Below are 40814 nucleotides of genomic sequence, written 5' to 3' on the forward strand. Positions count from 1 at the left end.
CTCGCCCCAGAACAAGCAGGCCGGCAACAAGATCACCGGCGACTTCAGCCAGTGGCACACGTTCGCCATGGACTGGCTGCCGAACCGCATCACCTGGTACGTCGACGGCGTCAAGCAGTTCGAGACCTTCGACAAGAACGTGATCCCCAAGGTCCCGATGCACATGACGATCCAGCTCGACATGGGGCCCTACCGGGAGTGGATCCCGGCCCCGGACCACACCACGCCGCCCGAGGTCAGCCTGTGGGTGGACTGGGTGAGGATCTACGCCGCGCCGCGGCAGGCGCGGGGCTGACGCGGGCCGCCGCCCCCGTCGGGTAGAAACGCCGAGGTGGAGCTCACCCCCGCGGCGCTGGCCACCGCGCTCGGCCTGCCGCGGCCCACCGACGAGCAGGCCGCGGTGATCGCGGCCCCGCCGGGTCCCGCGCTGGTGGTGGCGGGCGCGGGCGCCGGCAAGACCGAGACGATGGCCGCGCGCGTCGTGTGGCTCGTCGCCACCGGCCAGGTGCTCCCCGAGCAGGTGCTCGGCCTGACGTTCACCCGCAAGGCGGCCCAGCAGCTCGGCGCCAGGGTCCGGGCGCGGCTGCGCCGCCTCGCCGGCACCCGGCTGCTCGACGAGCTCGACCCGAGCGGCAGGCGCCGGGTCGCCGTGCTCGCCGGCGAGCCGACGATCGCCACCTACCACGCCTACGCGGGACGCCTGGTCGGCGAGCACGCGCTGCGACTGCCCGCCGAGCCCGCGGCGCGCCTGCTGGGGCAGACCGCGTCCTGGCAGCTCGCCCACCGGGTCGTCACCACGTGGGCGGAGGACCTGGACGTCGACCTCGTCCCGGCGACCGTCACCGAGCGGCTGCTCGCGCTGGCCGGCGAGCTGGGCGAGCACCTCGTCGACCCGGAGGCGGTGCGCCGCCACGCCGACGCGTTCATCGCCGCGCTCGAGGCGGCCCCGCCCGGCAAGCGCCAACGCGCGGAGCCGTCGCAGACCTACAAGCGGTGGATCGAGGCGCAGCGCCAGCGGAAGGCGCTGCTGCCGCTCGTGGAGGCGTTCGCGGCGCGCAAGCGGGCGGAGCGGGCCGTCGACTTCGGCGACCAGCTGACGATCGCGGCGCGGGTGGCGGCCGAGCACCCCGAGGTCGGTGCGACCGAGCGCGCCACCTATCGGGCCGTGCTGCTCGACGAGTACCAGGACACCGGGCACGCGCAGCGGGTGCTGCTGCGCTCGCTGTTCGGCACCCCGCCCGGGGAACCGCCCCGTCCGGACGCCCCGACCGTCACGGCGGTGGGCGACCCGAACCAGTCGATCTACGGCTGGCGGGGGGCCAGCGCGGGCAACCTCGCCCGCTTCCGCACCGACTTCCCGCTGCCCGACGGGCGGCCTGCGCCCGAGTACGGGTTGCTCACCAGCTTCCGCAACCCGCCGGAGGTGCTGGCGCTCGCCAACGCCGCATCGGCCCCGCTGCGCGGCGCGCCGGGGGCGGTGGGAGTCGGGGAGCTGAAGGCGGGGCCCGGCGCCCGCGCGGGCGACGTCCGGGTGGCGCTGCTGCCGGACGTCGCGTCGGAGATCGACTGGGTCGCCGACGCGATCGCGCAGCGGTGGGAGGAGGCCGACGAGCCGCCCACGTCCGCGGTGCTCGTGCGCCGCCGCGCCGACATGGATCCGATCGCGACCGCCCTGCGCGCCCGCGGCCTGCCGGTGGAGGTCGTCGGGCTCGGCGGCCTGCTCGACACCCCGGAGGTGCGCGACCTGGTCAGCGCGTTGCGGCTCGTGGCCGACCCGCTCGCCGGCCCGGCGGCCGTCCGGCTGCTCACCGGGGCGCGGTGGCGGCTCGGCGTCGCCGACCTCGCCGCGCTGTGGCAGCGCGCCCGCGAGCTCGTGCCCGACCTGCCCGGACCCGACGATCCGCCGACCCCGGAGGCGCTCGCCCACGGGGCGCTGCCCGGCGAGCAGGCCGAGCAGGCGGGGCTCGTCGACGCGCTCGACGACCCCGGCGAGCCGGAGCGCTACTCGCCGGAGGGCTACGCCCGCATCACCCGGCTCGCCCGGGAGCTGGGGTGGCTGCGCTCGCGGGCGTCGGCGCCGCTCACCGACCTCGTCGCCGACGCCGAGCGCGTGCTGCTGCTGGACGCGGAGACCGCGGCCCGGCCGGGCCCGGTCGGGCGGGCGCACCTGGACGCGTTCGCCGACGTCGTGGCCGAGTTCGCCGCGGGCGCCGAGGTGGCGACGCTCCCGGCGCTGCTCGACTTCCTCGAGACCGCCGAGCGCGCCGAGGACGGGCTCACCCCCGGCGAGGTGGAGGTCGCGCCCGACCGCGTGCAGGTGCTCACCGTGCACGCCGCCAAGGGCCTCGAGTGGGAGGTCGTGGCCGTCCCGCACCTGGTCACGGGCGTCTTCCCCGGCCGCAAGCTCAGCGGCACGTGGCTGACCAACCCCGCCGAGCTGCCCGTCGCGCTGCGCGGCGACGCCGACGATCTGCCCGCGCTCGACCTGCCGACGGGCTCACCCGACCGCAAGCAGATCGAGGACGCGGTCAAGGCCCACTCCGACGCCCTCGACGAGCGGCGCCTCGCCGAGGAACGCAGGCTGTTCTACGTGGCGCTCACCCGGGCCGAGCGCGTCCTGCTCGCCTCCGGGCACCGGTGGGGCCCCGCGGGCGAGCGGCCGAAACAGCCCTCGGAGTTCCTCGTCGAGATCGCGCGCGTGCACGGCGCCGAGCGGTGGGCCGAGGAACCCGGCCCCGACGACGTCAACCCGGCCACCGCGGAGCAGCCCACCGCCGTGTGGCCGGTCGACCCGCTGGGGGCGCGGTCCGCGGAGGTGCACGCGGGCGCCGAGCTGGTCCGCTCCGCGCTGCGCGAGCGGGCGGAACGGCGGGCGGCGCAGGCCGAGGCCGCCGCGACGCCGGGCGGGCAGATGGAGCTGCTCGTCCCCGAGCCACCCGCGGATCCGGAACCGGACGACCCGGAGGGCTGGGCCCGCGACGTCGACCTGCTGCTCGCCGAGCGGGCCGCGGCCAGGGCCCGGCCCGAGGTGGCGCTGCCCGCGCAGCTGTCGGTGTCCCAGCTCGTCGAGCTGGCGGCCGACCCGGCCGCGTTGGCCGCCCGCCTGCGCCGTCCGATGCCGCTGCCGCCGAACCCGCACGCCCGCCGCGGCACGGCGTTCCACGCCTGGCTGGAGCAGCGGTTCGGCGTCGCGCAGCTGCTCGACCTGGACGAGCTCCCGGGTGCTGCGGACGAGGGCGCCGCGCCCGACGACGCCCTCGAGGAGCTGCAGGAGGCGTTCCTCGCGAGCGAGTGGGCCGACCGGCGCCCGGTCGAGGCGGAGGTGCCGTTCGAGACCGTGATCGCCGGGGTGGGGGTGCGCGGCCGGATGGACGCCGTGTTCGCCGACCCGGACGGCGGCTTCACGGTCGTCGACTGGAAGACCGGTGCGCTCCCCGAGGACGAGCGGATCCCCGCGCTCACGGTGCAGCTCGCGGCCTACCGCCTGGCGTGGGCGGCGCTGGCCGGCTGCGAGCCGGAGCGGGTGCGGGCGGCGTTCCACTACGTGCGCCACGACGTCACGCTCCGCCCGGCCGACCTGCTCGACGCCGACGGGCTGCGCGCCCTGCTGGACTCGGTGCCGCCCGCGGGCTGAACCTGCAGCTTGCAGTGCGCCAACCTGCAGTCCAGAATGTAGATAATCCCGCTGGAGGTGGTAGCTTCTGCGGAGGTCGAGGTGAGCCTTTCGAACGTGTGGCTGCAGCTGCTCGACGGCGGCTTGGTCCGGGCCGACCAGGTCACCGAGATCACCTTGCACCAGACGCCGGACTTCAACGGCAAGCCGTCCCGGTGGCTGCTCAGCGTCGGCGTCGCCGTACCCGTCGGCAGCGGCGACACGAACGGCTGGCACACCGGCCCGCTGCACCGCACGCTCACCCAGACCGACCACTGCCCGCGCGAGGCACCCGCCGCGCTGGCCCGGCTGCTCACCCAGCTCGACGCGGTCGACGCCGCGGGCATCGTGCGCGCCGACAAGAACCGCGTGCACTCCGCGCCGCACCCGGGGCGCACGGTGGCGGCGGGGGAGGTGCACTTCGGGTTCACCGCCTTCGCCGGCGCGGACCGGCCGTCGATGGCGTCCCTCGTCGAGGGCGAGGGGCCGAGCGACCTGCGCGAACTGACCACACGGGAAACGGCATCCAGCGGCGCGCGCTAGGCGCCGCGCCGCCCCGGTCCTTTCGCTGGTACCGGCCGACCGGTCCGCCGCCCGGGCACCGGAAGGCCGAGGACGTCGCCCGGTGCACCCGCAGGAGGCGCATGACGCAGGAACCGTCACCCCGCTGAACGGAACAGACCGGTGAGGAACAACCTGGGCAGGCTGGACGACGAGGACTACCCCGCGGTCGCCATGGGGCAGGCCGCTGAGCTGCTCGGCGTCCAGCCCGCCTTCCTGCGGAGCCTCGACAACGCGGGCGTCCTGCAGCCGCACCGGACGAGCGGCGGCCACCGCCGCTACTCCCGGCGGCAGCTCGCCCTCGCCGCCCGGCTGCGCGAGCTGCTCGACGAGGGGCACTCGCTCGCCTCCGCGCGGGCGATCTGCGGGCTGGAGGACCAGCTGCGCGCCAGCGACGCCCGGCACCAGGAGACCCACGCCGCGCTCGAGGACGCGCGTGCCGACCTGCGGAGCCGGGACGAGGAGCTGCGGCGGACCCGGGCGGAGCTGCGGGACGTGCGGGAGCAGCTCAGCGATCTGCGGCGCAGGCAGGAGGCGGGGAAGGGCTGAGGCGTTCGCGGGTTCGACGGAACCCGCGCCGGGTCGCTCCGAACCGCAGCACGGCCACCTTCGCGCACGTTCGGCATGAAGGTGGCCGTCCTGCGATGCGGTGGTGCCTGGATACCCCGCGGGGCCGGCCCTAGATCAGCTCCGCCAGCCGCGTGATCGTGTTCCAGTTCCGCGCCGTGACCTCCGCCTCGAGGTGTTGGGCCAGGTACGGGCCGATGTCCGGCGCCGCCATCAGGCCGTCGGGGCACCACTGGTAGACCGCCCGGTCACCCACGCGGGCGTTCTCGGGGTCCTGCGGAACCGGCGGGTGGCCCGCCACCAGGGCCGGGTCGACCGGGCGTAGGTAGACGTGGACCACCATCCGCGAGCCGTTGTCGGCGACGTCGGCGAGCGGGTTGCCCTCGACCACGGTGCGCAGCTCGTCGGCGGTGAGGACCGCGCAGCGCACCGCGAGGCCGAGCCGCTCGCGGAGGGCGTCCTCGATCCGGTCGGCGTGCTCGGCCGGGTCGGCGTCGTCGCCGGTGAGGACGACGTTGCCGCTGTTGAGGTGGGTGCGCACCTGCGTGTAGCCGAGGTCGTCCAGCAGGGCGCGCAGGTCGGCCATCGCCACCCGCTTCGCCTTGCCGACGTTGATCCCGCGCAGCAGGACGGCGTAGCGAGGCACGCCGCGCAGCGTACGCGCGACCCGAGCGGGACGACCCGATCACCGCTTAGGGTCGCCCCATGGGCGCGCGGATCGTGCTGTTCGGGGCCACCGGGTACACGGGCGCCCGCACGGTCGAGGCCATGGTGGCGAGGGGCGTGCGGCCGGTGCTCGCGGGGCGGGACACGCGGCGGCTCGCGGAGCTCGCCGAACGGCTGGGAGGGCTGGAGACCGCACTCGCCCACGTCGGTGAGCCGGCGTCGGTCGCCGCGCTCGTCGGGCGCGGGGACGTGCTGGTCAGCACCGTTGGGCCGTTCACGGCGCTCGGCGAGCCCGCGGTGCGGGCGGCGGTCGAGGCGGGCGCGGTGTACCTCGATTCGACCGGGGAGCCGCCGTTCATCCGGGCGGTGCACGAGCGGTGGGGGCCCGCTGCCGAACGCACCGGCGCCGCGCTGCTCACCGCGTTCGGCAACGACTACGTGCCCGGCGTGCTCGCCGGGGCGCTCGCCCTGCGCGCCGCGGGGGAGGGGGCCGATCGGGTGGACGTCGGCTACTTCCTCTCCGGGCTCGGGGCGGGGCGGCCGTTCTCCCGCGGCACCCTCCGGTCGCTCGCCGGGATCGCCACCCAGCAGCTCTACTCCTTCCGCGACGGCGCGCTGCGCACCGAGCCGGCCGGGGCGCGGATGCGCACGTTCGACGTGGCGGGCCGGCCGCGGCCCGCCGTCACGATCGGCGCGAGCGAGCAGTTCGCGCTGCCACGGATCGCGCCCGGCCTGCGGACGGTGGACGTCTACCTCGGCTGGTTCGGCCGGGCGAGCGGGGCCGTGCACGCGGGGGCGCGCGTCACGCCGCTGCTGTCGCGGCTGCCGCAGCGGGCGGTGCGCGCGGTGGCGGACGTGCTGACCAGGGCGGTCCCCGCCGCCCCTGCCGGGGACGCGCTCGCCACGGCGCGGTCGCACTTCGTCGCGGAGGTCTTCGACGCCACCGGCACCCTGCTCGCCCGCACCCGGCTGACCGCGCCGGAGCCGTACGCGATCACGGCCGACCTGCTCGCGTGGGGCGCGGCGCGGGCCGCCGAGCACGGTGTGTCCGGCAGCGGCGCGCTCGACGCGGTGTCTGCGTTCGGCCTCGACGAGCTGGTGCGTGGTGCGGCCGAGGCAGGCGTCGTGCCGGACGCCGAGTGATCCCGCACGCTTCCGGCGCGGCCGCCGCGCGGCTGCCCCGTCCGCCGGTTACCCTCCGCGCGTGGTGACGGGTCTGGGTCGGTCCGCCGACCGCCGGCCGTTCGCCGACCCGTCGTTGGTCGGCACCATCCGCATGCCCGAGTCGGGAATCAGCCCGGCGGTGGCGCTGCTGCGGCGCGTGCTGATCGCCCTGGGCGCGCTCGTGGCCGCCGCGCTCGTCGTCTACTTCGGCGGCGACGGCTACCAGGACGCCAACAGCGACACCCCGATCTCGCTGGGCGACGCCTTCTACTACGCGACGGTCTCGCTCTCCACCACCGGCTACGGCGACATCGTCCCCGTCACCCCCGAGGCGCGGCTGCTGACCACGGTCGTCATCACGCCGCTGCGCCTGCTGTTCCTCATCGTGCTGGTCGGCACCACGGTGGAGCTGCTCACCGAGCGCTCCCGGCAGGCCGTACGCATCTCGCGCTGGAGGTCTCGCGTGCGCAACCACACCGTCGTCGTCGGCTACGGCACCAAGGGGCGTGCCGCGGTCGAGACGCTGCTCGGCGACGGTGCCGAACCCTCCGACATCGTCGTGGTCGACACCGACCGCAGCCAGCTGGACGCGGCCTCCGCGCTGGGCCTGGTGACCGTCACCGGCAACGCCACCCGCTCGGCCGTGCTGCGCATCGCGGGCATCCAACAGGCCTCCGCGCTCATCGTCGCGACCAACCGCGACGACACCGCCGTGCTGGTCACCCTCACCGCCCGCGAGCTGGCGCCCAACGTGCGGATCGTGGCCTCGGTGCGGGAGTCGGAGAACGTGCACCTGGTGCGCCAGTCCGGCGCCAACTCGGTGATCGTCTCGGCCGAGACGGCGGGTCGCCTGCTCGGCATGGCGACCACCACGCCGAGCGTGGTCGAGGTGGTCGAGGACCTGCTCACCCCGGAGGCCGGTTTCGCGATCAGCGAGCGGGAGGTGGAGGAGCACGAGGTGGGCGGCTCGCCCCGCCACCTGCCGGACATCGTCCTCGGCGTGGTGCGCGGCGACGACCTGTACCGGGTGGACGCCGCCGCCGTCGACGCCCTCGAGCGGGGCGACCGGCTGCTCTACATCAAGAAGGTCACGCTGCCCGACGAAGACTGAGCTCGAACGCCGCGCCCCGCCCGGACGGCGGCTCGACGCAGCGCAGCTCGCCGCCGTGGGCCCGCGCGATGCCCCGCGCGATCGCGAGCCCGAGCCCGGCGCCGCCGTCCTCGCCGCGGGCCTCGTCCAGCCGCACGAGCCGGTCGAAGATCCGCTCGCGGTCGGCGGGTGGGACGCCCGGCCCCTCGTCGGTGACGAGCACGGTGGCCGGGTCGCCCGCCGACACGGTGATGGTCACGGTGCCCGGCCCGGCGTGGCGCCGCGCGTTGTCGAGGAGGTTTCCCAGCACCTGGGCGAGCCGGGAGGCGTCGCCGGCGACGGTGACCGGCTCGCCGCGCACCTCGACCCGCTGGTCCGGGGAGACCAGCCGGGCCCGTTCGGCCTCGGTGCGCGCCAGCTCGAGCAGGTCCACCGGCTCGCGGCGCAGCTCGAGCCCCGCGTCGAGGCGGGCGAGCACCAGGAGGTCGTCGACGAGCCGGCCCGCCCGGCGGCTCTCGCGCAGCATCAGAAGGTGCAGCCGCTCCCGCTCCTCCGGGGGCATGTCCGGGGCGAGCGCCGCCTCGGCGACCGCCTGCACCCCCGCGATCGGGGTGCGCAGCTCGTGCGCGGCGTCGGCGACGAACCGGCGCGTCCGCGCCTCCTCGGCGCGCGCGGCCGCCTCCGCACCCTCCAGGGCGTCGAGCATCTCGTCGAACGCGGCCGCGGTGCGGCCCAGCTCGGTGTCGGTGCGCGTGGGCGCGAGGCGTCTGCCGCGGTCACCGCTGGTGATGGAGCGGGCCAGCGCCGTCATCGCGTCCAGCGGCGCCAGGGCGAACCGCGTGGTGAGCAGCATGACGATCCCGGCCACGGCCAGCGCGGCGAGGCTGAGCACGATCAGCGTGCGGCGCAGCAGCGCCTGCGCGCCGCTCACCGGTCCGCCGCTCGCCACGAGGGTGAGCCGCGACCCGTCGGCGAGCTGCTCCTCAAGGACCTGCGGGCTGCCCCACCCCCCGTCGTCATCGTCGTCGTCCCACCAGCGGCGGTGGTCGGGGCCGGGCGGCCCGTCCCGCCACGGCGGCCGCAGCCGCGGCGCGTCCTCGTCGGGGTCGCCCGCGTAGACGCGCCCGTCGGCGGTGACCAGCTCGGCGCGGATCCCGGGCGCCTCCACCCGCCGCGCCACCTCGTCGGCCGGCACGCCCTGCGCGACGAGCTGGCCCGCGAGCGCGGCGCGCACGTTCAGCTGCTGGCGCAGCTCGAAGCGGACCTGGGCGGTGAACACGACGTCGGTGAGGACCCCGACCACCAGCAGCACGGCCGCCAGCACGGTCAGGCTGAGCACCGTGACCCGGCGCCGCAGCGAGACCGTCCGCAGCCTGCCGGTCACCCGTCCGCCTCGCCGTCGGAGCGCAGGACGTAGCCGAGCCCGCGCACGGTGTGCACCAGCCGCGGTTCACCGAGCTTCCGGCGCAGCGCGGAGACGTGGACCTCGACCAGGTTGGGGTCGTAGTCGGTGTAGCCCCACACCCGCGTGAGGATCTGCCCCTTGCTGACCACCCGCCCGCGCTGCGCGGCGAGGTAGTCCAGCAGCCGCAGCTCGGTGGCGGTGAGCTCGATCGGGACACCGCGGCGCAGCACGGTGCCCGCGGCGGCGTCGATCACCAGGTCCCCGACCTCCACCGTGGACGGCGTGCGCCCCATCCGGCGCAGCACGGCCGTCACCCGCGCGACGAGCTCGGCCAGCGCGAACGGCTTGACCACGTAGTCGTCGGCGCCGCCGTGCAGGCCGCGCAGCCGGTCGTCGACGGCGTCGCGGGCGGTCAGCATCACCACGCCCGCGTCGCTGCGGCGCCGCACGACGTCGAGGAGGGCGAAGCCGTCGCGGCCCGGCAGCATCACGTCGAGCACCACCAGGTCCGGGCGGAACCTCGCCAGGTCCTCCTCCAGCGTGCGGCCGTCCGGGCGCCCGGCGGCGCCGAACCCGGCGTCGCCGAGCCCGGCGACCACGGCGGTGCGGATCGCCTCGGCGTCCTCCACCACCAGCACGCGCGCGGTCACGACGCCCATTCTCCCGGCGCGGGCGCGGGCGAGCCTGAAGATCGGCTGAAGGTGTGGGCGGGCTTCAGGCCGGCTTCAGGAACGGGCGGAAGCGTCGGTGGGGAAGTCACCGACCTTCCGAGGGGAGCACGAGGATGAGCACCAGCGAACCACCCACCACCGCGACCGATGCGCCGCGCCGGTCCTGGCGGTCGCGCCTGCGCAGCCGCGGCGTCGTGATCACCGCGATCATCGCCGCGCTGGTCGTGATCGGCGGGGTCGCCACCGCGCTGCTGCTGCCCGACCGCGACGAACGCCGGTTCGGCCCCGGCTTCGACCGCGCGGGTTGGTGGAGCGAGGAGGGCCCGTGGGGCGACGACCGGCGCGGGCCGATGGCCCGCCACCGGGGCGGCGACGACGGCTGGTTCGAGCACCGCGGCCCGCGCGGCGGTGGCTTCGACCTCGGCGACGAGCCCGTGGTCACCGGCACCGTCGCGTCCGTGGCGAACGGCTCGATCGCCGTGGACGTCGACGGCGCGGGCCAGCGGACGCTGCGCACCGACGGCGACACCCGGGTGCGCGGCTCGTCCAACAGCGGGCTGGGCGACCTGCAGGTCGGCGAGCGCGTGGTCGTCCTGGTCGAGGGCACCGGGGAGGCCGCGACCGCGGAGGCGATCTGGGTGCCGCAGGCCCGCGTGGCCGGCACGGTCACCGCCGTCAGCGGGGACACCGCCACCGTGACCTCGGTGTACGGCCTGCCGGTCACCGTGGACACCGCCGCGCTGACCCAGAAGCCCGCCGTCGGGGACGTCGTGGTGCTCACCGGCACCGCCGACGCGAGCGGGATCCACGCCGACGGGATCCGGGTGCTGCCGAAGGCCTCCTGAACGGCCGGTGGATCAGCCCTGCGCGCCGATCAGCGCGCCGGGGTCGGCGAGCACGCCCTGCACGACCGCGGTGGCGGCCCCGTGCAGGGCGGCGTCGGTTCCCAGCGTCGAGCAGCTGACCTCGACGCCCGTCCGGGAGAACACGCGGGCCTGCAGCTCGGCGCGCACCGCGTCGAGCAGCGGGGGCCCGACGCCCGGGTACCCGCCGCCCAGCACCACGGCCGGGACGTCGAGCAGGTGCACGGCGCCCGCCAGCGCGATGCCGAGCGCCCGGCCCGCTTCACGGACGGCTTCGGGCCCGGCCTCGGGTCCGGTCAGCGCCTCCAGCCCGGCGACGGTCTCCAGGCAGCCCCGGCCGCCGCAGTGGCAGGGCCGCCCGTCGGGGTCGACGACGACGTGCCCGATCTCGCCGGCCCGCCCGCTCGCCCCGGCGAACAGCGCGCCGCCGAGCAGCACCCCGGCGCCCACCCCGATGCCGCCGGAGACGACGATCGCGTCGGCCGGCCCGCCCGCCCACCGCTCGGCCAGCGCGGCGAGGTCGGCCTCGTTGGCCGCGCGCACCGGCACACCGCGCAGCCGGGCGCCGAGCGCGGGCCCGACGGCGACGTCGACCCAGCGCGGGAGGTTCGGGGCGCGCTCCAGCACCCCGTCCGGCCCGACGACGCCGGGCAGGGCGACCGTCGCGCCCGCGATCGGCAGTCCCGCCTCGGCCACGACCTCCGCGGCGAGCGCGGCGAGGCGGCCGAGCGCGGCGTCCGGGACGTCGTCGCGGTGGTCGGACGGCACCGTGCGCTGCACGCGCACCGCGCCGGTGAGGTCGACGACGCAGGCGCCGACCGCGTCCACCCGCACCTCCAGGCCGAGCCCGGCGGGCCCGCGCGGGTCCAGCCGCAGCGGGCTGGCCGGCCGGCCGGGGCCGCCGCGCGCCGCGGCGAGCTCCGTGACGAGCCCGGCCGCGATCAGTTCCTCGACCAGCGACGACACGGTGCCCCGGGTGAGGCCGGTGCGGGCCGCCACCCCGGCCCGCGACAGCGGCTCCGGCCCGGCGACCTCACCCAGCACGAGCGCCAGGTTGTGCCGCCGGACCGTGTGCTGTCCCGCGGGAACGCTCACCGCGACTCGCCCGCACCCGGAGCGCGACTCGCGCGCGCCCGGGGCGCGACTCGCCGAGGGGTCACGAGCCCTGGCGCCGGGCCGTGAGCTCGCGGACCTGTGCGTAGCGCTCGCGGACCGCGGGCGTGGGGTCGGCGTCGAACGTCTCGGTGTCGGCCGCCTCCCACACCGGCGGGGTGGCACCGCCCGCGAGCACCCACGCCGCCTGCCGGGCCGCCCCGTCGGCGACGTACTCGCCGGGGGTCGGCCGCAGCACGGTCTGCCCGAGCACCGCGGGCGCGATCCGGGCGAGCGCCTCGGACCGCGCGCCGCCGCCCACGAGGAAGGCCCGCTCCAGCGGCACGCCCGCCGCCCGGAACGCATCGAGCGCGTCGGCGAGCCCGCACAGCAGGCCCTCCACCGCGGCGCGCGCCAGGTGGGCGGGCGTGGAGCTGGTGAGCGTGAGCCCGTGCAGCGCGCCGGTGGCGTCCGGGCGGTTGGGCGTGCGCTCGCCCTCCAGGTAGGGGACGAGCACGAGGCCGTCGGCCCCGGGCGGGGCCGAGAGCGCGAGCCGGGAGAGCCCCTCGTGGTCCACCCCGAGCATGCGCGCCGCCGCGTCGAGCACGCGGGCGGCGTTGAGCGTGCAGACCAGCGGCAGGTGCTCCCCGGTCGCGGACGCGAAGCCGGCGATGATCCCGGTCTCGTCCGCGGTCGGGGTCGGGCTGACCGTGGACACCACCCCGGACGTGCCGATCGAGATCACCACGTCGCCGACGGCGGCGCCGAGGCCGAGCGCGGCGCCCGCGTTGTCGCCCGCCCCGGGCCCGACGAGCACGCCGTCCGGGGTGCGGCCCGCCGCCTCGGCCGGGCCGAGCACGCGCGGCAGCCGCACGTCGGACCGGCCGAGCGCGCGCTCCAGCAGGTCGAGCCGGTACTCCCCGGTGACGCCGGAGAAGTAGCCCGTGCCGCTGGCGTCGGAGCGGTCGGTGACGAGGTCGTCCAGCGAGCCGGTGCCGAGCAGCTTCCAGGTGAGCCAGTCGTGCGGCAGGCACACCGCCGCGGTGGCGGCGGCGTGCTCGGGCTCGTGCTGGGCGAGCCAGCGCAGCTTCGTGACCGTGAACGACGCGACCGGCACGCTGCCGACCGCCTCCGCCCACTCCCCGGCGCCCAGCTCGGCGACGAGGTCGTCCGCCGCGCCCGCGGAACGGGTGTCGTTCCACAGCAGCGCGGGGCGCACGACCTCCCCGGACTCGTCGAGGCAGACCATCCCGTGCTGCTGGCCGGCCACCGCGATCGCCTCGACCCCGTCGAGGCCGCCCGCGTCGGCGATCGCCGATTGCAGGGCCTCCCACCACGCCGAGGGGTGCACCTCGGTGCCGTCCGGGTGCTTGGCCCGCCCCGAGCGGACCAGCGCGCCGGTCTCGGCGTCGCGGATCACCACCGTGCACGACTGGGTCGACGAGTCGACCCCTGCCACGAGGCTCATCGCGCGCCCGTGAGGTGCTCCACCGCCAGCTGCGCGAGGCGCACGTAGCCGTAGCCGCGCTCGCCGGCCTTGTCGGCGTCGAAGTCCTCGAAGGCCGAGCGGTCGGCCTTGAGGTCGGCGACGGTCTCGCCCGGGTTCAGCGTGGGCTTGGCCAGGTCTGCCACGCCGGCGACGGCCATCGCCTCGGCCACCTCCGGGTCGGCGCGGAACGCCGCGGCGCGCTCCTTGAGGATCAGGTAGGTCTTCATGTTGGCCGCCGCGGAGGCCCACACGCCGTCGATGTCCTCGGTGCGCAGCGGCTTGTAGTCGAAGTGGCGGGGGCCGTCGTAGCGCGGGCCGCCGCCGGGCGCCCCGTTCTCCAGCAGGTCGACCGTGGAGAACGCGTTGAGCAGGTCGCCGTGGCCGAACACGAGGTCCTGGTCGTACTTGATGCCGCGCTGGCCGTTGAGGTCGATGTGGAACAGCTTGCCGGCCCACAGTGCCTGCGCGATGCCCGCGGTGTAGTTCAGCCCGGCCATCTGCTCGTGCCCGACCTCGGGGTTGATGCCGACGATGTCGCCGTGCTCCAGCTCGGCGATGAACGCGAGCGCGTGCCCGGCCGTGGGCAGCAGGATGTCGCCGCGGGGCTCGTTCGGCTTCGGCTCGATCGCGAAGCGGATGCCGTAGCCCTGCTCCTTGACGTACGCGGCGAGCGTGTCGATGGCCTCCCGGTAGCGGTCGAGGGCCGCGGCGACGTCCTTGCCGGAGTCGACCTCGGCGCCCTCGCGGCCGCCCCAGAACACGTAGGTCTTCGCGCCCAGCTCGGCGGCCAGGTCGAGGTTGCGGATGACCTTGCGCATCGCGAACCGGCGCACGCCCCGGTCGTTGCTGGTGAACGCGCCGTCCTTGAAGACGGGGTGGGTGAACAGGTTGGTCGTCATCATCGGGACGACCATCCCGGTCTCGTCGAGCGCCGCCTTGAACCGGGCGATGATCCGGTCGCGCTCGGCCGCGTCCGTGCCGAAGGGGATCAGGTCGTCGTCGTGGAACGTGACCCCCCACGCGCCGAGCTCGGAGAGGCGGTGCACCGACTCGATCGGGTCGAGGGCCGGGCGGGTGGCGTCACCGAACGGGTCGCGGGCGGGCCAGCCGACCGTCCAGAGCCCGAAGCTGAAGCGGTCCTCACGGGTGGGCTGCGGCATGGGAAAACCCCTTTGTTCGGCCATCGTACAAACTCCGGGCAACGGTAGCGTGCTGCGGGTGCGTCTGGCTACGTGGAACGTGAACTCGGCCCTCACCCGGCTGCCCCGCCTGCTGCCGTGGCTCGACGAGCGTGCCCCGGACGTCGTGTGCCTGCAGGAGACCAAGCTCTCGGACGAGGCGTTCGCCGAAGCCTTCGACGCGCCGCTCGCGGAGCGCGGCTACGCCGTCGCCCACCACGGCGAGGGCCGCTGGAACGGGGTGGCGCTGCTGTCGCGGGTCGGGCTCGACGACGTCGTGCGCGGGCTGCCGGGCGAGCCGCGTTTCCCCACGCCCGACTCCCCGCCGGAGGCCCGAGCGATCTCGGCGACGTGCGGCGGGCTGCGGATCACCTCGGTCTACGTGCCCAACGGCCGCTCCCCCGACGACCCGCACTACCTCTACAAGCTGGAGTGGCTCGCCGCGCTGCGGGAGTCGATCACCGACCCGGCGAGGACGGTGGTGGCGGGCGACATGAACATCGCCCCGACCGACGACGACCTGTGGGATCCGGCGGTCTTCGTCGGCTCCACCCACGTCACCCCCGCCGAGCGCAAGGCGCTCGAGGAGATCAAGGGCCTCGGGCTGCACGACGTGGTGCGCGACCGGTGGCCCACCGAGCGCATCTTCACGTACTGGGACTACCGGGCCGGGCGGTTCCACCAGGACCTGGGCATGCGCATCGACCTCGTGCTCGCGGGCGCCGACCCCGCGGCGCGGGTGCGGGCGGCGTGGGTGGACCGCAAGGCCCGCAAGGGCAGTGGCCCGAGCGACCACGCGCCCGTGATCGTCGACCTCGACGAGGCGCCGGACGGCGACGCGGGCCCCGTGGTGCCGCCGCCCTCCGCGCCGAAGAAGCTGCCGCACCGGCCCTGACCCGGTGGGAGGCCGGCGCGGCGGGCGGTACCCGCAGTACGGTCCGCCGCCCGCGCCGGTCGCGGTCGGGCGGCCGGCTGCTGCGGGCTTGCTCGCCGTCGCGGCGCTGCCGGCGGTGACGTCCCGCGAGGTGGCCGACCCCGCCGCCGCGCGGGCGCTCGGGGTGGGCAGCGGAGGCGCGCTGCTCGGCGTCGTCTTCGCGATCTGGACGCGGCTGGGCACGCAGATGCGCAACGCCGCGGAGTTCTCCGCTGGGAACGGCGGCGGGTACGCGTACGAGGTCGGCGTCGGTGGCCACCGCGTCCTCGTCGCGGCGCGGGGCGCCGCAGCTCGGGCCACCCGGGCCCGGTGGGTACCCGCAGCGCGGGCCGCGGTGGCAGCCCCCGGCGCCGCCCAGCCGCCCCACCGGCCGTCGCCCCCGCCCCCGTCCTGACCTGGCGGACGGCTGGCACGGCGGCCGGTCCACCTGGGAGAGTGATCTCATGTCGGGGGCATACGCGTACCCGCAGTACGGCCCACCACCCGCGCCGTTCGCGGTCGGGCGGCTGGTGGCAGCGGGTCTCTTCGCCGTGGCGGCGGCGTTCGCGGTGGGCGGCAGCTTCGGGGCGTTCAGCGTCTACCGGTTCGAGTCGCGGCTGTCCCGCGGCCCGTCCAGCTCCACCACCACGACCACCGGGTGGGGTTCGTTCGAGGACCCGCTCCCCGCCGACCCGCTGCCCACGCCGAAGATCCTCTACGGGATCCCGCTCGTGGTGGCGGGCGTGCTGGCCCTCGTGGTCGCGCTCCTGCTCGTGCTGTCGGCCCGCAGGCCGACCGAGCCTCCCGCCGTCCGGTCGTTCGGGGTGGGCACCACGGGCCTGCTGGTGGGCGTCGTCTCGGTGATCTGGCTGCAGCTGATCACGATCGCCCGCAACATCGCGGTGAACCGCCCGACCGACGACATCGCCTTCTCGTCCAGCTACGTGATCGGCACCGGCGGGTACCTCATCCTCCTCGCCGCGCTCTTCGCGCTCGCCGGCGCGGTGGTGCTGGTGGTCCCGCGGCGACCGGCGCCGCAGCCCGTGCCACCCGGCCCGGCGATGTACCCGCCGCTCGGGCCGGAGGGCCAGTGGCAACAGGCCCAGTGGCAGCAGCAGGCGCAGTGGCAGCAGCCCCGGTGGCAGCAGCCCCCGTCGCCGTACTGGCAGGCGCCGCCGCCCGGGTGGGGTCCGCCCTCGCAGTCGTGACGGCCCCGCGCCCACCCCGGCGACGTCACACGACCGGGCGGAGTTCGCCGGTTTCGGCTGCGGGCCGACCTGGTTGGCGCCACGGTGCACGCGTCCAGGAGACGAAGGAGGAGCCGTGCGCACCGGTCCCATCAGGCGGGTCGCCGCCAACGCGGTCGCCCTGATCGCGGTTCTCGGCATCGTGTTCGGCGCCGTCACGGCGTGCGGGTCGGCCGAGCAGACCGCCCCGCAGCCCGCGCCGACCGGCGGCGCGGGGGACGCCGCCACCCCCGGTGGCGCGGACCAGGGCGGCGCAGGTGGCCCGCTCGGGGCGGCCGGGTCCGCCGCGGCCGCGCTCGCCGCGCTCGGCGGTCTCGGCGAGTCGCAGGGCGTCGCCCAGGACGTGCGCACGCTCGCCGCCCAGTACTCGACCGACGGGCAGGCGCTGCTCGAGCAGCTCTCCGCGGGGGCGGACGGCGCCCTCGACGCGGCGCCCACGCCCGAGCAGCAGGCCACCCTCGCCGACCTGCGCGCCCGCAGCGGCGAGCAGTTCGACCAGGGCTGGCTGCGGGCCGCGGGCCAGCTCCAGCAGCAGGTGCGGGACGCGGCGAACGCCGTCCTCGCCGACGACGGCGCCTCCCCGGAGGCCAAGGCCGCGGCGCAGGAGGCGCTGCGCCGCCTCGACGCGCTCACCGGGCAGCTCGAGCAGGCGGCGGACTCGGCGGGTGCGTCGGCGCCGAGCTCCGTCGACGCCGGCAGCGGCGGGCAGGCCGCGGGGGACGTCACGCCCGTGGCGGTCGGCCTGGTCGGCCTCGGGGCCCTGCTGCTCGCCGGTGCGCTGTGGTGGCGGCGCCGATCGGCCTGATCCCCGCCGGGACCGGCGCCGCCGCCGGCCCCACCGCCTCACCCGCCCGCGGCCGGCGCACGACCCGTGCGCTCCTGGCCGCGGGCGCGGTGTGCGTGACGGCAGGGCTCACGATGCTCGACCCCGCGCCCGGCGCGAACGTGGCCACGCTGGACGCCCCCGCGGCTCCGGCGCGGGTCGCCCCGGACCCGTTCGCGCTGCACCCGCCCGCGCCGGCCGGTGGTGGGCTGCTCGCGCGGGCGGCCCACGGCGAGGCGCCCGCGACGGCGGTCCCGGTCGGCACGCCGCCGGTCGAGCTCGTGCTCCCCGCGCGCGGGGTGCGCGCCCCGGTGGTGGCCGTCCGCACGGGCCCCGAGGGGGCGCTCGTGGTGCCGGAGCCCCCGTCCACGGTCGGCTGGTGGGCGCCGAGCGCGCTGCCCGGCGGCGCGGCCGGCACGACGGTGCTCGCCGGGCACGTCGACTCGCGGATCGGCGGGCTGGGTGCGCTCGCGGTGCTGCGGGACGTCGGCGAGGGCGAGGAGATCGTGGTGCACGGGGCCGACGGCCGGGCGCTCGGCTACCGTGTGACCGGCCGCCGCCAGCACGCGAAGGCCGAGCTCCCGCCGGAGGTGTTCGCGGTGGGCGGGCCGCCCCGCCTGGTGTTGATCACCTGCGGCGGGGCGTTCGACCGCCGCACCCGGCACTACTCCGACAACGTGGTGGTCGTCGCCGACCCCGCCTGACCGGCCGCGCGCGGCGCGCCCAGCAGACCGATCAGCCCCAGCGCGACGAGCAGCGCGATCAGCGCGGGCAGCGCGACCGCGGGCGCACCGAGCAGCGCGAGCGCCGCCCCGCCCGCGCCGATGAGCGCGGCGGTGCCGAGCTGGTCGGCGATCTGGGCGGCCGAGGTGTGGAAGCCGGTCTCGTGCGCCTCGGACTGCTGCAGCAGCAGGAACGACACCGACGAGAACCCGAGCCCCATGCCGAGCCCGGCGACCGCCCAGAACGGCAGCGCCAGCCACGCGACGCCCCACGAGGGCGCGACCAGCAGCATGCCGGCGGCACCCGTGGTGACCAGGGCGAACCCGATGCGCAGCAGCCGCGGGCGGGGCAGGTCGGGATGCTTGCCCTGCCACGCCGACGCCGTCGACCAGGCCAGCGCGCCGACGATCAACGGCAGGCCCGCCGCGGCGAGCGACCAGCCGTGGGTCGCCTCGAGCATGAGCGGCACGTAGGAGTTGATCGTGAAGAACACGCCCGCGAGCAGGCCGCGCGCCGCCACCACGGTGGGGATCCCGCGCCGCAGCCGGAACACGCCGCGCGGGAACAGCCGCCGCGTCGACGGGACCAGCACGGCGAGCGCCGCCGCGGCGACGAGCGCCGCGGCGGCCGAGACGTTCTGCGACGCCCAGCTCAGGGCGGCCACGCCGGCGGAGGCCCCGAGCGCGGCGAGCGCCACGGCGGGCCGGTCCGCTCCCTCCCGGCGCTCGGGCCGGGTCAGGGTGCGCACCGTGGGCACGATGAGGCTCGTCGCCACGGCCACGAGCGGGATCAGCCCGAGGAACACCCAGTGCCACGAGAACGCCTCGGTGACCAGCCCGGAGACCGGCGGGCCGAGCAGCGCGGGCAGGACCCAGGCCGAGGAGATGAGGCCGAACACCGCAGGCCGCGCCCGCTCCGGGTACACGGCCGCGATCAGCACGAAGATCGCGACGCTCGTCATGCCGGCGCCCGCGCCCTGCAGCACGCGGCCGACGAGCAGCTGGGCCATCGTCGTCGCCGTGCCCGCGACCAGCAGGCCTGCGCCGAACAGCAGCGGGGACACCACCAGCGCCACGCCCGGCCCGGCGCGGTCGCACCAGCGGCCGCCGAGGACGGTGGCGAACACCGACGAGGCCATGAAGGTCACGAACGGCCAGGCGTAGAGCGCGACGCCGCCGAGGTCGGCGACGAGCGCGGGCATCGCCGTGTTGACGCCCATCGCCTCGAACGCGATGAGGCTGATCAGCAGGACGATGCCGATCGTCGTCGCCCGCCGGCTCGGTCCGAACAGCTCGTCGCGAACGGCGGTGGTGGGCTCGGCTGCGGTCACGCGCTCGATCGTGCAACCTGAACCCGCGTTCAGGTCAACTCGGTTATCCCGCGGTGCGCGCGGACAGCCCTGCCGGTGCTGGTCAGGGGCGGCGTGGCAACCTGTCTCAGGTGAGCACCAGCACAGCCGCCCCCACCGACACCCCAGAGGCCACCGCCGTGCGGGAGGCCGCCCAGCGCGCCGCGGCCGCCGCGCCGGGCGTGCGCGCCGCGGGCGGCCCGGCCGTCGACGCCGCGCTGCGCGCCGCGGCGGGGCTCCTGCGGGAGCGGGAGGGCGACCTGCTCGCCGCGAACGCCGCCGACGTGGCGGCGGCCGAGCGGGGCGGGATGGCCCCCGGCCTGCTGGACCGGCTGCGCCTCACGCCGGAGCGGCTCGCCGACATCGCCACCCAGCTCGAGGTGCTCGCCGACACCCCCGAGCCCCCCGCGCAGCGGGAGGTGCGCACGCTGCCGAGTGGCGAGCGCGTCCTCGAGCGGCGGGTTCCGGTCGGCGTGATCGGGGCGGTGTTCGAGGCCCGCCCCAACGTCACCGTGGACGTCGCCTCGCAGGTGCTCAAGGCCCGCAGCGCGGCCGTGCTGCGCACCGGGTCGGCCGCGCTGGGCTCGGCCCGCGCCCTGGTCGACCTCGTGATCGCGCCCGCGCTGGAGCGCAGTGGCGTGCCGGCCGGTGCCGTGCAGCTGGTCCCCACGCCGGGCCACGCCGGGGCGGAGGCGCTGGTCGGCATCCCCGACCTCGTCCCGCTGGTGGTGGTGCGCGGCAGCGGCGAGGTCACGCGCAAGCTGTCGGCGCTCGGCGCGGCCGCGGGCACCCGGGTGCTCGCCCACGCCGACGGGGGCGGCGTGCTCTACCTGGACGCGAGCGCCGACCCGGACACCGTCACGCGGCTGGTCACCGAGAGCACCGACCGGCTGGGCGTCTGCAACCGGCTGAACCTGCTGCTGATCGACCGGCCCGCCTACGACCGGCTGTGGCCGGTGGCCGAGGCGGCCCTGCGCGAGCGGGGGATCACCCCGAGCCTGCCGCCGCACCCGCACCCGCTCGGCCACGAGTGGGCGCTCGACGCCGGATCCGAGGCCCACGTCACCGTCGCCCCGGTGGACGGGCCGCTGGACGCAGCGGCCGTCGCGAACCGGGAGACCTCGGGGCTCGCCGCCACCGTCTGCGCCACCGACGAGGCGGCGGCGACGGCGTTCATCGACGCCTACACCGGCACCGGGGTGTTCTGGAACGCCACCACCCGGCTCCTGGACGGCTACAAGCTGCTCGGCCTGCCCGAGACCGGCATCAACGTCGACCGCACGCCGGGCCCGCGCGGGCCGGTGACCTACCTCGACCTGTCGCTGCGGCAGTTCGTGGTGCTGCCCGCCTGAGCCCGCACCTCGCGGGGGGTGCAGCCGAACCGGGCCTTGAACGCCCGGCTGAAGTGCGAGGCGTCCACGAAGCCCCACGAGAAGGCGATGTCGCTGATCGTGCGGTGGCGCTGCGCCGGGTCGCACAGCTCCCTCCGGATCGCGTCGAGCCGCTGCGCCCAGATCCACTCGGCGATCGAGCACGGTTCGCCCGCGAACGCGCGGTGCAGCGTGCTGACCGACGTGTGCAGCGCGGCGGCGATCACGGCCACCGTGAGGCCGGGGTCGCGCAGCCGGGCGCGGGCGCAGGCCTTGATCTGCTCCCGCCGCGCGGCCAGCTCCGGTTCCGGGGCGGGCTCGGTGGGTGCGAGCGAGCTGAGCCCGGCCACGACGATGTGCTCGACGCCTTGCGCCACCGCGGCGGCCGCGGCCGGCTCCAGCACGTCCACATCGGCGGCGAGCGTCCGGATCATCTCGATCATGAGGTGACCGGCGCCGCGGGAGCCGTGCACGACCCGGGCGGTGAGCTCCGGCGCCCGGCGCAACTGCGAGCGCAGCGTCGGGCCGGGCAGCATGAGCACGTACTGCTGGAACGCCGCGTCGAAGTGCAGCTCGTAGGGCCGGGTGGAGTCGTAGAGGGCGAAGTCGCCCGGCCCGAGCACGGCGGTGCGCCCGTCCTGTACCACCGCGCCCCTCCCGCGGGTCTGGATGCTCACGAGGAAGTAGTCCTCGGCGGCCGCGGCGATGAGCGACGGCGTGCGCCGCACGCGTTGCGCGGTCGCCGTGACCCGGGAGAGCTCGAGCGTGGCGAGCGAGTCGGCGCGGATCTCCCCGACCACGTCGCGGCCGGGGGCGGTGGTGTCGAGCCGGACGTAGGTGTCCGACACGGCCTCGTTCCAGTAGGCCAGCCGCTCGTGCGCGTCCACCACGTCGGTGCTGAGCACGCGCGCCATGGGGAGACGGTAGGAACGCGCCCGCGGCCGGACAAGGGCCGGACGGGGGCGGTGCGCCGCAGAGTCAACAGAACCGACACGCACGGACCAGCGCCGCCGCCGGGGCGCGGCCACGCTACCCGGGTATGGCACACCCCCGGTTCCGCGCCGCCGCCGTGCAGGCGGCACCCGCGTTCCTCGACCTCGACGCGGGCATCGACTCCGCGATCGCGCTGATCGAGGAGGCCGCCGCGAACGGCGCGCAGCTGATCGGCTTCCCGGAGACGTTCCTGCCGGGCTACCCGTGGTTCATCTGGCTCGACGCGCCGGCGTGGGGCCTGCAGTTCTTCCCGCGCTACCACGACAACTCGCTGGCCTACGGCTCGCCGCAGGCCGAGCGGCTGGCCGCGGCGGCACGGGAGAACGAGATCACCGTGGTGATGGGGCTGTCGGAGCGGCAGGCGGGCAGCCTCTACATCGCGCAGTGGATCATCGGGCCGGACGGCGAGACGATCGCGCAGCGCCGCAAGCTCAAGCCCACCCACGTCGAGCGCACCGTGTTCGGCGAGGGCGACGGCAGCGACCTGTCGGTGTACGACACCCCGCTCGGCCGGCTCGGCGGGCTCTGCTGCTGGGAGCACCTCCAGCCGCTGTCGAAGTACGCGATGTACGCGCAGAACGAGCAGGTGCACGTGGCGGCGTGGCCCAGCTTCTCGCTCTACGTGGGCGCCGCGCACGCCCTCGGCCCCGAGGTCAACACCTCGGCGAGCCGCATCTACGCCGTCGAGGGCGGCTGCTTCGTCATCGCCCCGTGCGCCACCGTGTCCGAGGAGATGGTGGAGCTGCTGTGCACCGACGACACCAAGCGGGCGCTGCTGCAGCCGGGCGGCGGCCACGCGCGGATCTTCGGCCCCGACGGCAGCCTCCTGCACGAGCCGCTCCCCCCGGACGCCGAGGGGCTCGTCTACGCCGACCTGGACCTCGGCATGATCTCCCTGGCGAAGGCCGCCGCCGACCCGGCGGGGCACTACGCTCGCCCCGACGTCACCCGGCTGCTGCTCAACAAGACACCCGGCGACCGGGTCGTCCCGTTCTCCGCGCCCGGCGTCGAGATCGAGGGCGAGCTGCCGACCGGCCCGACCCGCATCCCAGCGGAGGCGTGAGCCGTGGAGTCGGCGATCCCGGCGCACCTCGCCGGTCCGCGCACCCTGCCCGCCCGCATGCGCGGCGGGTGGACCCCGCCGTACCCGTCCTACGTCGCTCGCATGCAGCCGCGGATCCGCCAGGTCGTCATGGCCTACTTCGGGCTGCAGCCGCGCGGGGAGCCGCCTGCGGCCGCGCTCGCCGACCTCGCCGCGGCCTTCGCGGCCGCCGACGGGCCCGGCCACCACGAGGTCGCGACGGACGGGGCGGACGTCGTCGCCATCGCCTACTGGGACGACCCCGCCCGGTACGACCGCTGGGCCACCGCCCACCGCGAGCCGTGGCTCGGCGCGGGCGACGGCTGCGGGCGCTGGGCGGAGGTCCTGCGGGTGGGCGTGCACGAGCACGAGACGCTGTTCTCCTCGCTCGGGCGCCCGGAGGGCGTCGCCGCGCTCGCCGCGGGCATGAGCGGCGAGGTCGCCGAGCACGGCTACTGGGGCGGGATGCGCGACCGCATCCCGCTGTCGGCCACCGATCCCCTGGAACCGGCGGGCAGCCCCGTCGTCGAGCGGGACGCCGACCGGGTGCGGATCCGCCCGCACGGTGGCATCTGCCTGATCCGCTCCGGCCAGGACTGGACCGAGCCGGTGCTGCGGGCCGGGATGGACTTCCTCGCCACCGAGGGCAGGCGGATCGGCTGCTACGCCAACCGCTACCTCACCGTCGTGCGGGACGGCGGGCCGGTGGAGCGCACGTTCGGCATGAGCTGGTGGCGCAGCCTCGCCGACCTGGAGCGGTGGGCCGAATCCCACCCGACCCACGTCGCGATCTTCGGGGCGGCGATGCGGTACCTGTCCACCCTCGGCCCGTCGGCCCGGTTGCGGCTCTACCACGAGGTGTCCGTGGTGGCCGAGGGCGACGCGGTCTTCGAGTACGTCGGCTGCCGCCCCGGCACCGGTCTGCTCGGCGCGCTGCCGGGGTAGGCACCGGGCCGCCGTCTCGGGATACATTCGGCGGCGTGCCTGCGCCAGAACTGCATCGGACGACGCTGCCCAACGGGCTGCGGGTCCTCCTCGTCCCGGACCCCGCCACCCCCGTCGTCGGCGTCGCCGTGCACGTCGACGTGGGCTTCCGGTCGGAGCCCGAGGGGCGCACCGGATTCGCCCACCTGTTCGAGCACCTGATGTTCCAGGGCAGCGAGAGCCTGGAGAAGCTCGCCCACTTCCGGCACGTCCAGGGCTCGGGCGGGGTGTTCAACGGCTCGACCCACCAGGACTACACCGACTACTTCCAGGTGCTGCCCGCCGCGGCGCTGGAACGCGCGCTGTTCCTGGAGGCCGACCGGCTGCGCGCGCCCAAGCTCACGCAGGAGAACCTGCGCAACCAGGTGGACGTGGTGAAGGAGGAGATCCGGCTCAACGTCCTCAACCGCCCCTACGGCGGGTTCCCCTGGATCCTGCTGCCGCCGGTGCTGTACGACACCTTCCCCAACGCCCACAACGGATACGGCGACTTCTCCGAGCTGGAGCAGGCCTCGCTCGACGACGCCGCCGCGTTCTTCGACACCTACTACGCGCCGGCCAACGCGCAGGTCACGGTCGCCGGCTACCTCGACGTCGACGAGGCGCTGCGGCTGGTGGAGCGCCACTTCGGCGACATCCCGGCCCGCCCGGCGCCGGAGCGGCCGTCGTTCGCCGAGCCGCTGCCCACCGGGGAGCGGCGCCAGACCGTGGTCGACGCCCACGCCCCGCTGCCCGCCATCGCGCTGGGCTACCGGATGCCCGACCCCGGCACCGACCTCGACGGCTACCTCGGGCACGCGCTGCTCGGCTCGGTGCTCGGCGACGGGGAGGCCGCGCGCCTGCAACGCAGGCTGGTGCACACCGACGGCCTGGTCACCGACGTCTCCGCGAGCGCGGGCCTGATGGGCCCGCTCGACGCCCGCGACCCCGACACGTTCACGATCACCGCGGTGCACCCGGCGTCGGTCGACCCGGACCGCGTGGTTGCCGCGGTCGACGAGGAGTTGGACAAGCTCGCCGCCGAGGGCCCGAGCGAGGACGAGCTCGCCCGCCAGGTGGCGCGCTGGTCGGCCGGCCTGCACCAGGAGAACGACCGCGTCATGTACCGGATGCTCGGCCTGGGCGCCCGCGAGCTGCTCTACGGCCGGGCCGAGATCAGTGCCGAACTGCCCGATCGGCTCGCCGCCGTCACCCCCGAGCAGGTGCGCGAGGCCGCGGCCGCGCTGCGCTCCGGCGGGCGCGGCGTGCTGCTCGTGGAGCCGAAGGAGGGCGAATGACCGTCACGAGCCACCGCAGCGCGGAGGAGATCGGCCGCACCGCGCTCGGGCCGCGCCCGCTGCCGCCGCTCGGGCCCACCCGCGCGGTGCCGCTGCCGGACGTCGTGGAGAGCGTCCTGCCGAACGGGTTGCGCGTGCTCGCCGCGCGCCGGGCGAGCGTGCCGATGGTCGAGCTGCGGCTGCGCGTGCCGTTCGCCGGGGACGTGCCCGAGCACCCCGCGGTCGCGGAGCTGCTCGCGTCCACGCTGCTCACCGGCACCGCCACCCGCGACCGGGTCGGCATCGACGACGAGCTGGCCGCGGTCGGCGGCGACCTCGGCGTGAACGTCGACCCCGAGCGGCTGCAGATCTCCGGCTCCGGCCTCGCCGAGGGACTGCCCGACCTGCTCGCGGTCCTCGCCGACGTGCTCACCTCGGCCACCCACCCCGACCACGAGGTGGCCCGCGAGCGCGACCGGCTCGTCGAGCGGATCACCGTGGCGCGGGCGCAGCCGCGCACGATCGCCCGCGAGGCCCTGCAGCGCAAGCGGTTCGGCGACCACCCGATCGTCCGGGAGATGCCCACGGGGGAGGAGGTCGCCGCCGTCGACGTCGAGCAGGTGCGCGCCCTGCACGCCGCGGCGCTCGTGCCCGGCGGGTCCACGCTCGTCCTCGTCGGCGACATCGACGCCGACACGGCGATCGCGCAGGTCGAGAAGGCGATGAGCGGCTGGACCGCCGACCACCCGGCCCGCGAGCTCGACCCGCCGCCCGCGGTCCGGCCGTCGGACCTGCAGCTCGTGCACCGGGCCGGGTCCGTGCAGTCGCAGCTGCGGCTCTCGGCGCCCGCGCTGCGCCGCCACGACGAACGCTACGCGGCGCTGCAGCTGGCCAACCTCGTGTTCGGCGGCTACTTCTCCTCGCGCTGGATGGAGAACATCCGCGAGGACAAGGGCTACACCTACGGCGCCCACTCCGGGATCGAGTTCGTGCCCGGTGGGGCGGTCCTCGGCGTCGAGACGGACGTGGCGAGCGACGTCACCGCCGCCGCGCTGCTGGAGACCCGCTACGAGCTGGGCAGGCTCACCGCCGTGCCGCCGACCGCCGCCGAGGTCGACGCCGCCCGCGCCTACGCCGTCGGGTCGCTGCTCATCTCGCTCGACAACCAGGGCGGCCTCGCGTCCACCCTGTCGGCGCTCGCCGCCGACGGGCTCGGCATCGAGTGGCTGCGCGAGCACCCCGGCCGGCTCGAGTCGGTCACGGTCGAGCAGGTGGCCGAGGTGGCGCTGGAGTTCTTCGCGCCGACGGCGTTCACCGGTGTGGTCGTCGGCGACGCCGACGTGATCGGCACCAGGGTCCGCGCGCTGGGCGGGGTCGTCGGTCCGTGAGCTTCCCGCTGCTCGCCCCGCCCGTCCTGTCCCGCTCGGTGGTGATGCGGGACGAGCCCATCCGCAGCGACCGCGAACGCCAGCTCGCCGGCTGGCCGAAGGCCCGGCTCGTCGTGATCGACGAGGGCGGGCGCACCCCCGTCGACTGGGGGGAGGTCCGCAGGCCGCGCGACCGCTGGGACATGATCTCCGGCTCCGGCGCCCGCCTGATCACCCGGCCGACCACCGGTGACGAGCCGCCGCCGGACGCGGTGCTGCTCGGCGAGCACGAGGGCGTCGCGTACTGGGCGGTGCGCGGAAAGGCCGACCTCGTCGCCGGCGAGGACCCCACCGACTGGGCCGACCTGCGCACCGTCGGCGCCGCCCTCGACGCCCTCGGCGCGGGCCTGCTCACCGGCGCGGTGGCGCTGCTGAACTGGCACGCCACCGCCACGTACTGCACGCGCGACGGCTCGCCGATGCACCCGCGCAACGCCGGCTGGCACCGGGTCTGCGAGGCGAACGGTCACGAGGAGTACCCCCGCACCGACCCCGCCGTCATCTGCCTCGTGCACGACGGCGGTTCGGGCGAGGGGGCGCGGGTCCTGCTCGCGCGCCAGCCGGTGTGGCCGGAGGGCCGCTACTCGGTGCTCGCCGGGTTCGTCGAGGCGGGCGAGTCGCTCGAGGCGTGCGTGCAGCGGGAGATCCACGAGGAGGTCGGCGTCCGGGTCCGCGACGTGTGCTACCTGGGCAGCCAGGCCTGGCCGTTCCCGCGTTCGCTCATGATCGGCTTCTCCGCGGTCGCCGACCCCGACGAGCCGCTGGTGCCCGCCGACGGCGAGATCGAAGAGGCGATGTGGGTGACCCGCGCTGAGCTGCGCGCGGCGCTGGAGGACGGCGACTGGGGCGCCCGCCCGAAGGGCGGCGGTCGGCTGCTGCTGCCCGGCAAGGTGAGCATCGCGAGGTCGATGCTGGAGAGCTGGGCCGCGCTCGACTGACCCGGGCCACAGGAACGGCCGCCGCACGCACGGTGGGAGGTGCGCACGGCGGCCGCGGGTCGGCGCGGCTCAGGCGGCCAGGCCGGCGACCTTCTCCGCGACGGCGGTGAACGGCGGGTTGGTCAGCGCGGTGCCGTCGGCGAAGCGGACCGTGGGGACGGTCTGGTTGCCGCCGTTGACGCTCTCCACGTACGCGGCGGCCTGGGGGTCGCGCTCGATGTTGATCTCCTCGTACGCGATGCCCGCCTGGTCCAGCTGGAGCTTGAGCCGGCGGCAGTAGCCGCACCACGTCGTGGAGTACATCGTCACCTGTGCCATGCCCGGGTCAACCACCGCCGCCCGAGCTGTCTTCCCCTGCTGTCAGGATGGGCCGGTGACTGCGCCCACCCTCGAAGCCCCGGACTCAGGACTGGACGACGAGCAGCTCGCCGCGGTCACCGCCCCGCGCGGCCCGGTGTGCGTGCTGGCCGGCGCGGGCACCGGCAAGACCCGCACGATCACCCGGCGGATCGCCCACCTCGTGCGCACCGGGCACGTCGCGCCGGGGCAGGTGCTCGCGGTCACGTTCACCGCGCGCGCGGCGGGCGAGATGCGCACCCGGCTGCGGGCGCTCGGGGTGTCGGGCGTGCAGGCGCGCACGTTCCACGCGGCCGCGCTGCGCCAGCTGCGCTACTTCTGGCCGCGCGTCGTCGGGGGCCGGCAGTGGCAGCTGCTCGACGGCAAGCTGCGGCTGGTCGGGCAGGCCGCGGCCCGGGTGAAGGCGAGCACGGACGCGGCCGCGTTGCGCGACTTCGCGGGGGAGATCGAGTGGGCGAAGGCCTCCCTCGTCACCCCGGACGAATACCCGGCCGCCGTCGCGAGGCTCCGCCGGGAGACGCCCGCCGCGGCCGAGCAGGTCGCCGCCGTCTACGCCGGCTACGAGGCGCTCAAGAACCGCGCCGAGATGCTCGACTTCGACGACCTGCTGCTGCACACCGCCGCGGCGCTGGAGGAGCACGCGGACGTCGCCGAGGAGTTCCGCGACCGCTACCGCTGCTTCGTCGTCGACGAGTACCAGGACGTCACGCCGCTGCAGCAGCGCGTGCTCGACGCGTGGCTCGGCGAGCGCGACGACCTCACCGTGGTCGGAGACGCCAACCAGACCATCTACACGTTCGCCGGGGCGAGCCCGCGGTACCTGCTGGAGTTCCCGCGCCGGTTCCCGGACGCGGTCGTCGTGCGGCTGCAGCGGGACTACCGGTCCACGCCCCAGGTCGTGGCGGCGGCCAACACGCTGATCGGCGCGGCCCGGGGCCGCGTGGCCGGCACCCGGCTGCGGCTGGTCGGCCAGCTCCCGCCCGGCCCGGAGCCCGACTTCACCGAGTACGACGACGAGCCCGCCGAGGCCGCCGCCGTCGCCAAGCAGATCGCGCGGCTGATCGCCGACGGCACCCCGGCCAGCGAGATCGCCGTCCTGTTTCGGACCAACGCGCAGTCGGAGGTCTACGAGCAGGCGCTCACCGACGTCGGCGTGCCCTACCAGGTGCGCGGCGGGGAGCGGTTCTTCAACCGGCCGGAGGTCCGCCGGGCGATGACGGCCGTGCGCGCCGCGGGCGCGGTCGACGCGCCGCTGGTCGAGGCGGTGCGCGCCGTGCTCGCCCCGGTCGGGCTCACCCCCGAGCCGCCGACCGGTGCGCAGCAGCGGGCGCAGTGGGAGTCACTGCTCGCGATCGTCGAGCTCGCCGAGGAGCTGGTGGCCGTCGAGCCCGACGCCGACCTGCCCCGGTTCGCCGTCGAGCTCGAGACGCGCGCCGACGCCGCCCACCCGCCCACCGTCCAGGGCGTCACGCTCGCGTCCCTGCACGCGGCCAAGGGCCTGGAGTGGGACGCCGTGTTCCTGGTCGGGCTCGTCGAGGGCACGCTGCCGATCCAGCACGCCGACGGCGACGACGAGGCGATCGAGGAGGAGCGCCGCCTGCTCTACGTCGGGATCACGCGCGCCCGGCGGCGGCTGGCCCTGTCGTGGGCGCTCTCGCGCCAGCCGGGCGGTCCGCGGCGGCGCAGGCGCAGCCGGTTCCTCTACGGGCTCATCCCCGACGAGCACCCCGCTTCGCGCGTGGCGAACAACGGTGGCGGCCGGGGTGCGCCCAAGCCGCGCTGCCGCGTCTGCGGCTCGCCGCTGATCGGTGCCGACGCGCTGAAGCTGCGCCGCTGCGCCGACTGCCCGTCCGATGTGGACACCGACCTGCTCGACCGGCTCCGCGTCTGGCGGGCGGAGCAGGCGAAGAAGCTGCAGGTCCCGGCCTATGTGATCTTCACCGACGCCACCCTCATGGCCATCGCCGAGCAGCGGCCCGCCGACACCGCCGCCCTCGTGCGGATCCCCGGCATCGGGGCCCGCAAGCTCGACCGCTACGGCGAGGCCGTGTTGGAGCTGGTCGCCGAGTCAGGTAGTTGATCGGAGAAACTTCCCGAAAATAAGTTGTGCGGCTTCTGCAGGGGTCGCTAACGTCAACGCCCGACGGACTTCACCAGCCCGTCTTCCGTCACGACTCCACCCGCGAAGGGGGTGCCCGGTGATCACCATGACGACGCTCGCCGCCACCGCTCCCGGCGCCCTGCCGCGCGTGGAGTCCGTGCTGCCGGCGCTCGCGCACGCGTGGAAGCAGCGTCCGGCCGTCGTGATCCTCGGTGGCTTCGGGACCGATAACAGCACAGGTGTGTCCGCAGAGGGGCGTCGCCATACCTAGACGCCCCAGCCACTGGCCGAAAGACCGAGGCCGCGGACCCCACAGGGATCCGCGGCCTTTTTGTTTGTCCTGCACGACCACTCACAGCAGGAGGTAGAAGTGCTAGTCCGATCCGTTCCGTTGGACGGCGGAACGATCACCCCGGAGCGGCTCGGTGGCGACTCCGCCACCGTGGGGACCCTGCTCGACGCGGCACCCCGCGCCGGGCTGGACCTGCCGTGCCGTTCCGGCGACGCGGACCTGTGGTTCGCCGAGGCTCCCGCGGAGCTGGAGCGGGCCAAGGCCCTCTGCGCCGGTTGCCCGATCAAGGCCGAGTGCCTCGCAGGCGCGCTGCAGCGCGGTGAGCCGTGGGGCGTCTGGGGCGGCGAGATCTTCGAGCGCGGCGTGGTGATCCCGCGCAAGAGGCCTCGCGGTCGCCCGAGCAAGGCCGACCTCGCCCGGGACCGGGCGTACGCCGCGGCCATGTCCGCCTGATCCAAGAGTTCGCGTGGGTCCTTCGAGGACCAGCCCACAGGAGGCCGATACCGATGACCGACTTCACGACCACACAGCCCGCAGACCGTACGCGACCGGCCGTGCGCGGACGCGAAGGGATCGCGATGTTGCTCCACGAAGCACTGGCCAGATGTCGACACCAAGAGGCCCTCGAGGCCGCGCGGCACCACGCTCTGGTACGGCAGTTCACCGCCGGCCGCAGGTGGGCGTGGCTCGCGCGCTTCGCCGCCCGGCGCGCGGAGCGCGCCCGCGCCGCCGTCCGCACGGAGGTGAGGGTGGCGTGATCGCGGTGCGGACCGGCCCTCCCGCGGCCGGTCCGCACCCGGCGGCGTCCGATCGCGGCGCCGCCCGTTCCCGATGACGGCCCGGGTCCCGAGCGGCGGCCCGGGCCGTCGTGCTCGCCGGGGGTGGCACGCACCTCGTCGAGCGTCGCGACGCGAAGCCGTCCAGTCCGCTCGCTCACCCCGACCTCGGCGCCGAGGGGCGCGGTCGGCGAAGGCCCGTGGCGGGCCCCGGCCCGCCCGGCCCGGTCGCACCCTCGCCCCCGCGACCCACCCGCGCTCAGCCCGCGACTCACCCGCGCTCAGCGCGCGACTCGCCGGGGCCCAGGGCGCGACTCGCGTGCACTCACGCCGCGACTCGCCGGGGTGCAGGGCGCGACTCGCGGGTCAGGCGTGGCGGCTCGCGGTCTCGTCCTCGGCGTCGAAGACCCACGGCTGCCAGCGCTTGACGATGGCGCGGAGCCGGACGTCGGCGTCGAGCTGGCACAGCACGCCGAGCGTGCCCATCGTGACCCGGTGCACCAGGAGGTACTGGGGTGGCAGGTTGAGCTCGCGCCCCGTGCGGAACTCGGGCCGGCGCAGGTCGCCGATGCGTTCCGCCTGCCGCTGCAGCCAGCGCCGGTTGAACCGGAACGACTCGGTGCGCAGCGGTTCGGTGAACGGCGCGAGGTACTCGATCGCGTCCTCCTCGGTCAGCGCCGAGCCGGGCCGCACGAATCCGTGGTCGCGCAGCAGCTGCAGCAGCTCGGCCGGCTTGTTCTCGAGCGCGAGCCGCGCCATGACCGACAACGGCCGGGGCAGGCCGTCCGGCAGCCGGGCGACCGCGCCGAAGTCGAGCACCATCAGCCGGCCGTCGTCGAGCACCTGGAAGTTGCCGGGGTGCGGGTCGGCGTGCAGCAGCCCGACGAAGGCGGGCGCCGAGTAGTGGAACTCCGCCAGCAGGGCGGCGGCCCGGTCCCGTTCCTCCTGCGTGCCGCTGCGGATGACGTCCGACAGCTTCCGGCCGGTGACCCACTCGGTGACCATCGCCCGCGGCGCCGACGCCACCACGCGCGGCACCTTGAACATCTCGTCGCCTTCGTAGGCGGCCGCGAAGGCCCGCTGGTTGTCGGCCTCGTCGCGGTAGTCGAGCTCCTCCTCCATGCGCTCGCGCAGCTCGGCGATCAGCGGCTTGATCTCCAGCCCGGGCGCGAGCGGCTGGATGATCCGGCTCATCCGCGACAGCTGCCGCAGGTCCGACCGCAGCGCCTCCTCGGCGCCGGGATACTGCACCTTGACCGCGACCTCGCGCCCGTCCCGCCAGATCGCGCGGTGGACCTGGCCGATGCTCGCCGCGGCGGCCGGGGTGTCCTCGAAGTCGCGGAATCGCTGCCGCCAGCCCCGGCCGAACTGCTCGGCCAGCATGCGATGCACGTCCGAGGTGGCCATCGGGGGCGCCGCCGACTGCAGCTTCACCAGCGACTCGCGGAACGGTGCCGCGAACTCGTCGGGGATCGCCGCCTCGAAGACGCTCAGGGCCTGGCCGAACTTCATCGCGCCGCCCTTGAGCTCCCCGAGCACGGCGAAGAGCTGCTCGGCGCTGCGCGCCATGAGCTGGGCCGAGATCTCCTCGCCGTCGCCTCCCACCAGCCGCCTGCCCAATCCGGCTGCCGCGCGTCCGGCCACGCCGAGCGGGAGGCTCGCGAGCTTGGCGGTGCGTGCCGCCGTGCGCCGCGGGATGTCGGTCACGTCGTCACCCCGGTGGCGGTGGCGAGGGGGCGCGGGAGTCCGTCCACTCCTTGATTGTCTCCCGAGCGGGACCGTCCTCGCATACCAGCAGCTCGGGCCGGGTGCCGCGGCTCCACCCGGCCCCGCAGCGGCAGTCGGGGTGCGGGGTCCACGCCCGTCGGGTGATCGTGCCCGCGTCGACGTCGAGCTCGAGGGTGGCGTCGAGGACGGGCGGGCCCGCCGCGGTGTCCGGCCCGTCGAGCGCGACGAGGGCCTGCGCCGTGGCGAGGCCCGCCGTCGCGGTCACGCACGCGGACGCGGCGCGGCCCGGGACGCCGACGAGCCGGGCGGCCGCCGCGGTCCACACCGGGTCCCGCGCTCCCCGCTCGATCTCCATGCAGCCGAGGCAGGTGGTGCGGCCGGGGAGCACGAGCGGCCCGATGACCCCGGCGCCGTCGCGCACCCGCACCACGAGGTGCGGCGTGCCGGTGGCGTGCAGCCGTTCGACCTGCACGGGGTCGGGGGTGACCGCGTCGGCGAGCACCACGAGGTCGGCCACGGTGCGCTGCCGCGGCGGGCCGGTCCGCGCCCGGGGGAGCAGCCGGGCCAGTGCGTCGGCGGTGGCGGCGGCGCGGTCCCGGCCGCGGTCGGAGTCGACGAGGCCGGTGCCCAGGTCGCCCGCCCGCACGGCGCCCGACGTGACGACGTGCACCGTGCCGACCCCGGCCGTGGCGAGCCCGAGCACGATCCCGACGGCGAGCGGCCCGCACCCGTGCACGACGACCGTGCTCCCCGCCCGGCGCCGTTGCGCCCGCTGCACCTCGGCGGCGTCGACCACCACGCCCGTGTCGACGAGCTCGGCGAGCAGCAGTTCGGCCTCGGTCCGGTCGGCGCCCCGCCGCACCGCCCGGTCGACGAGCTCGGCCGTGGACACGGGTCCGGCGAGCTCGTCGAGCATCGCCGCGAGCGGGGGCGGGAGATCCTCGACGGCCACCGCCCGGACCGGGTCGAGGCCGAACAACCGGGACCGGGTGCCGACCGGGACCACGGACCGGTGCGGCGGGAGCTGGACGAACCGGGGGAGGGCGGGGCGGCGCATGGCCCGATGGTGCGCGGACCGGCCGCACCCCGCGCGCAGTTGTCCACAGGGGTGTGGACAACTGCGCTGTCCGGTCCGTCACCCCGGCCCGCGGCTGCGGGGCACTAGGCTGGTCTGATGGCGCAGCCCGCGATCGTGGAGGTCCGGCGCAGTGACCGCCGCAGGCGCATGGTGAGCGCGCGGCGCGAAGGCGACACCGTCATCGTGTTCATCCCAGGCTGGATGAGCGACGCCGAGGAACGGCGCTGGGTGGACGAGATGGTCCGCCGTCTGGAACGCAGCGAGGCCCGCAGGCGCTCGCCCGCGCGAAAGGGCGACGACGCGCTGCGCAAGCGCTCGGTGGAGCTGTCCCGGCGGTTCCTCGAGGGGCGCGCGCGGCCCACCAGCGTCCGCTGGGTGCCGCCGATGCGCACCAGGTGGGCGTCGTGCACGCCGGCCGACGGCACCATCCGCATCAGCGAGCGGCTGCGGGACGCCCCCAGCTGGGTCGTGGACTACGTGCTGGTGCACGAGCTCACGCACCTGCTCGAGCCCGGCCACGACGCCCGGTTCTGGGCGTGGGTGCACCGCTACCCGCGCACCGAGCGCGCGATGGGCTACCTGGAGGGCCTGTCGGCGGCCGCGGGCCTGGGCCTCGTGGGCATCGACGGCGACGAGCCGGACGCGGTCGAGCCCGAGGAGCCCGCCTCCGCCACCGGTTAGCCCCCACCCTCGGCGAGTCGCGCTCCGGGTGCCGGCGAGTCGCGCTCCGGGTGTCGGCGAGTCGCGGTCTGGGTGCGGGCGGGCCGGGGTCTGGATGCCGGCGAGTCGCGGTCCGGGTGCGCGCGAGTCCCGCTCGGGTGCACACGAGCCGCTCTGGGTGCAGGCTGCCACGTCGCGGGTGCTGCGCAACCCACCGCGGCGGGCGCGACGCCAACCCGCTGACGCGCCGACCGCTCGCCGTCAGCCGGGGAACCCGACCTCAGTCGTCCCCGTCGTCCTTGTCCTTGCCACCCTCGGAACCCGAGGACTCCTCGGAGTCGGCGTCCGTCGCGGAGTCCGGCTTCTTCGCGCCGGGGCTCTCCTCCTCGGGCGCCTTCTGCCCCGCAAGCTTCTCCAGCTCCGCGATCGGGTCGCCCATCTCGGCGCGCCCGACGAACGCGGCCGGGTCGTCCAGGTCGTCCGGCGTGGGGACGAGGTCGGGGTGGGCCCACAGCGCGTCGCGACCCGCGATGCCGCGCTGCTCGCCGAGCAGCCGCCACAGCTCGGCGGCGGCGCGCAGCCGCCGGGGGCGCAGCTCGAGCCCGACCACGGTGGCGAAGGCCTGCTCGGCCGGGCCACCGGTCGCGCGACGGCGGCGCAGCGCCTCGCGGAGTGCCTCGGCGCCGGGCAGCCGCTCGCCCACGGCGTCGGCGACGACCGCGTCGACCCAGCCCTCGATCAGCGCGAGCACCGTCTCCAGCCGGGCGAGGGCCGCCTTCTGCTCCGGCGTGGTCTCGGGCTCGAACATGCCCGACCGCATGGCCTCCTCGATGGCGGCCGGGTTGGACGGGTCGATGCCGCGGGCCAGCTCCTCGATGCGGGAGACGTCGACGCGGATGCCCTGCGCGTACTGCTCGACCGCGCCGAGCAGCCGCTCCTTCAGCCACGGCACGTGCGCGAACAGCCGGTGGTGCGCCGCCTCCCGGGCCGCCAGGAAGATCATGACCTCGCTGGAGGGGCGGTCGAGGTCCTTGGTGAACTTCTCGATGTTCTCCGGCAGCAGCGCCGCGACCCGGTCGGGCCCGACCGGGACCCCGATGTCGGTGGAGGTGAGGACCTCGGCAGCGAGCTGCGCGAGGCCACCGCCGAGCTGGCTGCCGAACGCGAGCCCGCCCATCTGGCCGAGCATCGCGATCATCGGGCCGGCGGCGGCGCGGATCTCCTCCGGCATCGCCTCGACCCAGGCGGTCGACACGCGCTGGGCCACCGGGTCGCACAGCCGCTTCCACGTGGGGAGGCTGGCGTCGACCCACTCGCTCGCCGACCACGCCTTCGTCTCGGTGGCGCCCGTGGGGAAGTCGGTGGCGGGGTCGAGCCACAGCTCGGCCAGCTTGACGGCGTCGGCGACGGCCGAGCGCTGCGCCTCGGTGAGCGAGGAGGTGGTGGCCGCGAGCCGCTGCCGCGCGAGCTGCGCGGCGAGGTCGTAGTTGACCGGGCCACCGCCGCTCGACTGAGCCTGGCTCAGCATCTGGCCGAGCTGGGTGAGCATCTGGCCGAGCTGGCTCACGTCGAAGCCCTCGGCGCCGGGCATCCCGCCGGGCATGCCCGGGAACCCGCTGAACCCGAACGGGCCGCCCGCCCCTTCGCCACGGCCCTCCATCTCGCGACGGCGGCGTTCGTCGTCCGGGTCGCGGTCGGAAGGTCCGAAGCCGAACGGGATGTCACTCATGGTGTCCACGGTACGCGGGTACTCGCCGGTCGTCGCCGGTCGCCGCCGCTGCGGTGGCACCGGATCGGGCTCGCCGATCTCTCGCGCTCGCGCACCGAATCGGCTGGTCGCGTCCTCGCCGGTGGCCCGCGCCGCCGGGCGGGCCGCACCGCGCCGTGTTCGCGCTGGGCGTGCGCGCGACCGTACGACGATCCAACGCGCAGGCGGCATAGGCTGTGCCGTCGTGACCCGCCGGACCTGGACCCTCGTCTCCGCGAGCCTGCTCGCGTTGGCGCTCGGCGTCCTCGGCGCGACACTCCCCGTGCCCCTGGTCGCGCTCGGGCCCGGCCCGACCTACGACACGCTCGGGACGGTCGACGGCACCACCGTCGTCGAGGTCGACGGCCTGCCGGTGTACCCGACCACCGGGCAGCTGAACATGACGACCGTGTCGGTGACCGACCGGCTGACCATGTTCTCCGCGCTCGGGCTGTGGGCGTCGCCCGAGAGCCAGGTCGTGCCGCGGGAGCCGATCTACCCGTCGCACATGACGCTGGACGAGATCCAGCAGCAGAACAGCGCCCAGTTCACCTCGTCGGAGGCGAACGCGGAGGCCGCGGCGATCGGCGAGCTGCAGCTGCCGGCGACCGTCCTCGTCTCGAGCCTGGTGCCGGACACCCCGGCGGCGTCGATCCTGCAGCCCGGCGACGAACTGCTCGCCGTCGCGGGCCAGCCGATCGACTCCGTGCGGCAGGTGACGGAGGTGCTCGCGCCGACCCGCCCCGGGGACGTGGTCGCGGTGCAGTACCGGAGGGCGGGCGAGGTCCGCGACGTCGAAATCCCGCTCGCCTCCCGCCCCGACCGCGAGCAGGGCCTGCTCGGCGTGGTGCTGGGTGCCCGGGTGCGCGACGGCGACATCCGCATCAGCCTGGGCGGGGTGGGCGGCCCGTCGGCGGGCCTGATGTTCGCGCTCGCGGTCGTCGACAAGCTCACCCCGGGCGACCTCGCGGGCGGCCGGTTCGTGGCGGGCACGGGGGCGATCGAGCCGACCGGGACCGTCACGCCGATCAACGGCATCCCGTTCAAGATGCGCAAGGCCTACGACGAGGGCGCCACGGTGTTCCTCGTCCCCGCGGCGAACTGCGAGGAAGCGGTCGCGACGCGACCGGGTGACCTGCAGCTCGTCCGCGTCGGCACGCTCCACGACGCGGTCACCGCGCTCGAGGCGCTCAAGGCGGGCGGCCCGGTCCCGAGCTGCTGACCCGACCGGCCGCCGAACCGGGAATCTCGGACATTCGGGGCCGAGACGGGAACTCCACACCCGATCCGTAGAGTTGGGTGAGCAGGGCGCGCGGTCCGGCCTGGTGGGAGGGGTCCGAGCAGGCCTCCGCCGCACCGGCCGGCACCGGCGCCTCGCGGCCGAACCTCGATCTGCTGGAGCGTGCCCTGTGGCCATGCGGCCCCCGGTGGGAGCCCCGACGCTGACCCGCCGCACCCGGATCCTGCTCGTCCTCGCCGGGCTGCTGGTGCTGTTGCTGCTCGTCGGCTCCCGACTGATCAACTTCTACGTCGACTGGCTGTGGTTCGGCGAGGTGGGTTACCGCGGCGTCTTCGCCACGGTGCTGTTCACCCAGATCGTGCAGTTCCTGGTGGGGGCGCTGCTGATCGGCGGGCTCGTCGCCCTCTCGCTGTGGATCGCCTACCGCACCCGGCCGGTCTTCGTGCCGGTGAGCGGCCCCGAGGACCCGATCGCGCGGTACCGCACGGTGATCATCCAGCGGCTGCGCCTGTTCGGGATCGGCATCCCCGTCGTCATCGGCGTCATCGCCGGTCTCGCGGCGCAGGGCGACTGGGAGACCGTCCAGCAGTTCCTGAACTCCACGCCGTTCGGGATCGCCGACCCCGAGTTCGGCATCGACATCAGCTTCTACGCCTTCCAGCTGCCGTTCCTGCGCTACGTGCTGGACTGGCTGTTCGTCGCGGTCGCGATCGCGTTCGTGGTCTCGCTGATCACGCACTACATCTTCGGCGGCATCCGGCTCACCGGCCGCGCCGGGCAGGTGTCGTCGGCGGCGCGCGCGCAGCTCGCGATCCTCGCCGGCGTCTTCGTGCTGCTGAAGGCGGCGGCCTACTACCTCGACCGCTACGAGCTGCTGTTCAGCAACCGCAGCCCGCTGTTCACCGGTGCCACCTACACCGACCTGAACGCGGTGATGCCGGCGAAGCTGATCCTGCTGTTCATCTCGATCATCTGCGCCGCCGCGTTCTTCGCCGCCGTGTTCCGGCGCAACCTGCAGCTGCCCGCCATCGCCACCGTGCTGCTGGTGCTGTCCAGCGTGCTGATCGGCGCGGCGTGGCCGCAGGTCCTGCAGCAGTTCTCGGTGGCGCCGAACGCCCAGCAGCGCGAGGCGCTGTCGATCGAGCGCAACATCGAGGCCACCCGGCAGGCGTTCGGCCTGACGAACATCAACGAGATCCCCTACAGCGGGCAGGCGAACGCCTCGCCCGCCGAGATCCGCGCCGAGACGGCCACGATGTCGAACATCCGGCTGCTCGACCCGGCCAAGATCGAGCGGACGTTCACGCAGCGGCAGCAGCTGCGCGCGTTCTACGGGTTCCCGTCGCAGCTCGACATCGACCGGTACGAGGTGGACGGGAAGCTCCAGGACTTCATCGTCGCGGTGCGCGAGCTCGACACGAGCGGCCTGTCGGGCAACCAGACCGAGTGGATCAACCAGCACCTGGTCTACACGCACGGCAACGGGATCGTGACCGCGCCCGCCAACCAGATCAACGCCGCCCTCGAAGACAGCGGCGGCCAGGGCGGGCTGCCGGTGTTCACCCAGGACAGCCCGGACATCCCGGAGAGCCTGCAGGTGACCGAGCCGCGCACCTACTACGGCGAGCTGATCGACACCTACTCCATCGTCGGCGCGCCCGAGGGCGCCCCGCCGATGGAGTACGACACCGACACCGAGCGCTACACCTACGACGGCCAGGGTGGCGTCCCGCTCGGCAACATCTTCAACCGACTGGTCTTCGCGCTCTTCTACGGCGAGCGGAACATCCTGTTCAACAGCTCGATCAACGAGGAATCGAAGATCATGTACGTCCGGGACCCGGCCGACCGGGTCCAGGCGGTGGCGCCGTGGCTCACCCTGGACGGCGACCCGTACCCGGCCGTGGTGGACGGGCGCATCACGTGGATCGTCGACGGCTACACGACGCTGGAGAACTACCCCTACGCCGAGCGCACGCCGCTCGGTGAGTCCACCACCGACGCGCTGCAGCCCGGCCAGGGCGGCGTGCGGCCGGAACTCGACCGGGACATCAGCTACCTCCGCAACTCGGTGAAGGCGACGGTCGACGCCTACCACGGCACCGTCACGCTGTACGCGTTCGACGAGTCGGACCCGGTGCTGCAGACCTGGATGAAGGCCTTCCCCGGCACCGTGCGCCCGGCCTCGGAGATCAGCCCGAGCCTGCGCGCGCACTTCCGCTACCCGGAGGACCAGTTCAAGGTCCAGCGCGAGCTCCTGACCCGCTACCACGTCGACAATCCGGGCGACTTCTTCAACAACGTGTCGTTCTGGAACGTGCCGTCGGACCCGTCGCCGCAGGGCGCCGCGGGTGGTGGGAACGCGCTGCCGCAGCCGCCGTACTACATCCTCGCGGGCACGCCGGGCCAGCCGGGCTCACCGCCGTCGTTCCAGCTCACGAGCGCGCTGGTGTTCCAGCAACGCGAGTTCCTCTCGGCGTACCTGTCGGTGAGCTCCGACCCGGAGACCTACGGGCAGATGACCCTGCTCCGGCTGCCGGACAACACCACGACCCAGGGCCCGCAGCTGGTGCAAAGCGCGCTGGTCAGCGATCCCGACGTCAGCCAGGAGATCGGTCTGCTCTCCCGGAACGGGCAGAGCACGGTCGACTACGGCAACCTGTTGACGTTGCCGGTGGCGGGTGACCTGCTGTTCGTCGAGCCGGTGTACATCGAGCGGGCGAACCAGGAGGTCAGCTACCCGCAGCTGGCGCGCGTCCTGGTCTTCTACAACGGGCGGGTCGGGTTCCACCCGACGCTGGCCGGCGCGCTCGACCAGGTGCTGCCGGGCGCCGGCGACGTGGTGCCCAACATCCCGGGGCAGTCGCCGAGCCCGGGGCCGCAGCAGCCAGCGGAGGCGGGCACCCCGGCCGCGCCGACCGCTCCGCCGGGCACGATGAACCCGCAGGTGGCGGCGGCCGCGTCGGCGATCCAGCAGGCCATCGAGGACCTGCGCGCGGCCAACCAGAGCGGTGACTTCGCCGCCCAGGGCCGGGCGCTGGCCGCCCTGGACGCCGCCGTCAACCAGTTCCAGGAGGCGAACGGCCAGCCGGTGACGCCGACGCCGACCAGCCCCACGCCGGGGGGCTGACCCGCGCCCGACCGCACCACCCGGAGCGCGCTCCGCCCTCGTGCGGAGCGCGCTCCGGTGTCGACGGGGGCGATCATCGTCACAGCCCGGGGACGGGGACCCCCGCTGCAGGGGCGTTACGGGCGGGTGTACAGTAGAGGCACAACAACAACGACGCGGGGTGGAGCAGCTCGGTAGCTCGCTGGGCTCATAACCCAGAGGTCG

General features: G+C 75.4%; 36 protein-coding genes. 24 read left to right on the top strand and 12 right to left on the bottom strand.

The genetic code is table 11. The features are described from left to right. The 4 genes from VKZ81_RS15315 to VKZ81_RS15330 all read left to right on the top strand — a co-directional run. Positions 1–295, top strand: a 295-nt coding sequence (locus VKZ81_RS15315; protein ID WP_324242226.1) for a glycoside hydrolase family 16 protein, incomplete at its 5' end; no start/stop codon positions are given. Between the two features lie 36 nt (positions 296–331). Then, positions 332–3634, top strand: a complete 3303-nt coding sequence (locus tag VKZ81_RS15320; protein WP_324242227.1) for an ATP-dependent helicase — start codon at positions 332–334, stop codon at positions 3632–3634. Between the two features lie 81 nt (positions 3635–3715). After that, the gene (locus VKZ81_RS15325) at positions 3716–4195 is read left to right on the top strand and encodes a hypothetical protein (protein ID WP_324242228.1); all 480 of its coding nucleotides are present in this window, start codon (positions 3716–3718) and stop codon (positions 4193–4195) included. A 141-nt stretch (positions 4196–4336) separates the two neighbouring features. Continuing rightward, complete coding sequence (locus VKZ81_RS15330; RefSeq protein ID WP_324242229.1) at positions 4337–4762, top strand: helix-turn-helix domain-containing protein; 426 nt, start codon at positions 4337–4339, stop codon at positions 4760–4762. Positions 4763–4892: 130 nt separating this feature from the next. On the opposite strand, the gene VKZ81_RS15335 is transcribed toward VKZ81_RS15330, so the two are convergent. Then, positions 4893–5426 (bottom strand): DUF1697 domain-containing protein, encoded by a 534-nt coding sequence (locus VKZ81_RS15335; protein ID WP_324242230.1) that lies wholly within the window; start codon positions 5424–5426, stop codon positions 4893–4895. 59 nt (positions 5427–5485) lie between these two features. Between VKZ81_RS15335 and VKZ81_RS15340 the strand changes: the two genes are divergently transcribed. Both VKZ81_RS15340 and VKZ81_RS15345 read left to right on the top strand, forming a co-directional pair. Then, a complete protein-coding gene (locus VKZ81_RS15340) occupies positions 5486–6589 on the top strand; it encodes a saccharopine dehydrogenase family protein (protein ID WP_324242231.1) in 1104 nt (367 codons plus the stop codon). A gap of 133 nt (positions 6590–6722) precedes the next feature. Then, positions 6723–7721 carry a potassium channel family protein gene (locus tag VKZ81_RS15345; protein ID WP_324242260.1) on the top strand — a complete coding sequence of 333 codons (999 nt, stop codon included), beginning with the start codon at positions 6723–6725 and terminating at the stop codon, positions 7719–7721. Here the strand turns inward: VKZ81_RS15345 and VKZ81_RS15350 are convergent. Both VKZ81_RS15350 and VKZ81_RS15355 read right to left on the bottom strand, forming a co-directional pair. Continuing rightward, positions 7699–9084 carry a sensor histidine kinase gene (locus VKZ81_RS15350; RefSeq protein WP_324242232.1) on the bottom strand — a complete coding sequence of 462 codons (1386 nt, stop codon included), beginning with the start codon at positions 9082–9084 and terminating at the stop codon, positions 7699–7701. The two genes, VKZ81_RS15345 and VKZ81_RS15350, sit on opposite strands and share 23 nt — an antisense overlap. Next, positions 9081–9764, bottom strand: a complete 684-nt coding sequence (locus VKZ81_RS15355; RefSeq protein WP_324242233.1) for a response regulator transcription factor — start codon at positions 9762–9764, stop codon at positions 9081–9083. The genes VKZ81_RS15350 and VKZ81_RS15355 overlap by 4 nt, the downstream gene beginning before the upstream one ends. Before the next feature lie 125 nt (positions 9765–9889). Here VKZ81_RS15355 and VKZ81_RS15360 point away from each other — a divergent pair, with 125 nt between their 5' ends. Next, positions 9890–10621 carry a hypothetical protein gene (locus VKZ81_RS15360; protein WP_324242234.1) on the top strand — a complete coding sequence of 244 codons (732 nt, stop codon included), beginning with the start codon at positions 9890–9892 and terminating at the stop codon, positions 10619–10621. A gap of 12 nt (positions 10622–10633) precedes the next feature. On the opposite strand, the gene VKZ81_RS15365 is transcribed toward VKZ81_RS15360, so the two are convergent. The 3 genes from VKZ81_RS15365 to xylA form a co-directional block, all read right to left on the bottom strand. After that, positions 10634–11734 (bottom strand): ROK family transcriptional regulator, encoded by a 1101-nt coding sequence (locus VKZ81_RS15365; protein ID WP_324242235.1) that lies wholly within the window; start codon positions 11732–11734, stop codon positions 10634–10636. 61 nt (positions 11735–11795) lie between these two features. After that, positions 11796–13199 (bottom strand): xylulokinase, encoded by a 1404-nt coding sequence (xylB, locus tag VKZ81_RS15370; RefSeq protein WP_324242236.1) that lies wholly within the window; start codon positions 13197–13199, stop codon positions 11796–11798. Then, a complete protein-coding gene (gene xylA / locus VKZ81_RS15375; protein ID WP_324242237.1) occupies positions 13196–14380 on the bottom strand; it encodes a xylose isomerase in 1185 nt (394 codons plus the stop codon). Before xylA ends, xylB begins: the two co-directional genes overlap by 4 nt. A 58-nt stretch (positions 14381–14438) precedes the next feature. Here xylA and VKZ81_RS15380 point away from each other — a divergent pair, with 58 nt between their 5' ends. The 5 genes from VKZ81_RS15380 (at position 14439) to VKZ81_RS15400 (ending at position 18085) form a co-directional block, all read left to right on the top strand. After that, complete coding sequence (locus VKZ81_RS15380; RefSeq protein ID WP_414709386.1) at positions 14439–15293, top strand: exodeoxyribonuclease III; 855 nt, start codon at positions 14439–14441, stop codon at positions 15291–15293. A gap of 4 nt (positions 15294–15297) precedes the next feature. Next, positions 15298–15726 carry a hypothetical protein gene (locus VKZ81_RS15385; protein WP_324242239.1) on the top strand — a complete coding sequence of 143 codons (429 nt, stop codon included), beginning with the start codon at positions 15298–15300 and terminating at the stop codon, positions 15724–15726. A gap of 49 nt (positions 15727–15775) precedes the next feature. Then, positions 15776–16519 carry a hypothetical protein gene (locus VKZ81_RS15390; RefSeq protein WP_324242240.1) on the top strand — a complete coding sequence of 248 codons (744 nt, stop codon included), beginning with the start codon at positions 15776–15778 and terminating at the stop codon, positions 16517–16519. A 115-nt stretch (positions 16520–16634) separates the two neighbouring features. Then, positions 16635–17363 carry a DUF4142 domain-containing protein gene (locus VKZ81_RS15395; protein WP_324242241.1) on the top strand — a complete coding sequence of 243 codons (729 nt, stop codon included), beginning with the start codon at positions 16635–16637 and terminating at the stop codon, positions 17361–17363. After that, positions 17342–18085 (top strand): class F sortase, encoded by a 744-nt coding sequence (locus tag VKZ81_RS15400; protein WP_324242242.1) that lies wholly within the window; start codon positions 17342–17344, stop codon positions 18083–18085. The genes VKZ81_RS15395 and VKZ81_RS15400 overlap by 22 nt, the downstream gene beginning before the upstream one ends. Here VKZ81_RS15400 and VKZ81_RS15405 read toward each other — a convergent pair. After that, complete coding sequence (locus tag VKZ81_RS15405; protein ID WP_324242243.1) at positions 18046–19434, bottom strand: MFS transporter; 1389 nt, start codon at positions 19432–19434, stop codon at positions 18046–18048. The two genes, VKZ81_RS15400 and VKZ81_RS15405, sit on opposite strands and share 40 nt — an antisense overlap. Positions 19435–19544: 110 nt before the next feature. On the opposite strand from VKZ81_RS15405, the gene VKZ81_RS15410 reads away from it, so the two are divergent. Then, positions 19545–20804, top strand: coding sequence for an aldehyde dehydrogenase family protein (locus tag VKZ81_RS15410; protein ID WP_324242244.1), 1260 nt, complete (start codon positions 19545–19547; stop codon positions 20802–20804). Here the strand turns inward: VKZ81_RS15410 and VKZ81_RS15415 are convergent. Beyond that, on the bottom strand, positions 20759–21736 hold the full coding sequence (locus VKZ81_RS15415; protein ID WP_324242245.1) for an AraC-like ligand-binding domain-containing protein: 978 nt from the start codon (positions 21734–21736) through the stop codon (positions 20759–20761). The genes VKZ81_RS15410 and VKZ81_RS15415 overlap by 46 nt on opposite strands. Positions 21737–21861: 125 nt before the next feature. Here VKZ81_RS15415 and VKZ81_RS15420 point away from each other — a divergent pair, with 125 nt between their 5' ends. The 5 genes from VKZ81_RS15420 to nudC are packed head-to-tail and all read left to right on the top strand — an operon-like array spanning position 21862 to position 27501. After that, positions 21862–22878 (top strand): carbon-nitrogen hydrolase family protein, encoded by a 1017-nt coding sequence (locus tag VKZ81_RS15420; protein ID WP_324242246.1) that lies wholly within the window; start codon positions 21862–21864, stop codon positions 22876–22878. A gap of 3 nt (positions 22879–22881) precedes the next feature. Beyond that, on the top strand, positions 22882–23841 hold the full coding sequence (locus tag VKZ81_RS15425) for a phenylacetaldoxime dehydratase family protein (RefSeq protein WP_324242247.1): 960 nt from the start codon (positions 22882–22884) through the stop codon (positions 23839–23841). Between the two features lie 35 nt (positions 23842–23876). Then, on the top strand, positions 23877–25157 hold the full coding sequence (locus VKZ81_RS15430; protein WP_324242248.1) for a M16 family metallopeptidase: 1281 nt from the start codon (positions 23877–23879) through the stop codon (positions 25155–25157). After that, positions 25154–26524 (top strand): M16 family metallopeptidase, encoded by a 1371-nt coding sequence (locus VKZ81_RS15435; RefSeq protein WP_324242249.1) that lies wholly within the window; start codon positions 25154–25156, stop codon positions 26522–26524. The genes VKZ81_RS15430 and VKZ81_RS15435 overlap by 4 nt, the downstream gene beginning before the upstream one ends. A gap of 44 nt (positions 26525–26568) precedes the next feature. Beyond that, positions 26569–27501: an NAD(+) diphosphatase gene (gene nudC, locus VKZ81_RS15440; RefSeq protein WP_491723616.1), complete on the top strand. Its 933-nt coding sequence runs from the start codon at positions 26569–26571 to the stop codon at positions 27499–27501. A gap of 69 nt (positions 27502–27570) precedes the next feature. Here the strand turns inward: nudC and VKZ81_RS15445 are convergent, their stop codons facing one another. Further along, the gene (locus tag VKZ81_RS15445; RefSeq protein ID WP_324242251.1) at positions 27571–27819 is read right to left on the bottom strand and encodes a mycoredoxin; all 249 of its coding nucleotides are present in this window, start codon (positions 27817–27819) and stop codon (positions 27571–27573) included. Here VKZ81_RS15445 and VKZ81_RS15450 point away from each other — a divergent pair. From VKZ81_RS15450 to VKZ81_RS15460, 3 genes are all read left to right on the top strand, one after another. After that, entirely contained in the window at positions 27818–29938 is a 2121-nt protein-coding gene (locus tag VKZ81_RS15450; RefSeq protein ID WP_414709387.1) for an ATP-dependent DNA helicase UvrD2, read from the top strand. The two genes, VKZ81_RS15445 and VKZ81_RS15450, sit on opposite strands and share 2 nt — an antisense overlap. A 118-nt stretch (positions 29939–30056) precedes the next feature. Continuing rightward, on the top strand, positions 30057–30230 hold the full coding sequence (locus VKZ81_RS15455) for a hypothetical protein (RefSeq protein ID WP_324242253.1): 174 nt from the start codon (positions 30057–30059) through the stop codon (positions 30228–30230). 120 nt (positions 30231–30350) lie between these two features. Further along, positions 30351–30704 (top strand): WhiB family transcriptional regulator, encoded by a 354-nt coding sequence (locus VKZ81_RS15460; RefSeq protein ID WP_414709388.1) that lies wholly within the window; start codon positions 30351–30353, stop codon positions 30702–30704. Between the two features lie 689 nt (positions 30705–31393). On the opposite strand, the gene VKZ81_RS15465 is transcribed toward VKZ81_RS15460, so the two are convergent. Both VKZ81_RS15465 and VKZ81_RS15470 read right to left on the bottom strand, forming a co-directional pair. Next, the gene (locus tag VKZ81_RS15465; protein WP_324242254.1) at positions 31394–32734 is read right to left on the bottom strand and encodes an ABC1 kinase family protein; all 1341 of its coding nucleotides are present in this window, start codon (positions 32732–32734) and stop codon (positions 31394–31396) included. 4 nt (positions 32735–32738) lie between these two features. Beyond that, positions 32739–33812 carry a TOMM precursor leader peptide-binding protein gene (locus VKZ81_RS15470; RefSeq protein WP_324242255.1) on the bottom strand — a complete coding sequence of 358 codons (1074 nt, stop codon included), beginning with the start codon at positions 33810–33812 and terminating at the stop codon, positions 32739–32741. Positions 33813–33929: 117 nt separating this feature from the next. Here VKZ81_RS15470 and VKZ81_RS15475 point away from each other — a divergent pair, with 117 nt between their 5' ends. Further along, positions 33930–34514, top strand: a complete 585-nt coding sequence (locus VKZ81_RS15475) for a M48 metallopeptidase family protein (protein ID WP_324242256.1) — start codon at positions 33930–33932, stop codon at positions 34512–34514. Positions 34515–34773: 259 nt separating this feature from the next. Here the strand turns inward: VKZ81_RS15475 and VKZ81_RS15480 are convergent, their stop codons facing one another. Then, positions 34774–36222, bottom strand: a complete 1449-nt coding sequence (locus VKZ81_RS15480) for a zinc-dependent metalloprotease (RefSeq protein ID WP_324242257.1) — start codon at positions 36220–36222, stop codon at positions 34774–34776. A gap of 223 nt (positions 36223–36445) precedes the next feature. Here VKZ81_RS15480 and VKZ81_RS15485 point away from each other — a divergent pair, with 223 nt between their 5' ends. Both VKZ81_RS15485 and VKZ81_RS15490 read left to right on the top strand, forming a co-directional pair. Continuing rightward, positions 36446–37462, top strand: a complete 1017-nt coding sequence (locus tag VKZ81_RS15485; RefSeq protein WP_324242258.1) for a YlbL family protein — start codon at positions 36446–36448, stop codon at positions 37460–37462. A gap of 193 nt (positions 37463–37655) precedes the next feature. Then, the gene (locus VKZ81_RS15490) at positions 37656–40610 is read left to right on the top strand and encodes a UPF0182 family protein (RefSeq protein WP_324242259.1); all 2955 of its coding nucleotides are present in this window, start codon (positions 37656–37658) and stop codon (positions 40608–40610) included. The last annotated feature ends 204 nt before the right edge of the window (positions 40611–40814 follow it).

Source organism: Pseudonocardia sp., from assembly GCF_035305885.1.
GTDB lineage: Bacteria > Actinomycetota > Actinomycetes > Mycobacteriales > Pseudonocardiaceae > Pseudonocardia.

Bases quoted from the DNA above. Each gene is read 5' to 3' on its own strand.
- VKZ81_RS15340 (WP_324242231.1), top strand. From the start codon at position 5,486: ATGGGCGCGCGGATCGTGCTGTTCGGGGCCACCGGGTACACGGGCGCC.
- VKZ81_RS15345 (WP_324242260.1), top strand. From the start codon at position 6,723: ATGCCCGAGTCGGGAATCAGCCCGGCGGTGGCGCTGCTGCGGCGCGTG.
- VKZ81_RS15355 (WP_324242233.1), bottom strand. From the start codon at position 9,764: ATGGGCGTCGTGACCGCGCGCGTGCTGGTGGTGGAGGACGCCGAGGCG.
- VKZ81_RS15360 (WP_324242234.1), top strand. From the start codon at position 9,890: ATGAGCACCAGCGAACCACCCACCACCGCGACCGATGCGCCGCGCCGG.
- xylB (WP_324242236.1), bottom strand. From the start codon at position 13,199: ATGAGCCTCGTGGCAGGGGTCGACTCGTCGACCCAGTCGTGCACGGTG.
- xylA (WP_324242237.1), bottom strand. From the start codon at position 14,380: ATGCCGCAGCCCACCCGTGAGGACCGCTTCAGCTTCGGGCTCTGGACG.
- VKZ81_RS15390 (WP_324242240.1), top strand. From the start codon at position 15,776: ATGTCGGGGGCATACGCGTACCCGCAGTACGGCCCACCACCCGCGCCG.
- VKZ81_RS15415 (WP_324242245.1), bottom strand. From the start codon at position 21,736: ATGGCGCGCGTGCTCAGCACCGACGTGGTGGACGCGCACGAGCGGCTG.
- VKZ81_RS15420 (WP_324242246.1), top strand. From the start codon at position 21,862: ATGGCACACCCCCGGTTCCGCGCCGCCGCCGTGCAGGCGGCACCCGCG.
- VKZ81_RS15435 (WP_324242249.1), top strand. From the start codon at position 25,154: ATGACCGTCACGAGCCACCGCAGCGCGGAGGAGATCGGCCGCACCGCG.
- nudC (WP_491723616.1), top strand. From the start codon at position 26,569: ATGCGGGACGAGCCCATCCGCAGCGACCGCGAACGCCAGCTCGCCGGC.
- VKZ81_RS15450 (WP_414709387.1), top strand. From the start codon at position 27,818: ATGCCCGGGTCAACCACCGCCGCCCGAGCTGTCTTCCCCTGCTGTCAG.
- VKZ81_RS15445 (WP_324242251.1), bottom strand. From the start codon at position 27,819: ATGGCACAGGTGACGATGTACTCCACGACGTGGTGCGGCTACTGCCGC.
- VKZ81_RS15470 (WP_324242255.1), bottom strand. From the start codon at position 33,812: ATGCGCCGCCCCGCCCTCCCCCGGTTCGTCCAGCTCCCGCCGCACCGG.
- VKZ81_RS15475 (WP_324242256.1), top strand. From the start codon at position 33,930: ATGGCGCAGCCCGCGATCGTGGAGGTCCGGCGCAGTGACCGCCGCAGG.
- VKZ81_RS15480 (WP_324242257.1), bottom strand. From the start codon at position 36,222: ATGAGTGACATCCCGTTCGGCTTCGGACCTTCCGACCGCGACCCGGAC.
- VKZ81_RS15490 (WP_324242259.1), top strand. From the start codon at position 37,656: ATGCGGCCCCCGGTGGGAGCCCCGACGCTGACCCGCCGCACCCGGATC.